Source organism: Burkholderia sp. Bp8984, assembly GCF_003853755.1.
Taxonomy (GTDB): Bacteria; Pseudomonadota; Gammaproteobacteria; order Burkholderiales; family Burkholderiaceae; genus Burkholderia.
In genome coordinates, this window is sequence record NZ_QTQN01000024.1 from 57672 (window position 1) to 113080 (window position 55409).

At 66.4% G+C, this 55409-nt stretch carries 56 protein-coding genes and 1 tRNA gene (1 of these 57 only partly in view); 40 read left to right on the forward strand and 17 right to left on the reverse strand.

Going from position 1 to position 55409, the window contains the following annotated elements; all coding sequences use genetic code 11:
* A protein-coding gene (gspF, locus tag DID98_RS23385; RefSeq protein WP_124571503.1) for a type II secretion system inner membrane protein GspF crosses the window boundary here: on the forward strand, positions 1-1157 show its 3' portion. 61 nt of this gene lie to the left of the window's left edge; only the last 1157 of its 1218 coding nucleotides appear in the window; its start codon lies beyond the left edge, outside the window; the stop codon is at positions 1155-1157.
* Positions 1158-1187: 30 nt separating this feature from the next.
* Here gspF and DID98_RS23390 read toward each other — a convergent pair whose 3' ends face one another.
* Positions 1188-1598, reverse strand: coding sequence for a hypothetical protein (locus DID98_RS23390; protein WP_044845208.1), 411 nt, complete (start codon positions 1596-1598; stop codon positions 1188-1190).
* 177 nt (positions 1599-1775) lie between these two features.
* On the opposite strand from DID98_RS23390, the gene gspG reads away from it, so the two are divergent.
* The 8 genes from gspG to DID98_RS23430 are packed head-to-tail and all read left to right on the forward strand — an operon-like array spanning position 1776 to position 7804.
* Entirely contained in the window at positions 1776-2228 is a 453-nt protein-coding gene (gene gspG, locus DID98_RS23395) for a type II secretion system major pseudopilin GspG (protein ID WP_027783126.1), read from the forward strand.
* Positions 2229-2270: 42 nt separating this feature from the next.
* The gene (locus DID98_RS23400; RefSeq protein ID WP_124520436.1) at positions 2271-2804 is read left to right on the forward strand and encodes a GspH/FimT family pseudopilin; all 534 of its coding nucleotides are present in this window, start codon (positions 2271-2273) and stop codon (positions 2802-2804) included.
* A 2-nt stretch (positions 2805-2806) separates the two neighbouring features.
* Positions 2807-3286 (forward strand): type II secretion system minor pseudopilin GspI, encoded by a 480-nt coding sequence (gene gspI, locus DID98_RS23405; RefSeq protein WP_409333448.1) that lies wholly within the window; start codon positions 2807-2809, stop codon positions 3284-3286.
* On the forward strand, positions 3264-3968 hold the full coding sequence (locus DID98_RS23410) for a type II secretion system protein J (RefSeq protein WP_124486801.1): 705 nt from the start codon (positions 3264-3266) through the stop codon (positions 3966-3968). The genes gspI and DID98_RS23410 overlap by 23 nt, the downstream gene beginning before the upstream one ends.
* Before the next feature lie 2 nt (positions 3969-3970).
* A complete protein-coding gene (gspK, locus tag DID98_RS23415; protein ID WP_124571504.1) occupies positions 3971-5083 on the forward strand; it encodes a type II secretion system minor pseudopilin GspK in 1113 nt (370 codons plus the stop codon).
* 24 nt (positions 5084-5107) lie between these two features.
* On the forward strand, positions 5108-6481 hold the full coding sequence (gene gspL / locus DID98_RS23420) for a type II secretion system protein GspL (protein WP_124486799.1): 1374 nt from the start codon (positions 5108-5110) through the stop codon (positions 6479-6481).
* Positions 6478-6984 carry a type II secretion system protein GspM gene (gspM, locus tag DID98_RS23425; RefSeq protein ID WP_124486798.1) on the forward strand — a complete coding sequence of 169 codons (507 nt, stop codon included), beginning with the start codon at positions 6478-6480 and terminating at the stop codon, positions 6982-6984. The genes gspL and gspM overlap by 4 nt, the downstream gene beginning before the upstream one ends.
* Before the next feature lie 31 nt (positions 6985-7015).
* A complete protein-coding gene (locus tag DID98_RS23430; RefSeq protein ID WP_044845203.1) occupies positions 7016-7804 on the forward strand; it encodes a type II secretion system protein N in 789 nt (262 codons plus the stop codon).
* Between the two features lie 27 nt (positions 7805-7831).
* On the opposite strand, the gene DID98_RS23435 is transcribed toward DID98_RS23430, so the two are convergent.
* A complete protein-coding gene (locus DID98_RS23435) occupies positions 7832-9379 on the reverse strand; it encodes an efflux transporter outer membrane subunit (protein WP_124571505.1) in 1548 nt (515 codons plus the stop codon).
* 273 nt (positions 9380-9652) lie between these two features.
* Positions 9653-9937 (reverse strand): multidrug ABC transporter ATPase, encoded by a 285-nt coding sequence (locus DID98_RS23440; RefSeq protein WP_082088525.1) that lies wholly within the window; start codon positions 9935-9937, stop codon positions 9653-9655.
* Between the two features lie 175 nt (positions 9938-10112).
* Here DID98_RS23440 and DID98_RS23445 point away from each other — a divergent pair, with 175 nt between their 5' ends.
* Both DID98_RS23445 and DID98_RS23450 read left to right on the forward strand, forming a co-directional pair.
* Positions 10113-10601: a MarR family winged helix-turn-helix transcriptional regulator gene (locus DID98_RS23445; RefSeq protein WP_124486795.1), complete on the forward strand. Its 489-nt coding sequence runs from the start codon at positions 10113-10115 to the stop codon at positions 10599-10601.
* Between the two features lie 175 nt (positions 10602-10776).
* The gene (locus DID98_RS23450; protein ID WP_124571506.1) at positions 10777-12339 is read left to right on the forward strand and encodes a DHA2 family efflux MFS transporter permease subunit; all 1563 of its coding nucleotides are present in this window, start codon (positions 10777-10779) and stop codon (positions 12337-12339) included.
* A gap of 66 nt (positions 12340-12405) precedes the next feature.
* On the opposite strand, the gene DID98_RS23455 is transcribed toward DID98_RS23450, so the two are convergent.
* A complete protein-coding gene (locus tag DID98_RS23455) occupies positions 12406-13332 on the reverse strand; it encodes a LysR family transcriptional regulator (RefSeq protein WP_044845196.1) in 927 nt (308 codons plus the stop codon).
* Between the two features lie 139 nt (positions 13333-13471).
* Here DID98_RS23455 and DID98_RS23460 point away from each other — a divergent pair, with 139 nt between their 5' ends.
* From DID98_RS23460 to fliR, 9 genes are all read left to right on the forward strand, one after another.
* Complete coding sequence (locus DID98_RS23460; protein WP_044845195.1) at positions 13472-13948, forward strand: CidA/LrgA family protein; 477 nt, start codon at positions 13472-13474, stop codon at positions 13946-13948.
* 13 nt (positions 13949-13961) lie between these two features.
* Positions 13962-14684: an LrgB family protein gene (locus tag DID98_RS23465; RefSeq protein WP_044845194.1), complete on the forward strand. Its 723-nt coding sequence runs from the start codon at positions 13962-13964 to the stop codon at positions 14682-14684.
* A 200-nt stretch (positions 14685-14884) separates the two neighbouring features.
* Entirely contained in the window at positions 14885-15421 is a 537-nt protein-coding gene (gene fliL / locus DID98_RS23470) for a flagellar basal body-associated protein FliL (RefSeq protein ID WP_124486793.1), read from the forward strand.
* Positions 15422-15443: 22 nt separating this feature from the next.
* The gene (fliM, locus tag DID98_RS23475) at positions 15444-16442 is read left to right on the forward strand and encodes a flagellar motor switch protein FliM (RefSeq protein ID WP_124486792.1); all 999 of its coding nucleotides are present in this window, start codon (positions 15444-15446) and stop codon (positions 16440-16442) included.
* Positions 16435-16926 carry a flagellar motor switch protein FliN gene (gene fliN / locus DID98_RS23480; protein ID WP_124486791.1) on the forward strand — a complete coding sequence of 164 codons (492 nt, stop codon included), beginning with the start codon at positions 16435-16437 and terminating at the stop codon, positions 16924-16926. Before fliM ends, fliN begins: the two co-directional genes overlap by 8 nt.
* Complete coding sequence (fliO, locus tag DID98_RS23485; protein WP_124486790.1) at positions 16923-17483, forward strand: flagellar biosynthetic protein FliO; 561 nt, start codon at positions 16923-16925, stop codon at positions 17481-17483. The genes fliN and fliO overlap by 4 nt, the downstream gene beginning before the upstream one ends.
* A 36-nt stretch (positions 17484-17519) precedes the next feature.
* On the forward strand, positions 17520-18281 hold the full coding sequence (gene fliP / locus DID98_RS23490) for a flagellar type III secretion system pore protein FliP (RefSeq protein WP_124520430.1): 762 nt from the start codon (positions 17520-17522) through the stop codon (positions 18279-18281).
* Between the two features lie 16 nt (positions 18282-18297).
* Positions 18298-18570: a flagellar biosynthesis protein FliQ gene (gene fliQ / locus DID98_RS23495; protein ID WP_006750427.1), complete on the forward strand. Its 273-nt coding sequence runs from the start codon at positions 18298-18300 to the stop codon at positions 18568-18570.
* 29 nt (positions 18571-18599) lie between these two features.
* A complete protein-coding gene (gene fliR / locus DID98_RS23500) occupies positions 18600-19382 on the forward strand; it encodes a flagellar biosynthetic protein FliR (protein ID WP_124571507.1) in 783 nt (260 codons plus the stop codon).
* A gap of 513 nt (positions 19383-19895) precedes the next feature.
* Here fliR and DID98_RS23505 read toward each other — a convergent pair.
* The 3 genes from DID98_RS23505 to mchS3 are packed head-to-tail and all read right to left on the reverse strand — an operon-like array spanning position 19896 to position 21557.
* Positions 19896-20834, reverse strand: coding sequence for a cupin domain-containing protein (locus DID98_RS23505; RefSeq protein WP_221622537.1), 939 nt, complete (start codon positions 20832-20834; stop codon positions 19896-19898).
* 45 nt (positions 20835-20879) lie between these two features.
* A complete protein-coding gene (locus tag DID98_RS23510; RefSeq protein WP_124571508.1) occupies positions 20880-21077 on the reverse strand; it encodes a hypothetical protein in 198 nt (65 codons plus the stop codon).
* Positions 21078-21089: 12 nt separating this feature from the next.
* Positions 21090-21557 carry an MchS3 family protein gene (gene mchS3, locus DID98_RS23515; protein ID WP_124571509.1) on the reverse strand — a complete coding sequence of 156 codons (468 nt, stop codon included), beginning with the start codon at positions 21555-21557 and terminating at the stop codon, positions 21090-21092.
* A gap of 766 nt (positions 21558-22323) precedes the next feature.
* On the opposite strand from mchS3, the gene DID98_RS23520 reads away from it, so the two are divergent.
* The 4 genes from DID98_RS23520 to DID98_RS23535 all read left to right on the forward strand — a co-directional run bounded on the left by DID98_RS23520 (position 22324) and on the right by DID98_RS23535 (position 27547).
* A complete protein-coding gene (locus DID98_RS23520; RefSeq protein WP_124571510.1) occupies positions 22324-23706 on the forward strand; it encodes a TolC family outer membrane protein in 1383 nt (460 codons plus the stop codon).
* Positions 23703-24962: an HlyD family secretion protein gene (locus DID98_RS23525; RefSeq protein ID WP_124571511.1), complete on the forward strand. Its 1260-nt coding sequence runs from the start codon at positions 23703-23705 to the stop codon at positions 24960-24962. Before DID98_RS23520 ends, DID98_RS23525 begins: the two co-directional genes overlap by 4 nt.
* A gap of 40 nt (positions 24963-25002) precedes the next feature.
* On the forward strand, positions 25003-27153 hold the full coding sequence (locus DID98_RS23530; RefSeq protein ID WP_124571512.1) for a peptidase domain-containing ABC transporter: 2151 nt from the start codon (positions 25003-25005) through the stop codon (positions 27151-27153).
* A 73-nt stretch (positions 27154-27226) separates the two neighbouring features.
* Positions 27227-27547 (forward strand): hypothetical protein, encoded by a 321-nt coding sequence (locus DID98_RS23535; protein ID WP_124571513.1) that lies wholly within the window; start codon positions 27227-27229, stop codon positions 27545-27547.
* Between the two features lie 33 nt (positions 27548-27580).
* Here the strand turns inward: DID98_RS23535 and DID98_RS23540 are convergent, their stop codons facing one another.
* Complete coding sequence (locus DID98_RS23540) at positions 27581-28306, reverse strand: response regulator transcription factor (protein ID WP_260428107.1); 726 nt, start codon at positions 28304-28306, stop codon at positions 27581-27583.
* 316 nt (positions 28307-28622) lie between these two features.
* On the opposite strand from DID98_RS23540, the gene DID98_RS23545 reads away from it, so the two are divergent.
* The 8 genes from DID98_RS23545 to DID98_RS23580 all read left to right on the forward strand — a co-directional run bounded on the left by DID98_RS23545 (position 28623) and on the right by DID98_RS23580 (position 40459).
* Positions 28623-29627, forward strand: coding sequence for an ABC transporter substrate-binding protein (locus DID98_RS23545; RefSeq protein ID WP_124571514.1), 1005 nt, complete (start codon positions 28623-28625; stop codon positions 29625-29627).
* A 113-nt stretch (positions 29628-29740) separates the two neighbouring features.
* Complete coding sequence (locus DID98_RS23550) at positions 29741-30538, forward strand: ABC transporter ATP-binding protein (RefSeq protein ID WP_027788757.1); 798 nt, start codon at positions 29741-29743, stop codon at positions 30536-30538.
* A 19-nt stretch (positions 30539-30557) separates the two neighbouring features.
* Complete coding sequence (locus DID98_RS23555) at positions 30558-31415, forward strand: ABC transporter permease (protein WP_124571515.1); 858 nt, start codon at positions 30558-30560, stop codon at positions 31413-31415.
* Positions 31416-31491: 76 nt separating this feature from the next.
* The gene (locus tag DID98_RS23560) at positions 31492-32859 is read left to right on the forward strand and encodes a sensor histidine kinase (RefSeq protein ID WP_044845186.1); all 1368 of its coding nucleotides are present in this window, start codon (positions 31492-31494) and stop codon (positions 32857-32859) included.
* Between the two features lie 122 nt (positions 32860-32981).
* Complete coding sequence (locus DID98_RS23565) at positions 32982-33659, forward strand: response regulator (RefSeq protein ID WP_044845185.1); 678 nt, start codon at positions 32982-32984, stop codon at positions 33657-33659.
* A gap of 256 nt (positions 33660-33915) precedes the next feature.
* Complete coding sequence (locus DID98_RS23570) at positions 33916-35046, forward strand: porin (RefSeq protein ID WP_124486784.1); 1131 nt, start codon at positions 33916-33918, stop codon at positions 35044-35046.
* A 359-nt stretch (positions 35047-35405) separates the two neighbouring features.
* Complete coding sequence (locus DID98_RS23575; RefSeq protein WP_124571516.1) at positions 35406-37424, forward strand: site-specific DNA-methyltransferase; 2019 nt, start codon at positions 35406-35408, stop codon at positions 37422-37424.
* The gene (locus tag DID98_RS23580; protein ID WP_124486780.1) at positions 37424-40459 is read left to right on the forward strand and encodes a type III restriction-modification system endonuclease; all 3036 of its coding nucleotides are present in this window, start codon (positions 37424-37426) and stop codon (positions 40457-40459) included. The genes DID98_RS23575 and DID98_RS23580 overlap by 1 nt, the downstream gene beginning before the upstream one ends.
* 259 nt (positions 40460-40718) lie before the next feature.
* Here DID98_RS23580 and DID98_RS23585 read toward each other — a convergent pair whose 3' ends face one another.
* The 6 genes from DID98_RS23585 to DID98_RS35920 form a co-directional block, all read right to left on the reverse strand.
* Positions 40719-41111: a hypothetical protein gene (locus DID98_RS23585; protein ID WP_124571517.1), complete on the reverse strand. Its 393-nt coding sequence runs from the start codon at positions 41109-41111 to the stop codon at positions 40719-40721.
* A 222-nt stretch (positions 41112-41333) separates the two neighbouring features.
* A complete protein-coding gene (locus DID98_RS23590) occupies positions 41334-41588 on the reverse strand; it encodes a glycine zipper 2TM domain protein (protein ID WP_044845180.1) in 255 nt (84 codons plus the stop codon).
* Positions 41589-41644: 56 nt separating this feature from the next.
* Positions 41645-41947, reverse strand: coding sequence for a hypothetical protein (locus DID98_RS23595; RefSeq protein ID WP_044845179.1), 303 nt, complete (start codon positions 41945-41947; stop codon positions 41645-41647).
* 282 nt (positions 41948-42229) lie between these two features.
* On the reverse strand, positions 42230-43243 hold the full coding sequence (egtD, locus tag DID98_RS23600; RefSeq protein ID WP_124571518.1) for an L-histidine N(alpha)-methyltransferase: 1014 nt from the start codon (positions 43241-43243) through the stop codon (positions 42230-42232).
* Positions 43227-44465 (reverse strand): ergothioneine biosynthesis protein EgtB, encoded by a 1239-nt coding sequence (gene egtB, locus DID98_RS23605; RefSeq protein ID WP_124571519.1) that lies wholly within the window; start codon positions 44463-44465, stop codon positions 43227-43229. Before egtB ends, egtD begins: the two co-directional genes overlap by 17 nt.
* Before the next feature lie 11 nt (positions 44466-44476).
* The gene (locus DID98_RS35920) at positions 44477-44752 is read right to left on the reverse strand and encodes a hypothetical protein (RefSeq protein ID WP_185640886.1); all 276 of its coding nucleotides are present in this window, start codon (positions 44750-44752) and stop codon (positions 44477-44479) included.
* Between the two features lie 299 nt (positions 44753-45051).
* On the opposite strand from DID98_RS35920, the gene DID98_RS23615 reads away from it, so the two are divergent.
* Positions 45052-45528, forward strand: coding sequence for a carboxymuconolactone decarboxylase family protein (locus DID98_RS23615; RefSeq protein ID WP_124571520.1), 477 nt, complete (start codon positions 45052-45054; stop codon positions 45526-45528).
* On the forward strand, positions 45528-46409 hold the full coding sequence (locus tag DID98_RS23620) for a sigma-70 family RNA polymerase sigma factor (protein ID WP_124571521.1): 882 nt from the start codon (positions 45528-45530) through the stop codon (positions 46407-46409). Before DID98_RS23615 ends, DID98_RS23620 begins: the two co-directional genes overlap by 1 nt.
* Before the next feature lie 243 nt (positions 46410-46652).
* Here DID98_RS23620 and DID98_RS23625 read toward each other — a convergent pair.
* Positions 46653-46729: transfer RNA gene (locus DID98_RS23625), tRNA-Val, on the reverse strand.
* 356 nt (positions 46730-47085) lie between these two features.
* On the opposite strand from DID98_RS23625, the gene DID98_RS23630 reads away from it, so the two are divergent.
* The 4 genes from DID98_RS23630 to DID98_RS23645 all read left to right on the forward strand — a co-directional run bounded on the left by DID98_RS23630 (position 47086) and on the right by DID98_RS23645 (position 50863).
* Positions 47086-48021 carry a glycosyltransferase family 2 protein gene (locus DID98_RS23630; RefSeq protein ID WP_044845175.1) on the forward strand — a complete coding sequence of 312 codons (936 nt, stop codon included), beginning with the start codon at positions 47086-47088 and terminating at the stop codon, positions 48019-48021.
* A gap of 138 nt (positions 48022-48159) precedes the next feature.
* Positions 48160-49668 (forward strand): hypothetical protein, encoded by a 1509-nt coding sequence (locus DID98_RS23635; protein WP_260428108.1) that lies wholly within the window; start codon positions 48160-48162, stop codon positions 49666-49668.
* A 71-nt stretch (positions 49669-49739) separates the two neighbouring features.
* Positions 49740-50528: a bifunctional 2-polyprenyl-6-hydroxyphenol methylase/3-demethylubiquinol 3-O-methyltransferase UbiG gene (locus DID98_RS23640; protein WP_124571523.1), complete on the forward strand. Its 789-nt coding sequence runs from the start codon at positions 49740-49742 to the stop codon at positions 50526-50528.
* Positions 50525-50863: an EamA family transporter gene (locus DID98_RS23645; RefSeq protein WP_124486771.1), complete on the forward strand. Its 339-nt coding sequence runs from the start codon at positions 50525-50527 to the stop codon at positions 50861-50863. The genes DID98_RS23640 and DID98_RS23645 overlap by 4 nt, the downstream gene beginning before the upstream one ends.
* A 1091-nt stretch (positions 50864-51954) precedes the next feature.
* Here DID98_RS23645 and DID98_RS23650 read toward each other — a convergent pair.
* Together DID98_RS23650 and DID98_RS23655 are read right to left on the reverse strand one after the other, a co-directional pair.
* On the reverse strand, positions 51955-52716 hold the full coding sequence (locus DID98_RS23650; protein WP_124571524.1) for an anti-sigma factor: 762 nt from the start codon (positions 52714-52716) through the stop codon (positions 51955-51957).
* Complete coding sequence (locus DID98_RS23655) at positions 52713-53231, reverse strand: sigma-70 family RNA polymerase sigma factor (protein WP_124520413.1); 519 nt, start codon at positions 53229-53231, stop codon at positions 52713-52715. Before DID98_RS23655 ends, DID98_RS23650 begins: the two co-directional genes overlap by 4 nt.
* Positions 53232-53389: 158 nt before the next feature.
* On the opposite strand from DID98_RS23655, the gene DID98_RS23660 reads away from it, so the two are divergent.
* Positions 53390-54478, forward strand: a complete 1089-nt coding sequence (locus DID98_RS23660; RefSeq protein ID WP_124571525.1) for a catalase family peroxidase — start codon at positions 53390-53392, stop codon at positions 54476-54478.
* A complete protein-coding gene (locus tag DID98_RS23665; protein ID WP_124571526.1) occupies positions 54475-55008 on the forward strand; it encodes a cytochrome b in 534 nt (177 codons plus the stop codon). The genes DID98_RS23660 and DID98_RS23665 overlap by 4 nt, the downstream gene beginning before the upstream one ends.
* The last annotated feature ends 401 nt before the right edge of the window (positions 55009-55409 follow it).

Below are 55409 nucleotides of genomic sequence, written 5' to 3' on the forward strand. Positions count from 1 at the left end.
ATGCCGACAGCGCGCGCGCCGCGCGCGGCCAGCTGCGCACGCAGGGGCTCACGCCGCTGGTGGTCGAGCCGGCCGCCAGCGCGAGCCGCGGCGCGCGCTCGCAGCGCCTCGCGTTCGGCCGCAAGCTGTCGCAGCGCGAACAGGCGATCCTCACGCGCCAGCTCGCGAGCCTGCTGATCGCGGGGCTGCCGCTCGACGAGGCGCTCGGCGTGCTCACCGAGCAGGCCGAGCGCGACTACATCCGCGAACTGATGGCCTCGATCCGCGCGGAGGTGCTCGGCGGCCACTCGCTCGCGAATGCGCTGGGCCAGCATCCGCGCGACTTCCCGGAAATCTATCGCGCGCTCGTCGCGGCGGGCGAGCACACCGGCAAGCTCGGCATCGTGCTGTCGCGCCTGGCCGACTACATCGAACAGAGCAACGCGCTGAAGCAGAAGATCCTGCTCGCGTTCACGTATCCGGGGATCGTCACGCTGATCGCTTTCGGCATCGTCACGTTCCTGCTGAGCTACGTCGTGCCGCAGGTCGTCAACGTGTTCGCGAGCACGAAGCAGCAGTTGCCGATCCTCACGGTCGTCATGATGGCGCTGTCGGATTTCGTGCGGCACTGGTGGTGGGCGATCCTGATCGCGGCCTCGCTCGTCGTGTGGGTCGTGAAGGCGACGCTGTCGCGCGACGGGCCCAGGCTCGCGTTCGACCGCTGGGTGCTGACCGCGCCGCTCGCGGGCAAGCTCGTGCGCGGCTACAACACGGTGCGCTTCGCGAGCACGCTCGGCATCCTGACCGCGGCCGGCGTGCCGATCCTGCGCGCGCTGCAGGCGGCCGGCGAGACGCTGTCGAACCGCGCGATGCGCGCGAACATCGACGACGCGATCGTGCGCGTGCGCGAAGGCTCCGCGCTGTCGCGCGCGCTGAACAACGTGAAGACGTTTCCGCCGGTGCTCGTGCACCTGATCCGCTCCGGCGAGGCGACGGGCGACGTGACGACGATGCTGGATCGCGCGGCGGAAGGTGAGGCACGCGAGCTCGAACGCCGCACGATGTTCCTGACGAGCCTGCTCGAGCCGCTCTTGATCCTGGCGATGGGCGGGATCGTGCTCGTGATCGTGCTGGCCGTGATGCTGCCGATCATCGAGCTGAACAACATGGTGCAGTGACGGCCTGACCGCCGGTCAGGCCACCGCCGTTCAACGCATGTAGATCGCGGGCGACGGCGTGTTCGCGGGGAGCTGGACTTCGGCGCGCGCGCCGTTGCGGTCGACGATGATCGAGCGGTTGCGCACTTCGGCGAGCTTCGCGCCGGGCGCGAGCTCCGCGCCGAGCGACACGGCGCGCGGCGGCTCGCCGCCGATGCCGACGATCGCGGCGCCGCCATGATCGAGCGCGAGAATGCCGAACAGGTGGATGTCCTGCACGGGATTCTTGTCGAGCTGGCCGCCGAAGAGCGCGGCGGCGTCCTCGGTGCGGATCGGCAACCGCGCGGCGGCGGCGGGCAGCGGCGCTTCGCGGGCCGACAGCGTGACGACCCAGTAGGTGGCCGTCGCGCACAAACCCGCGAAGAGGGCTAGGGAGAGGATCCGGATCGAGAGCGCGTTCATGCGCGCTATTGTACGGATGTATATGAAATTTGCGTTGGGTGAAAGCCCTCGGCAGTGCGCGCCTTACAATGCGTGCTCCGCGCCCGGGGGAAACGGAAGCTGGCCGTCAGGCAAACGTCCGGAATGCGCCGGGTGCGTCACTTAATCGACGACATTTTTTGGAAGAGGTAGTCAGTCATGCAAACGTGGATCACTCGCCGTAATGCGGCCGTGCGCCGTCAGCGCGGTTTCACGCTGATCGAGATCATGGTGGTGGTCGCGATCCTCGGGATCCTGGCGGCACTGATCGTGCCGAAGATCATGAGCCGTCCCGACGAGGCGCGCCGTATCGCCGCGAAGCAGGACATCGGCACGATCATGCAGGCGCTCAAGCTGTACCGGCTCGACAACGGCCGCTATCCGACCCAGGAACAGGGCCTGAACGCGCTGATCCAGAAGCCGACCACCGATCCGATCCCGAACAACTGGAAGGACGGCGGCTATCTCGAGCGCCTGCCGAACGATCCGTGGGGCAACGGGTACAAGTACCTGAACCCGGGCGTGCACGGCGAGATCGACGTGTTCAGCTACGGCGCCGACGGCAAGGAAGGCGGCGAGAGCAACGATTCCGACATCGGTTCGTGGCAGTAAGCCTGCGCTGACCGTCCCGACGTTCTCCCCGTTCTTCACTCCATGCCCGCCCCTCGCACGCCCTTGCGCTCCGCTCGCGCTCGCCGCGACGGCCGCGTGCGGCGCGGCGCGGCCGTGACCGTGGCACGCGCACGCGGCTTCACGCTGCTCGAGATGCTGGTCGTGCTCGTGATCGCGGGCCTGCTGGTGTCGCTCGCGTCGCTGTCGCTGACGCGCAATCCGCGCACCGACCTGCGCGAGGAAGCGCAGCGCATCGCGCTGCTGTTCGAGACGGCCGGCGACGAAGCACAGGTGCGCGCGCGCCCGGTCGCGTGGCAGCCGACCGCGCACGGTTTCCGCTTCGACGTGAGCTCGCCCGACGGCTGGCACACGCTGCGCGACGACGTGCTGCGCCCGCGCGACTGGGACGGCGGCGTCACGGGCGCCGATATCGACTATCCCGGTTCGGACACGCGCGCGAGCCGCGTCGTGTTCGGCACGGAAAGCATCGACACGCCGGTGCGCGTGACGCTGCATTCGGCGGTCGGCAGCGCGACGATCGTCGGCACCGGCAACGGCCGCTACGAGGTGCAATGACGATGCGTCGTCGCCTGCCCTTTCCGGCCGCTTCCCGCCCCCCAAGGGGACTCCCTTCGGGGCACCCCAGGCGTACTTCCTCCGGAGACCGGCCTGCGGCCGGCCTCGTCGGGGCGCGCGGCTTCACGATGATCGAGGTGCTGGTCGCGCTCGCGATCATCGCGGTCGCGCTCGCCGCGTCGATCCGCGCGGTCGGCACGATGGCGACCAATGCATCCGATCTCCACCGCCGGCTGCTCGCCGGCTGGAGTGCCGACAACGCGCTCGCGCAACTGCGCCTCACGCATGCGTGGCCGGAGGTCGGCGAACAGAGCTTCGACTGTTCGCAGGGCAACCTGCAGCTGGTCTGCACGCAGCGCGTGAGCACGACGCCGAACCCGGTGTTCCGGCGCGTGCAGATGTCGGTGAGCATGCCGGGGCGCGCCGGCGTGCTCGCGCAAATGGTGACGGTGGTCGCGAATGAAACCAGCCGTCCGCTCTGACGCGCCGATGCCGCGCCGGCCGCTGCGCGCCGCCGGCTCGCGCCGCGTGCGCGGCTTCACGCTGATCGAACTGATGATCGCGATCGCGATCCTCGCGGTGGTCGCGATCCTGTCGTGGCGCGGGCTCGACCAGATCATGCGCGGCCGCGACAAGGTCGCGGCCGCGATGGAAGACGAGCGCGTGTTCGCGCAGATGTTCGACCAGATGCGCATCGACGCGCGGCTCGCCGCGACCGACGACGAAGCCGGCCAGCCGGCGATCGGCGTCGCCGGCAACACGCTGCAGATCGTCCGCGAGCTCGACGTGCCGGGCGCCGCGCCGCGGCTGCAGGTGGTCCGCTACCGGATCGCCGGCGGGCGCGTCGTGCGCTATGCATCGCCGCCGCTCGACGACGCGAACCGCCTGCGCGACGTGCTGAAGGACAGCAGCGTCGACGGCTGGAGCTGGGTCGCGCTGATGGGCGGCGTCGGTGCGATCGACGCGAAGCTGTACGTGCCGCGCGTCGGCTGGACCACCAACCTGCAGACGGCCAACGACGCGCTCGCGCAGAACAACGACGCGCTGAAGGTGCCGCAGATCGGCAACGCGCCGCCGGCGCGCGCGGTGACGGGGCTGCAGGTCAGCATCGGCGCGACCTCGCTGCGCGTGCCCGTCACGCGCATCTTCCTCGTCGGGGAATGACGATGCGCGCGCGCCCTCACCGTTCCCGGTTCGCCGCTCGTGGCGCCGCACGCGCCCGCCGCGAGCGCGGCGCGGCGATCATCACCGCGCTGCTCGTCGTCGCGCTGTCGGCGATCCTCGTGTCGGGGATGCTGTGGCGCCAGCAGGTGCAGATTCGCCGCATCGAGAACCAGCGCGTGATCGCGCAGGCGCAGTGGGTCGCGCGCGGCGCGCTCGACTGGACGCGCATGATCCTGCGCTCCGAGGGCGACACGGCGCCCGGCATCACCTATCTCGGCGGGATCTGGGCCGTGCCGATCGCGAAGACGAAGCTGTCGGATTTCCTCGGCCGGATCGGCGCGCCGAACGACAACGGCGGCGAAGACACCTACATCTCCGGATCGATCGAGGACGCGCAGGCGAAGTACAACCTGCGCAACCTCGTGTCGTCGCCGGCGCCCGGCGTGCTGCAGCTCAACGCGATGCAGCTCAAGGCGTTCCAGCGGCTGTTGACGACCCTCGGCTACGACGGCGCGCTCGCGAAGCGCATCGCACTGCAGATGCGCGCGGGCCTGATGCACTCGGCGACGCGTTTCCAGACGCCGACGCTGCCCGGCGCCGGAACGGCCGCGACCGCGCCGGTGCCCGGCGGCGACACGGCCGGCAACTTCACCGACGAGCCGGGGATGTCCGACGGCGACCGCGGGCCCGCGCCGCTCGTGATGACCGGCGTCGACAGCCTGCTCGACGTCGACGGCGTCACGCCCGAAATGGTCGCGCGGCTGCGCCCGTTCGTCACCGTGCTGCCGACCACGACGCCGGTGAACATGAACACCGCGCCGGCCGAGGTGATCGCGGCGCTGATGCCGGGGATGAGCGTGTCGTCCGCGCAGGCGCTCGTAGCGCGGCGCGAGACCGTGTTTTTCCGCAACGTCGGCGACGTGCAGCTCGCGCTGCGCGGTGCCGGCGCGCCGAACGTGACGATCGACTCGAGCCTCGTCGACGTCAATTCGAGTTACTTCATCGTGCATGGCCGGATTCAGCACGATCGCGCGGAGGTCGATCGCACCTCGCTCGTGTATCGTGATCCGACCACGCACTCGACGCGGGTCGTGCGCATCCGCGACCAGCTATAACGACGCCATCCGGGAGAGGAGCTCTTGAGCACGCTGATTGTTTCTTTGCCGCCGCGCGAGCCGGCCGTGCCGTTGCAGGAATGGCAGTGGCCCGAGCTGCCGTTCACGCTCGTGGACAAGGCCGGCCAGGTGCAGCGCGCGGGCCGCGCCGCGCTCGCGCTGCTGCCGCGCGCGAACGCGACGGTGCTGATCGTCGCCGCGCGCGACGTGCTGCTGCTGGCCGCGACCGTGCCGCCGCTCAAGGGGCCGAAGCTGCGCCAGGCGCTGCCGAACATCGTCGAGGATCAGCTGATCCAGGATCCGCTCGGCTGCCATGTCGCGCTCGATCCGGTCGCGCTGCCCGACGGCCGCCGCGTGCTGGCCGTCGTCGACCGCGCGTGGTTCCGCGCGATCTGTGATGCCTTCACCGCGGCCGGCCACCGGCACCTGAGCGCGGTGCCCGCGACGCGCTGCCTGCCCGCACCGCGCGCGCCGGCGGCGGAAGCTGCACCGGATGCGCATGCCGACGGTGAGGCCACCCAAGCCGACGCGCTCACGGATGCGGTCGAGCCGCCTGCGCGCCCGACCGCGGTCGCCGCGGTGCTCGGCCTCACGACGGCGATCGAGCCGGTGCTCGTGGAAGCCGGCGCGCAGCCGGCCGCGGCCGGTGCGCCGCGTCTCGAGTTCGCGGTCGCGCGCGGCGCGCTCGGCGAAGGGTTCGCGGCGCCTGCGTCGCGCGCGGCCGGCACGCTCGCCGCGCTCGCGGGCGGCGGCGACGTCGAACTGTACGAACTCGGCGAACCGGGCGCGGAGCCGCGCCTCGCGTCGGTCGGACGCGCCGACGGCCCGCTGCTGCCGGGCGCGCAACCGCTGCCGTTCGATGCGTTCGCGCGGCGTGCGCTGACCGAGCGCTTCGATCTGTGCCAGTTCGAATTCGAATCGCAGCCGTGGCGCTTCGACCGCGCGACGCTGAAGCGCCTGCGCGTGCCGATCGCACTCGCCGCGGCCACGCTCGGCGTCGCGGTGATCGGGATGAACCTGCACTGGTGGAAGCTGTCGCGCGAGCGCGACGCGCTGTCCGCGCAGATCACCGAGACGCTGCTGTCTGCCTTCCCCAAAACGACGACGGTGCTCGATCCGCCCGCGCAGATGCAGCGTCAGCTCGACCAGCTGCGCCTCGCGGCGGGCGAGCTGTCGCCGAACGATTTCCTCGCGCTGTCGAGCGGGCTGTCGCGTTCGATGGGCGCGCTGCCGCTGAACGGTATCGCGTCGCTCGATTATCACGACCGGCGGCTCGACGTCGGCTTCAAGCCGGAGGTCAAGGTCGACCCCGATTTCCCGCAGCGTCTCGCGCGCAACGGGCTGGCCGGCGAAGTCGACAGCAGCACCGGCAAATGGACGATCCGGAGCCGCTCATGAAGACGGAACAACTGACCCAGACGCTGGCCCAGTTCTGGGGCGAGCGCACGCCGCGCGAGCGGACGCTGCTCGGCTGGGGCGGCGCCGTGCTGGCCGTCGCGATCGCGTATTCGGTGCTGTGGTCGCCCGCGGAGGAAGGCCGCGCGCGGATCCGGCGCGAGCTGCCGACGATGCGCCAGGAACTCGCGCAGATGACCGCGCAGGCCAACGAGGCGAAGTCGTTGACGGCCGCCGCGCAAGGCGTCGCGCCGACCGGTCTTGCGCTGAAGGACGCGCTCACCGCGTCGCTGTCCGATCACGGGCTGCAGGGTGCGCAGGTGCAGGTCGTCGGCAACGGTGTGCAGATCCAGATGAAGAACGCCTCGTTTCCGGTGTGGACGCAGTGGCTCGACGACGCGCGCCGGCAGTTCAAGGTGCAGGTCGGCGAAGCGCACGTGACCGGACTGAAGGAAGACGGCCAGGTCGACCTGACGGCCGTGATGCAACCCTCGACGCAGAAATGACGCAGTGGATGAAACCAGCGACGGTCGGCCGATGAGGCCAGGGATCAGGCGGCTCGTCGCCGCATTGCCGTGGGTGGTGGCGGGCGGGTTCGCGACGGCGCTGACGCTCGTCGCGCTCGCGCCGGCCGCGTGGATCGCGCCGCAGTTCGCGCGCGCGAGCGGCGGCCACGTGAACCTCGTCGATCCGGACGGATCGCTGTGGCACGGGTCGGGCACGCTGATGCTCGCACCGGGCGCGGACCAGAGCGCGGCAACGCTGCTGCCGGGGCGGGTCGAATGGACCACGGGCTTCTGGCCGCTCCTGACCGGGCGCGTGCGGATGCGCATGCGGCAGACCGAGGCGATGCCCGACGCCGTCACGCTCGACGCGACGTGGCGCGGCGCCGTGCTGTCGGCGGGCACGATGGCCGTGCCCGCGTCGCTGCTTGCCGGGCTCGGCACGCCGTTCAACACGCTCGACCTGCAGGGCGACGTGCGGCTCGGCTGGACCGACTGGCGGATGATCGGCAACAGCGCGTTCGGCCAGCTGACGGTGACGATCGATTCGATGAGTTCGCGCGTGTCGCGCGTGAAGCCGCTCGGGTCGTATCGCGCAGTGCTGCAGGCGAAGGGCTCGGGCGCCGATCTCGACCTGTCGACGACGCAGGGCCCGCTGTTCCTCGACGGACACGGCAGCTTCGGCCCCGGCCAGGGTTCGTTTCGCGGCACCGCGCATGCGGCGCCCGAGCAGCAGGCGAACCTCGCGGGGCTGCTGAACCTGCTTGGCCATCCGATCGGCAACAACGAAGTGTCGCTGATCTTCGGCGACGCGACGCGCTGACGCGCGCGCCACCCTCTCCTTTCCGTCTTACTTCTGCGCGAGCGGCACGGCGGCCGACGGTGCGGTCGCGGCCGGCGCCGCCGCACCGGATGCCGGCGCCGGCGCCGCCATGTCGCCCGTTTCGCGTGCGATGTCCGACGCATCCCAGCCGCCGCCGAGCGCCTTCACGAGCCCGACCGACGACACCATCCGCTGGCCTGCGATCGTCGCGAGCTTCTGCTGCGCGGTGAACGCGGTGGTCTGCGCGGTCAGCACGTTCAGGTAGGCGACCGTGCCGGCCTTGTACTGGTTCGTGACAATCGCGAGCGCATGCTGGGCGCTGTCGACGGCCTGCCGCTGCACGTCGACTTCCTGAGCGAGGATGCGCTGCGACGCGAGGTTGTCCTCGACGTCCTGGAACGCGGTGAGCACCGCGAGGCGGTACGCGGCGACGTCCTGGTCGTAGGTCGCGCGCGCGGCATCCGTTTGCGCGGCGCGCAGGCCGGCGTCGAACAGCGTCGCCGCGAGCTGCGGGCCGACCGTCCAGAACCGCGCGGGCAGCGTGAACAGTTGCGACCACACCGAGCTCTGGAAGCCGCCGGTGGCCGACAGGGTGAGCGTCGGGAAGAACGCGGCGATCGCGACGCCGATCTGCTCGTTCGCGGCCGCCGCGCGGCGCTCGGCCGCCGCGATGTCGGGCCGGCGCTCGAGCAGCGCGGACGGCACGTCGACCGGCGTGATCGGCGGCTCCGCCGCGAGCGGGTTCGGCGCCAGCGAGAACGTCGATGCCGGTTCGCCGATCAGTGTCGCGATCGCATGCTCGTACTGCGCGCGCGCGACGCCGTTGTCGATCGACGCGGCCTGCGCGCTCTGCAACTGCGTCTGCGCCTGGATCACGTCCGCGCGCGCGGCGACGCCCTGCGCGTACTGGTTCTGCGTGAGCTTCAGCGATTCGCCGTACGACTTCACGGTGTCGTCGAGCAGCTTCTGCAGCGCGTCGGACGTGCGCAGCTGGAAGTAGGTCTGCGCGAGCAGCGCCTGCTGCGAGAGCCGCGCGTTCGCGAGATCGGCCGCGGCGGCCGCTTCGCCGGCGCGCTGCGCGCTGACGGTGCGGCTCACCTTGCCCCACAGGTCGGGTTCCCAGCTCGCGTCGAGGCCGACGCTGTAGCTGTTGCTGATCGACGAACTGCTGCCGAAGCTCGACGAAGACGACGTACGCCCCGTCCGGGAGCGCGAGCCCGAGGCGGTCAGCCCGACGGTCGGGAAGTACGCGGCACGCGCTTCGGCGACGAGCGCGCGGGCCTGCCGGTACGCGGCGGCCGATTGCGCGATGGTCTGGTTCGATGCGTTGAGCTTGCCGACCAGCGCGTCGAGCTGCGGGTCGTTGTAGACGCTCCACCACGGACCGCGGTCGGCGCGGTCGGCGGGCTGCGCGACTTTCCAGCCGGCCGGCGCTTCCCTGAAGGCGGCGGGGATCGACGTGTCGGGCCGGTGATAGTCGGGCCCGACGGCGCAGCCGGCGAGCAGCACGGCCGTCGCGACGGCGACGGCGGCGCTCAGCGGGCGAAGGGCGCGCGGGAGGGGAGCGTACGGCATGGTGGTTTTCCTGTCGGGATGCTGCGGCCGGCGAGCGGCGTCGCGCGATGCGGTCGTCGTGCCGCTGGCGGACAAATGGTAACTGACGGCGGGAAAGCCGCGCAGCCCTAAGGGTACGGTGCGCGGCGGCACGAATGTGTTACCGGCGCGGCCGGCCGGTTTACCGGTCATTACGGATCGCTTGCGCTCGAGGCAGGCGACGAATGCGGCGCAGACGAAGCCGGGCCGCGGGGTGCGGCCGGCATTCGGTCGGGATGACGGGAGCCGGCGGTGTCAGTGGCAGCGCGCGGGCACCGGGACGGGATCGGCGGCGGACCGCCATGTCGACGGCTCCGTGGCCGCCGGCCGGCTCGTGCGGCGGGCGGCGCCCTTCGCGTTGCGCTGCCGGCGGTGATCGAACCAGGCAAACCCGAGCGCCGCGAGCGACCCGCCCGGCACCACCAGCATCGTCACGTACAGCGCGATCTTCCAGCCGCGGTGCGGCCCGGAGAACACATGATGAGCGGTATCGGTCAGGTTGCGGCGCAGCGCGCCGGCGGCATTTTTCAGGAACAGCATTGCGAACATCCTCGGGTGCCCGGCAGCGCGGGCTGAGCGGTCAGAACATCGTCTCCGGCAGTGCGGCATGCACGTCGTAACTGGTTGCCTGAAATAATATTGACTAAGCAATCATTTTTCAAGATACTGGGCGCGTTTTGACCTGAAACGCACTGTTGCTGCGCGCGCAATTCGCATGAACGGCGGCCTCTACGATCCCGACACCATCGCACTGGAAACGAGCCTCGGTTATTACCTGACCAAGGCCCGGCAGGCGCTCGTCGAGCGAATGGACCGCGCACTCGAGCCGTACGACCTCACCGCGCAGCAGATCGGCGTGATCCTGCTGCTGTCGCGCGGTTATGCGCGCACGCCGTTCGAGCTGTCGCGCAAGATGTCGTACGACAGCGGTTCGATGACCCGGATGCTCGACCGCCTCGAGCGCAAGGGCCTGGTCGCGCGCTCGCGCAGCGAACAGGACCGCCGCGTGATCGAGCTGACGCTGACCGAGCGCGGCGCCGACGCGGCCCGTGCGCTGCCGTCGCTGATCGCGACCGCGTTGAACGCGCAGCTCGCCGGTTTCTCGGCCGACGAACTCGCGCTGCTCACCGGCCTGCTGCAGCGGTTCATCGCCAACGGGCCCGGCGACGCCGGCTGCCCGAAGCCCGACGAACCGGATTGCTGAGCGCGGGAGGCCCGATGTCTAAATTAAGTATTCGCTTATTTCTCTGTCTGGGCAGAAGATGACGAGGCACGTGCTCCATCTCTCCCCTCACCCGTTCCACCCGTCCGGGCCGCGCGATAGGGTGCGCCCGTGTGTTGTGCCGGCGCGCTGCGCGCGTCGCGTCTAGGAGATTCCGATGTCCGCCACCACGGCATCCGCCGCGCCACCTGCCGCCCAGCCCGCGCCGCTCACCGGCGGCGCGCTCGCGCTCCTCACCGTCGGGCTCGCGCTCGGCACCTTCATGGAAGTGCTCGACACGTCGATCGCGAACGTCGCGGTGCCGACCATCTCGGGCAGCCTCGGCGTCGCGACGAGCGAAGGCACGTGGGTGATCTCGTCGTATTCGGTCGCGTCCGCGATCGCGGTGCCGCTGACCGGCTGGCTCGCACGGCGGGTCGGCGAGGTGCGCCTGTTCACGCTGTCGGTGCTCGCGTTCACGATCGCGTCGGCGCTGTGCGGCCTCGCGGAGAACTTCGAGACGCTGATCGCGTTCCGGCTGCTGCAGGGCCTCGTGTCCGGGCCGATGGTGCCGCTGTCGCAGACGATCCTGATGCGCAGCTATCCGCCCGCGAAGCGCGGGCTCGCGCTCGGGCTATGGGCGATGACGGTGATCGTCGCGCCGATCTTCGGCCCGTTGCTGGGCGGCTGGATCAGCGACAACTACACGTGGCCGTGGATCTTCTACATCAACCTGCCGATCGGCATCTTCTCCGCAGCCTGCTCATACTTCCTGCTGCGCGGCCGCGAGACGAAGACGACGAAGCAGCGGATCGACGCGATCGGCCTCGCGCTGCTCGTGATCGGCGTATCGTGCCTGCAGATGATGCTGGACCTCGGCAAGGACCGCGACTGGTTCAACTCGAGCTTCATCGTCGCGCTCGCGCTGATCGCGGTCGTGTCGCTCGCGTTCATGCTCGTGTGGGAGGCGACCGAGAAGGAACCGGTGGTCGACCTGTCGCTGTTCAAGGACCGCAACTTCGCGCTCGGCGCGCTGATCATCTCGTTCGGCTTCATGGCGTTCTTCGGCTCGGTCGTGATCTTCCCGCTGTGGCTGCAGACGGTGATGGGCTACACGGCCGGCAAGGCCGGCCTCGCGACCGCGCCGGTCGGGCTGCTCGCGCTGGTGCTGTCGCCGCTGATCGGGCGCAACATGCACCGGCTCGACCTGCGGATGGTCGCGAGCTTCGCGTTCATCGTGTTCGCGGGTGTATCGGTCTGGAATTCGACGTTCACGCTCGACGTGCCGTTCAACCACGTGATCCTGCCGCGGCTCGTGCAGGGGATCGGCGTCGCCTGCTTCTTCGTGCCGATGACGACGATCACGCTGTCGAGCATCTCCGACGAGCGGCTCGCGAGCGCGTCCGGGCTGTCGAACTTCCTGCGCACGCTGTCGGGCGCGATCGGCACCGCGGCCAGCTCGACGTTCTGGGAGAACGATGCGATCTATCACCACGCGCGGCTGTCGGAATCGGTGAGCATCTACGCGCAGAGCACGACCGACTACCAGGGCGCGCTCGCGCAGCTCGGGATCGTCGGGCAGACGGCCAACGCGCAGCTCAACCAGCTCGTCACGCAGCAGGGCTTCATGATGGCGACCAACGACTTCTTCCATCTGTCGGCGGGCGTGTTCATCGCACTCGCGGCGCTTGTGTGGATCACGAAGCCGAGGAAAGGCGCGGGGCCGGCGATGGGGCATTGAACGCGCGGCGGGCCGCGCCGGCCTCCGCCCGTTCGTCGTATCGCTGCGCCGCCCGCGCCGCGCGCCTCACTCCCTCGCCCGCAACCCGCCGAAGGCCAGATCGTCGCCCGACGCGATCGGCAGCGTCGCCCGCGCGACGTCGAGCCACGCCCGCGCCGCGTGCGACAGGTAACCCTTCTTCAGCCAGCCGAGCGCGATCGCCCAGGTGATCTCCGGCTCGACGATCGGTCGGCACGTGAACTGCCGCGCATCGAGCCGCCGGCAGTACGGCTCCGGCAACAGCGCGATGCCGACCCCCGCGTGCACCAGCGCGGCCATGAAATCCCAATGACCGCTGCGGCTCACGATCGACGGCGTGAAGCCGGCCTGCCGGCACGCGTCGAGCACCGCGTCGTGCAGCGCGAGGCTTTCCGCGTAGAACACGAACGACTCGCGCGCCAGATCGGCGAGCGGCACGGCCGTGTGATCCTCCCAGCGCGACTCGCGCGGCGCGACCAGCCACAGCGGCGCGCGCACCATCGGCAGTCGCTCGAACGTGGCCGGATCGACCGGCTCCAGCAGCCCGCCGAGCTCGAGCTCGCCCGACATCAGCGCGGCCTCGATCATCCGCGCGCCCTGCTCGAACAGCTTCAGCTCGATGTTCGGATAACGCTGCTTGTACGCGGCGATGATCGGCGTGAACAGCGACCCGCCGAGCGGCGGAATGCCGATCGTCAGCTCGCCGCGCCCGAGCGTGCCCAGATCCTTCAGCTCCGACTGCAGCTGCGCCTGCGCGGCGAGCACGTCCTGGCCGCGCTGGAACACGATCCGCCCCGCGTCGGTCAGCACCATCTGCCGGCCGTCGCGCAGCAACAGCGGCGAGCCGATCTCGTCCTCGAGCGCCTTCACCATCTTGCTGATGGTCGGCTGCGTGACGAACAACCGGTCGGCGGCCGCCGTGAAGCTCTGCTGACGGACCACCTCGACGAAGTACCGCAGCGCGCGCAATTCCATCGATGACTCCCCAAGTTGGTGCAACGAACCAAGCTGAATTCCGAATTGGAATGACAAGGATAGAGACAAGTCATTTTATTTATGGTTAGGGGAAACCCTATACTCACACCATCAACGCAACATCTGTATGGAGCCCGCCATGACCAAGCCGACCGCCACTGCCGCCGCCCGCCCCGCCGCTGCGGGCAACGTTGCGCGTACGGGCCGGATCGTGCTGCAGGCCACCGCGCTCGGCGTGCTGTGGATGGCGGTCGACTGGGCCGTGCGCGCGGTCGGGCTGCCGGTGCCGTCCGGCGTCGTCGGCCTCGCGGTGCTGCTCGCGCTGCTGTTCTCGGGGCGGGTCGCGCCCGCGTGGGTGAAGGACGGCGCGAACTGGCTCCTGTCCGACATGCTGCTGTTCTTCGTGCCGGCCGCTGTCGCGGCCGTCCAGTATGGCGGGCTGTTCCGCGAGGACGGCTGGCGCATCGCGCTGGTCATGCTCGCCGGCACCGCGTTCGTGATGGTCGCGGTGGCGGTGGCGGTCGACCTCGCCGCGAAGCTCGAGCGCCGGCTCGCCGCGCAGCGCGTGTTCGCCGAGCGCCGCCGTGCGCGCCTCGCGACCGCGTCGGCCCACTGAGCCGGAGCCTGCGATGCTTGCGCTGCTGTCGAACCTGTCCGCCGACCGCGTGAATACCGCGATCTCCGTCGGCTGCTTCGTGCTGACGGTCGTCCTGTATTTCGTGTCGAAGCGGCTCTACGCATACAGGAAGACGCTGCTGTTCTCGCCGCTCGTGTTCGTGCCGGGCGTGCTGGCGCTGCTCGTCGTGCTGACCGGCATCCCGTATTCGGTCTACTTCCGCGACACGCGCTGGCTGATGTGGCTGCTCGGCCCGGCGACGATCGCGTTCGCGGTGCCGATCTACGAGTATCGCGACCTGATCCGCCGCCACTGGCTGTCGCTGTCGGTCGGCGTCGCGGTCGGGATCGGTGCCGGCGTGTGCGGATCGCTGCTGCTCGCGAAGCTGCTGCACCTGTCGCCCGAGCTGCAGCGCTCGCTGATGACGCGCTCGGTGTCGACCCCGTTCGCGCTCGCCGTTTCCGACAAGATCCATGCGCCGAAGGATCTCACCGCGCTGTTCGTGATCGCGACCGGCATCTGCGGGATGCTGCTCGGCGAGATCGTGCTCGCGCTGGTGCCGATGCGCACGCGGCTCGCGCGCGGCGCGCTGTTCGGCGCGGCCGCCCACGGCGTGGGCACGGCGAAGGCGCGCGAGATCGGCAGCGAGGAAGGCGTCGTGTCGAGCCTCACGATGATGATCGCGGGCGTGGCGATGGTGCTGATCGCGCCGCTGCTGTCGCTGCTGCCGATCTGACGATGCGCGGGCGGGTGCCGCCGCCCGCCCTTCCCGCCTGAAGGCCCGGATGCCCGCCGGTCGCCCGCCTCACCGCTCGCAGACGCCGTTTTCCCGCCGCTCGTACCCTGCATCGAGCCGACACCCGGCCGACAATCGGCTGAGATAGCCGCAATTCCCCCCTCTTTTCCGCCCATCGGGCTCGGCCCGGATGCCGAACAATGCATGCTACGAGACATCACGCACGCATTCACATGGCCTCCACGACCGCAAACCCGACTGCCGACAAGCCGGCCTCGTCCGGCAAGTTCAAGCGCATCGCGCTCATCGCCGTCATCGCGCTGGGCGCAGCGGCCGCCGCCGCGGGCGGCATGTACGTGTTCCTGAGCAAGACCGGCGTCGGCCATGCGAGCGCGCCCGCCGAACCGGCGCCGCTGGCCGCTCCGGTGTTCTTCCCGCTCGACCCGCTGACCGTCAACCTGCAGTCGGACGACGGCGTGCAGCACTACCTGCGCGTCGGCCTGTCGCTGAAGCTCACCGACCCGAAGGCGCAGGAGCAGCTGACCGCGCGCATGCCGGAGACCCGCAGCCGGATCCTGCTCGCGCTGTCGAACAAGCATCCCGAGGATCTCGCGACGCCGGACGGCAAGCGTTCGCTCGCGAAGGAGCTGCGCGAGCTGATCGAACAGCCGACGCAGCCGGGCAACCAGCGCGCGAAGGTCGACGACGTGCTGTTCACCGAATTCGTCGTCCAGTAACGCGGCCGGAAAAGGAGCGCGCATGGGCCACCAGGAGTTCATGTCCCAGGAGGAGGTCGATGCCCTCCTCAAGGGCGTCACGGGCGAAACCGACGCAATCGACGAGCAGCGCGATACGTCGGGCGTCCGCCCCTACAACATCGCGACGCAGGAGCGGATCGTCCGCGGCCGGATGCCCGGCCTCGAGATCATCAACGACCGCTTCGCGCGCCTCTTGCGGATCGGCATCTTCAACTTCATGCGGCGCACGGCGGAAATCTCCGTGAGCCAGGTGAAGGTACAGAAGTACAGCGAGTTCACCCGCAACCTGCCGATCCCGACGAACCTGAACCTGGTGCACGTGAAGCCGCTGCGCGGCACGTCGCTGTTCGTGTTCGACCCGAACCTCGTGTTCTTCGTCGTCGACAACCTGTTCGGCGGCGACGGGCGCTTCCACACGCGCGTCGAGGGCCGCGACTTCACGGCCACCGAGCAGCGGATCATCGGCAAGCTGCTGAATCTCGTGTTCGAGCACTACACGACCGCGTGGAAGAGCGTGCGGCCGCTGCAGTTCGAATTCGTGCGCTCGGAGATGCACACGCAGTTCGCGAACGTCGCGACGCCGAACGAGATCGTGATCGTCACGCAGTTCTCGATCGAGTTCGGGCCGACCGGCGGCACGCTGCACATCTGCATGCCGTATTCGATGGTCGAGCCGATCCGCGACGTGCTCGCGTCGCCGATCCAGGGCGAGGCGCTCGAAGTCGACCGCCGCTGGGTGCGCGTGCTGTCGCAGCAGGTGCAGTCGGCCGAGGTCGAGCTGAGCGCTGATCTCGCCGAGATCCCGTCGACGTTCGAGAAGATCCTGAACCTGCGCGCGGGCGACGTGCTGCCGCTGGAGATCGCGGACACGATCACCGCGAAGGTCGACGGCGTGCCGGTGATGGAGTGCGGCTACGGCATTTTCAATGGTCAATATGCGTTGCGCGTACAGAAGATGATCAGCGCGGGCGACACGATGAAGGAAGGTGGATATGAGTGAGCTGAACCCGACGACCGAACTCGACCCGCAGGCACTCGCCGACGCGGCCCTCGCGGAATCGGCCGCGGCCGTGCAGGCAGCACCCGCCGCCGCGGAAGAGGATTCGGGCATTGACGACTGGGCTGCCGCGCTCGCCGAGCAGAACCAGCAGCCGGTGCAGGCGGGCGCGACCGGCGCCGGCGTGTTCCAGCCGCTGTCGAAGGCCGCGGCCAGCTCGACGCACAACGACATCGAGATGATTCTCGACATCCCGGTCAAGATGACCGTGGAGCTCGGCCGCACCAAGATCGCGATCCGCAACCTGCTGCAGCTCGCGCAGGGGTCGGTCGTCGAGCTCGACGGCCTCGCCGGCGAGCCGATGGACGTGCTCGTGAACGGCTGCCTGATCGCGCAGGGCGAGGTCGTGGTGGTCAACGACAAGTTCGGCATCCGGCTGACCGACATCATCACGCCGGCCGAACGGATCCGGAAACTGAATCGATGAAAGTCGTGACGTCCGGCCGGCGCGCGCGCCTGTTCGCGATCGCGGCGGCGGCTGCCGTTGCCGCGTCGCTTGCGTGCGCACCGGCCGGCGCCGCCGACATGAACGCGGTGAACAACGCCGGCGCCATCGCATCGAGCGTGACGGTCGGCTCGGCCGTGCCGTCGCTCGGCGTCGGCGCGGTGCTGCAGACGCTCGTCGGGCTCGCGGTCGTGATCGGCCTCGTGTTCGGCTGCGCGTGGCTCGCGCGCCGCTTCGGGTTCCAGCCCGCGCGGCGCGGCGGCCCGCTGAAGGTCGTGTCGAGCGTCGCGCTCGGCGCGAAGGAAAGCGCGACGATCGTCGAGATCGGCGACACCTGGCTCGTGCTCGGCGTCGCGCCGGGCAACGTGCGGCTGCTGCATACGCTGCCGGCCGGCTCGGCGGCGGCCACCGCGACGGTCGAGGCACCTGCCGGCGGCACCGCATCCGGCGGCGGCCAGCCCGGCACGTTCGGCGCGCGGTTTCGCGACGCGCTCGCGGGCGAAGCCGCGAAGCGCTTCGGACGCGGCAAGGACCGCTGACATGGCGTCGCGCCCTCTTTCCGTACTCGCATTCCGATGAAACACGAATTCCTGCGTCGCGCGGCGCGCTTCGCGCCCGTGCTGATCCTCTGCGCCGCCCCGGCGCTCGCGTGCGCGCAGGCGGCCGGCCTGCCCGCGTTCAACACGAGCCCGGGCCCGAACGGCGGCACCACCTATTCGCTGAGCGTGCAGACGATGCTGCTGCTCACGATGCTGTCGTTCCTGCCGGCGATGCTGCTGATGATGACGAGCTTCACGCGCATCATCATCGTGCTGTCGCTGCTGCGCCAGGCGCTCGGCACCGCGACGACGCCGCCGAACCAGGTGCTGGTCGGCCTCGCGATGTTCCTCACCTTCTTCGTGATGTCGCCGGTGCTCGACCGCGCGTACGCCGACGGCTACAAGCCGTTTTCCGACGGCTCGATGCCGATGGAGCAGGCCGTGCAGCGCGGCGTCGCGCCGTTCAAGACCTTCATGCTGAAGCAGACCCGCGAGACCGATCTCGCGCTGTTCGCGAAGATCTCGAAGGCCGCGCCGATGCAGGGCCCGGAAGACGTGCCGCTGTCGCTGCTGGTGCCCGCGTTCGTCACGAGCGAGCTGAAGACCGGCTTCCAGATCGGCTTCACGATCTTCATCCCGTTCCTGATCATCGACATGGTCGTCGCGAGCGTGCTGATGTCGATGGGGATGATGATGGTGTCGCCGTCCACCGTGTCGCTGCCGTTCAAGCTGATGCTGTTCGTGCTGGTCGACGGCTGGCAGCTCCTGATCGGCTCGCTCGCGCAGAGCTTCACGTAAGCGGAGGACACGCACGATGACACCCGAACAGGTGATGACGCTGGCGCACCAGGCGATGATGGTCGGCCTGCTGCTGGCCGCCCCGCTGCTGCTGGTCGCGCTCGCGGTCGGCCTCGTCGTGAGCCTGTTCCAGGCCGCGACGCAGATCAACGAATCGACGCTGTCGTTCATCCCGAAGCTGCTCGCGGTGGCCGCGACGCTCGTGATCGCCGGCCCGTGGATGCTGACGACGATGCTCGACTACCTGCGGCAGACGCTGCTGCACGTCGCGACGCTCGGCGCCGGCTGAGCGGCGCGTCCGGCTTTCGTTCCCCGCCGATGTTCTCGGTTACCTACGCGCAGCTCAACGGCTGGCTGACGGCCTTCCTGTGGCCGTTCGTGCGGATGCTCGCGCTCGTCGCGACGGCACCCGTGGTCGGCCATGCGGCCGTGCCGGTGCGCGTGAAGATCGGCATCGCCGCGTTCCTGGCGCTGGTCGTCGCGCCGACGCTCGGCGCGATGCCGGGCGTCACGGTGTTCTCCGCGCAGGGCATCTGGATCGTCGTCACGCAGTTCCTGATCGGCGCCGCGATGGGCTTCACGATGCAGATCGTGTTCGCGGCCGTCGAGGCGGCCGGCGACTTCATCGGCCTGTCGATGGGGCTCGGTTTCGCGACCTTCTTCGACCCGCATTCGAACGGCGCGACGCCGGCGATGGGCCGCTTCCTGAATGCGATCGCGATGCTCGCGTTTCTCGCGGTGGACGGCCACCTGCAGGTGTTCGCGGCGCTGGCCGCGTCGTTCCAGACGCTGCCGGTGTCGGCCGACCTGCTGCACGCGCCCGGCTGGCGCACGCTCGCCGCGTTCGGCGCGACCGTGTTCGAGATGGGGCTGCTGCTCGCGCTGCCGGTCGTCGCGGCGCTGCTGATCGCGAACCTCGCGCTCGGGATCCTGAACCGCGCGGCGCCGCAGATCGGCATCTTCCAGATCGGCTTTCCGGTCACGATGCTGGTCGGGCTGTTGCTCGTGCAACTGATGATCCCGAACCTCGTGCCGTTCGTGTCGCACCTGTTCGACATGGGGCTGGATGCGATGGGGCGGGTTTTGGGAGGATGGCGGTGATGTGCGGATCATTCATTCAGGTCGGGTCGCCGCCTTGGCCAATTCGTCAGGATTTAGGCTGGATTCAAGGTTTCTTCATCCATGTATGCGAAGACCCAAGTCAGAAACGCCGAAGCGAGTACAGAACTATGTGAATCATGCCGTTATCGGAACAATCTGTCATTGCAATTCGCCACCTCACATTTGACGCTTTCGCGATGCATCATGGCCACGGTTCGCGCGACCGACCGTCAGACAGTGGCGCTTACAGGCAGATGATCTCGGCGCGATTTTTCCGGCCAGTAATGCTTGTGGTGCGTCGACGGAATAGACGTCAGCTGCTTCCGCTGCCTGTCCTGAAGGTCACCTTGTGTTGAGAGGCCGGTAGACTAAGCAGCGTTGCGAGAATCGTGTCTGCAGCCTTTACTTGAGTGGCATCATCTACATCGATGGTTCCTTTCGCGGATAAAACACTGCAACCGTAGATCTTGCAGTTCAGGTTTTGATGATTTTCGGGCCGAAATCGACATTAGATTATTTTTTATTGGAGAATTTCTTTACATATTCTGTTATTCCTATGTCGCTTGCCGAGACAGTCTCCGAATTCACGTCTTCGATATATTCAAGGAAATTTTGGGGGCTCCTGATTTCCTGATTTATATCCTCAATCATCTGTTCAATGTTGAGATCTTTTATGTCATGGAAGGGTAGCGAGGTTCGCAAAAAATCCCTGTTCTTTAGTTTTCTTTTGGTTATCCAGTCGATGTAATCCAAGTATTTATTCGTATGGATGCCGGCAGCAATATGGAACGTTGGTTCATCAAGGGCGGTTGCTGAGTGCCACCATCCACGAGGAATGTATACGATATCCCCTTCTTCCAGGATGAAGTCCAGTTCTGGGCGAATCGGGCGAAGGTGTTTTTGATCCTTGCTCGTTTGTCCTTCAATTGGTAGCTTGAATGTCGGGTTGTAGATTTTCCATTTTTTTCTTCCTATTAATTGCACAGCAAAAACATCGTGAGTATCCCAATGGTCGCCAAAAGATCCCCTTCTCCCGAATGAGAGATAGCCATTTGCCACGACTGTCATCGCCAAAAAATCAGAAATATGTTGGCATAGTTTTCTGATTTTAAGTGATAGCGATTCAATTCTATTGAAAACCAGTGTGGATCCATTGTCTAGCTGGCGATGAATCTCGGTAGAGTTAAGCTGACTTTTTAGAACGCCAACTTCAAGGCACTTCCATTCGTAATTCTCGGGTTCGAGAAAACTGCTTCCGGAGTGCATCTTGATTTTTAGTGGGCTAGATTGACTAGCATATATTGACTCATCGACATCAAGCCAATCAAATTTTTTCCCTGAAGCTGCGCCTCGAAACAGTGCCGGCTTTTTTTCAAAGAAATTCTGGAAAAACTCTTCTTTGCTGATAGGGAAATGGATCATGACGCAAGGAATTTTAGATTGATGAGACACCGGACCCGTTATCTTGATCCGGTGTATTGATGTGTTGGGGATTGATTAGCCGTCGCCATCTTCACCAAAATTGGGGTACATGGTTGACGATGAGGAGCCCGGGGCCCAGCAGGTTCCATTCGCGTCAACCCACCCGTTCTTCTGCGTGCCTCTCAAGTCAATCACGTTGCTCGACTCTTCTTCTCCGGACAAATCAAGTCCCCCAGAAATTTCTGCGGCCTCGGATTTGGAAATGATTTTCATAAGTCATATTCCTCAGTTGCATCCAAATTTATTAATTCGATAAAGAACATCAGAAATACTTTCTCTCGATAAGATATCTCCTTTCATGATTGATACTTTGAGTGAGGATGAGAATGTATTTTTGTATTTTATAAATGATCGATGGTCGATTTCTCTCAAGCCGCACATGGCATACATTTTTGATTCAAGGGTTGCATCTTTGGACTCCAATATCTTGACGAAATATGATTTTGCCCCCGCGGTTTGTTTTATTTTTCTGTACATCTTTTCTTGCGGGCTGATGTGCCCGACAAACCCCACCAATCCCAGAGAAAAGACGTTAATACATTTAAATTCCTCCTTTGGGATTTCCATTGAATTTACCGAAACTGGGATTGACATTTGGATGACCATCAAAATTCCGATGATTTTATTTTTTATCTTGCCCGTGGGGCGGAATTGCCAGCCGCTTCGATGCAAATTATTTGCAATAAATTTCACGAGATTCGGCGATATGAAAATTATTTCAAATAATGATCCGAATAATATTGATGCGTAATCTTTGAATGGGAAAGATCGGAAAGTTGTGACCCTATGCACGGTTTTTCTCCCTTTTTTGATTGCACATGCAGGTGAATGTGCTGAGTTGCGACTGACATGTCAACTTCAAAATCCATCCGATTCCGGAATGTGTTGCATTGCTTGCCCGTTGTCAATCGATCTGAATTACTCAATGCGACGCAATATCAAAATGCTAGGTGATCTGCTGCGCGGGGAAAATCGCGAATTGTCTCGAGCACGCAGCATGATCATTGGCTGTGCCGGCTGCATGAATGGTGATGCGATTGTCGATATGGGGAATATGATGCGTCACTAATTAATATGCGATGTTTGTCGACGGATGGAAAAGCGCGCATGAATCGTTGCAGACTGTCACGCATTGGATCCTACTGATTGCGTATCCGCTTTCGATTGCCGGCATGAGCGTATCGAGCATCGCGTGGTCGCTGCCGTGTACTTACCTTGTCGGCCCCGAAAATCACATGTGCACGGTCATTCGGCACACACCGAAATCCGCATCGGCGAGCAAGTCACGGCGTTCGGAGTCGCAATATCAACGTCGATTGCGAGTCGACGGTATCTGCAACGACCTGAAATTGGACAAACGACGATATCTTGTCGTCTTATCTGACTGAACAATCTTCTGCTTTACGGTGCTACTTCGCCGTGGCTCTTGCGACCGTTAGGCAGCGGCACATACAGACAGATGATTTCGACACGACTCTTCCTTCTGGTGGCCTTCCTCGGATGGCTCGATGTGACATGGCCGGCGCGCGCGGCCAACCTGCTTGACGCGGTGAACGCGGCGCAGCACTTCGATGCGAGTATCGGCGCGGCGCGCAACGCTCGGCTCTCCGGCCGCGAGAAACGCTGGCAAGGTCTCGCCGGCCTGCTGCCGCGCGTGGAGCTCAACGGTCACTACACGAAGCAAGATCAACCCACCGTGGCGTACGCGGCAGCGGTCCGCCGTCACAGTGCCTCAGCAATCGTTACCCAGCCGCTCTTCGATGTGTCTCGCTTCGCCGATTTCCAGCGTGGCGGCACACAGGCCGACCAGGCCGACATCGAGTACGAAAAGGCCTGGCAAACACTAATCAACGAGGTTGCCAACGCCTATTTCGACGTTCTGTACGGGCGCGAGGTGTTGCAAGCCGCCGAAGCCGCGCAGCAGGCGTTCCACGCGCAGTTCGACCAGTCGCTGGCTGCGCTGCGGATCGGCGACGGCACACGGACTGACGTCGACGAGGCGCGTGCGAATCTCGACGAAGCTCGCGCGCGTACGGTTGGCGCGCAAACGGACCTGGCGGTCGCGAACGGTACACTGCAGCGGCTGACCGGCCTGAGTGACGCCGAGCTTGAGCCAATCGCGTGGTCATGCGCACAGCAGGCTGCATCGTCCGATCTCGTGGCCGCGATGGACGACGCAGCCCGCGACAACGTCGACGTGCTGATCGCCGGCAAGCAGCTGGACCAGTCGCAGGCCGACATCGTCGCCGCGACGGGCGCACACCTGCCGGTCGTGAATCTGCAGGCGAGCTTCGGCACGAACTGGAGCCGCGGCGCCAACGAGAACGGGCTCGACACGGTGTTCGGCACGACGTCGAAAACGCGTTCGTCGATGATCGGCGTGACGGTCACGATCCCGCTGTTCGCCGGCGGCGGCCCGCTATCGGCGAGCCGCGAAGCCTATCGGCGGCGCGACCAGGCGCGCGACGCGCTCGAGGATGCGCGCCGCAAGGCGCGCGAGCGCGCCCGTGCCGCCTATCTCGGCATCACCAACGGCCTCGCACTGATTCGCGCACGGGAACGTGCTCTCGCGTCGGCCGGCAGCAAAGTGAAGTCGACGCGTCTCGGGCGCGAAGTCGGGCTGCGCACGCAGATCGACGAGCTGAATGCGCAGCAACGCTATTTCGAAGCGATCCGCGATCTCGCCGACGCACGCTACCGTTACCTGCGCGCACGGCTGCAACTGTCCGCCGCGCTCGGCACGCTCGGCGACGATGACGTGGCCGGCATTGTCTGCCGCGGTGGCGACCGCGCGGCGGCCTCACGCACCCGCCCGGCGAATGCCGTGGAGCGCCGCTTATGACCGATTCCCTGTTCCGCCCGGAAGCGCTCGACGCGACCAAGCACAAGCTGATGGGCACCGTCAGCCTTTATTCTCCGCCGTACCGCTGGCTGACGATCGGAGTCTCGACCGCGCTGGCGCTCGCGGTCGTCGCGCTCTTCGTATTCGGCACTTATACGAAGCGCGAGCGTGTCGCCGGCCAGCTCTTACCGGAGAAAGGGCTGCTGACGGTGGCGCCGCCGCTGACGGGCACCGTGATCGGCATGCGCGTGCGTGAAGGGCAGCCGGTTGTGGCGGGCGCGGAACTGCTCGCGATCTCCGCCGAAGTGGCCACCGAGCTCGGCGGCACACGCGAGACGGTCGCGCGGCAACTCAAGTTTCAGCGTTCGCACCTGGAAACCGATCTCGCGAGCCAGTCGCAATTGAATGGCGAGGCCCGGCGCGGCCTGCGGGCACGCGAGGCGGCCTTGCAGGACCAGCTTGCACAGATCGTGTTGCAGTCCACACAGCGGACGCGGCAGGCCGAGCTTGCGCAACGGCAGCTCGACAAGCTGCAGTCGATGCGCGAACAGGGCTATGTATCGAACAGCCAGGTCGAGCAGCAGGAAGGCGTGCTGCTCGACGCGCAAGCGCGGTTGCGGGATCTTGCCCGCCAGCGGCTCGATGTCGGGCAGCAGCTCGAGCAAGCCCGCCAGCAACTGCGCGAACTGCCGCTCAACGACCGGAACCGTCGAAACGAGATCGAACGCAAGCTCGCGGACATCGACCAGTCGCTCGCCGAAAACGAGGCGCGTCGCGCAGTGATCCTGCGTGCGCCGCAGGCGGGCGTCGTGGCGGCGCTGCTCGCGAAGCCCGGGCAGCTCGTCAGCGCGGGCCAGTCGGCAGTCTCGCTGTTGCCGCAAGGCGAGCGGCTCGAAGCACAGCTGATGGTGCCGAGCCGCGCGATCGGCTTCGTGCGGCCCGGCGCGCGCGTCGTGCTGCGCTACGAGGCTTATCCGTTCCAGAAATTCGGCCAGCAGTTCGGGCGCGTGACCGAGGTGTCGCGTACCGCGCTGTCGCCACAGGAAGTCGCGAACCTGACCGGGCGCACCAACGTGCCGGAGCAGCTCTACCGGGTCGTCGTCGCACTCGATCGCCAGGACATCGTCGCGTATGGCAGGCACGAGGCGCTGCGCCCCGGCACGGCGCTCGAGGCCGACGTACTGATCGACCGGCGCAGGCTGATCGAATGGGTGCTCGAACCGCTGTACGCGCTCGGTCGCCGCGCGTCGACATGATGCGCGCGACGAACGCATTCGTTACGGAGCCATGTGAATCATGAAATGGATCGATGCGTTGCAATTCGGCTGGCGCCGCCGCCTGCCGGTGATCCTGCAGACGCAGGCGGCCGAGTGCGGGCTCGCGTGCGTCGGCATGATCGCCAGCTATCACGGCCACGATCTCGACCTCGTCAGCCTGCGCCGGCGCTTCAGCCCGTCGTTGAAGGGGGCGACGCTGAACGACGTGATGCTGATCGCGTACCGGCTCGGCCTCGCATCGCGTGCGCTGCGACTCGACCTCGACGAACTCGGAAAATTGCGTCGTCCGTGCATCCTGCATTGGGACATGAATCATTTCGTCGTACTGAAATCAGTGTCGCGCGGCAAGATCACGATTCACGATCCGGCGCGCGGGTGTCGCGACGTGCCGCTTGCCGAAGTGTCCCGGCATTTCACGGGCGTCGCGCTTGAGCTGATGCCGTCGCCGTCGTTCGAGCGCGCGCAGGCGCGCGAGGCGATCTCGATGGCGAAGCTGGTCGGCGGCGTGACGGGCGTCCGGGCGGCGTTCGCGCAGGTACTGCTGCTGTCGGCGGCGCTCGAAGTGTTCGGCATCGTCACGCCGCTCTACATGCAATGGGTGATGGACCAGGTGCTGGTGTCGGCCGATGCCGACCTGCTGACGTTGCTCGGCATCGGCTTCCTGCTCGTCGTGCTGTTCCAGAACGCAGTGTCGGCACTGCGTTCGTGGGTGGTGACCTGGTTTTCGAGCCTGCTGGGCGTGCAGTGGACGGCGAACGTATGCGCCCGCCTGCTCAGGCTGCCGATGGCGTACTTCGAGCAGCGGCACATCGGCGACGTGGTGTCGCGATTCGGCGCGATCAATACGATCCAGAGCACGCTGACCACGCAGTTCGTCGGCGCGCTGCTCGACGGCGCGATGGCGATCGCGACGCTCGCGATGCTGTTCGTCTACAGCCCCCCGCTTACGTGGCTTGTGCTCGGTCTGTTCGCCGCGTATGGCGCGATTCGCTGGGTCGCGTACCGGCCGTTCCGGCAGGCGAACGAGGAACAGATCGTGTATGCGGCGCGCGCGCAGTCGAACCTGCTCGAATCGATTCGCGGCGTGCAGGCGATCAAGCTGGCGAACCAGCAGGAAGCGCGCGTCGCGACCTATGCGAACGCCGTCGTCGAGACGACCAACAAGCACGTCGCGATCCAGCGGCTGTCGATCGTCTTTTCGACATTGCAGGGCGCGATCTCCGGTGCCGGCAGGGTCGTGCTCGTCTGGCTCGCGGCGAAACAGGTGCTCGACGGGCAGTTTTCAGCCGGGATGCTGGTCGCATTCGTCAGCTTCGCCGATCAGTTCATGGCGCGCGGTGCCGGCCTGATCGGCACGGCGATCGATTTCCGCATGCTGCGCCTGCATGGCGAGCGTCTTGCCGACATCGTATTGACCGACGTCGAATCCGATGTGGACGCGAAGGTCGCGCGCGCACCGATGTCCGCCGACAGTACGGCCGCGCCTGCGATCGACGTGCGCGGCGTGAGCTTCCGCTACGCGGAGACCGAGCCCTGGATATTCGAAGACTGTTCGTTCTCGATCGCGCCCGGCGAATCGATCGCGCTGGTCGGCCCGTCGGGCCAGGGCAAGACGACGATGGCGAAAGTGCTGCTCGGGCTGCTGTCGCCGGAGCATGGCGGCGTGTATGTCGACGGCGTCGATATCCGCAAGCTCGGGCTGCATCAATATCGAGGGCTGATCGGCTGCGTGATGCAGGACGACATCCTGTTCGCCGGATCGATCGCCGACAACATCTGCTTTTTCGATCCGCAACCCGACCAGGCGCGTGTCGACGCCGCCGCGCGGCGCGCGCAGATCCACGACGACATCGTTGCGATGCCGATGGGCTACCAGAGCCTCGTCGGCGACATGGGCTCGTCGTTGTCGGGCGGGCAGCGCCAGCGGGTTCTGCTCGCGCGGGCGTTCTACCGCCAACCGTCGATTCTTGTGCTCGACGAGGCGACGAGCCATCTCGACGTGCAGCGCGAGCATCTGATCAACGATGCCGTGCGCGCGATGAACGTCACGCGAATCATCATCGCTCACCGCCCGGAGACGATCCGCAGCGCGGACAGGGTCATCGCACTCGCACAGGGGCGCGTGCGGGAATTCGACGGCGGTGCGATTTCTACGCCTGCGGCGGCCTGACGGCGCAGCGGGAAGGCCGATGCCGATCCGGCCTGTCACGATCGGCGATACGCAACCTCAAGGAGAAGTGAAAATGCGTGAATTGACCATGATGGAACTCGACGAAGTCAGCGGTGGCAGTTTCGTCAGCCGGTGCGGCGCGTCGGTGCTGGGCGCCGTCGGCGGCTCGATCTCGGGTGCCTGGAAAGGCGCGGCGACGGGCGGCAGCTCGGGCGGCATCCTCGGCGCCGGCATCGCCGCCGCCGGTGTGGGCGTGCTGGTCGGCGGTGCCCTGGGGATCATCGGCGGTGCGCTTTATGGTCTCGTGAACGACATGGCGCAAACGACCAGGGTCTTCAACGACATCATGGACAAGCTGTTCGACTTCAATGAGCCGGCGCCGAAGGCCTGGTAAAGGCGGCGACCACCCGGCAACGTATCTCACGTGTCAGACCAGCCCACTTTCGTACGCGTAGCGGATCAGGTCGATATTCGTATCGGCCTGCAGCTTTTGCATTGCCGTCTGCTTTTGCGTCGACACGGTACTGACCGAGCGGCCGAGCCGTATTGCAATGCTTGCAAGCGGATGACCCAATGCGAACAGGCGCACGACGTCAAGCTCCCTCTGGGTCAGCGGCGGGGGGGCGTCGCGGCCACTCGCGCCGGCACGTTCGACGATCGCGCGGATCGTGGGCGAAAAGTACCGCGTGCGGCCGGCGCGCACGTGTCGGCATGCGCGGACGATCTCGTCGATCTGGTCGTCCTTGCTGACGATGGCCTTCACGCCCAGTCGCAGCGCGGCGGCGGCGACGCTCGGATTCTTTTGCGCGGTCAGCATGATGCATTGAGTGCTCGGTGCGACGTCGCGCAGCTTGCGCAGCAGCCTCAGGCCGTCGATCGGTTTGTCACCCCGATTCATCGAATAGTCGACGACGACGAGATCGACCGGGGAGCGCGTCAATGCGTCGATCAGCCCCGCCCCGCTATTGCAGCAATGCGAGATGAGGAAATCCGGTTCCCATTGCGGCAGGCGCTTCAGCATTTCGATCACGACTGGATGGTCGTCGGCAATGGCGATGGTGGTTAGACTCATTGAATCGTCGAAATGAAATATCAAGTCAGAAGGTGCCCCGAATAGATTGAATTGCGAAAAATCGGAGTCGGCACGTTGCACAACGCGATGCGTCCCCGGCGACCAACGATTTTGTCGTGATGTCATGCTTCCGTAGAGGAGCTCGGCGCAATGGATGATTCTCTTTGTGCTTGCCAAAGCGTAATGGAGAGAAATCAGCGTTGATAGGCCTGTTGCCATTCCAACCCGCGGCACGATCCGGCTGGGGGGCGCTCTTCGAGCATGCGCGCCGGATTCGTGGAAAACCCCTAACGATTCCGCCCCCCCGCGAAAGGTGGCAGAAGGTTTCGCCTCCCTATACTCGTCGCAACGATGCAGCAAGCATCGCGCCATGCGAATAACGACCGGAGACGACCCGATGCGACCCACCCTGCGTACCCTCGCCGTTGCAGCCAGCCTGACCTGCGCGTTCGCCGCTCACCCCGCCTTCGCCGACGACGGCGGCAAGATCACGATCATGGTCGGCGGGATCGCGAAGCTGATCTACCTGCCCGCGCGGCTCACGCAGGAACTCGGCTACTTCAAGGCCGAAGGGCTCGACGTCGAGCTGCTGTCGCAGCCGGCCGGCGTCGACGCCGAGAACGAGCTGCTCGCGGGCGCCGTGCAGGGCGTCGTCGGCTTCTACGACCACACGGTCGACCTGCAGAGCAAGGGCAAGGACGTGAAGGCGATCGCCGTGTTGTGCCAGGTGCCGGGCGAAGTCGAGATGGTGTCGACCAAGGCCGCGCCGACGTTCAAGTCGATGGCCGACGCGAAAGGCAAGACGCTCGGCGTGACGGGCCTCGGATCGTCGACGAGCTTCCTCACGCAATTCCTCGCGCTGCAGCATGGCGTGCAGTCGACGCAGTACACGATGCTGCCGGTCGGTGCAGACGCGAGCTTCATCGCCGCGATCAAGCAGGGCCGGATCGAGGCCGGGATGACGACCGAGCCGACGGTGTCCGCGCTCGAGAAGATGGGCGACGCGAAGGTGCTGGTCGACCTGCGCACGCTGGAAGGTACGCGCGCGGCGCTCGGCGGCACCTACCCGGCCGCGAGCCTGTACGTGCAGTCGGCCTGGGCCGATTCGCACAAGGCGGAAGCGACCAAGCTCGCGCACGCGTTCGCGAAGACGATGCAGTTCATCCACACGCACAGCGCCGACGAGATCGCCGCGAAGATGCCGGCCGACTACCAGAAGGACAAGGCGCTGTACGTGTCCGCGCTGAAGGCGTCGCTGCCGATGTACACGGCCGACGCGAAGATGCCGGCCGACGGCCCGGCGACCGTGCTGAAGGTGCTGTCGGCGTTCAACCCGTCGGTGAAGGGCAAGCACATCGACCTCGCGCGCACCTTCACGAACGATTTCGTGAACGCGAAGTAAGCAGCGGCGCCGGCGGCGGCGATCCCGCCGCCGTGCGCTCCCCCGTCCCGGTCCGGCTGGCCGGCCCGGCGTCGCCACGATGCGACGCGCTCTTCACCCGCAGGATCCATGCGATGAACCAGGCAGTCTCCCCGAGCACACCGGCGATCGAGTTTCGCAATGTGTCGTGCCGCTTCATTTCGCCGGAAGGCAAGGCCACCGTCGCGCTGCGCGACTTCAGCATGAGCGTCGCGCGCGGCGAGTTCATCGCGATCGTCGGGCCGACCGGCTGCGGCAAGTCGACCACGCTGAACCTGATCACCGGGCTGTTGAAGCCGGCTTCCGGCGAGGTGCGCGTGATGGGCCGCCCGGTCGACGGGATCGATCCGCGCATCGGCTTCGTGTTCCAGGCCGACGCGGTGTTCCCGTGGCGCAACGTGATCGACAACGTCGCGGCAGGCCCGCTGTTTCGCGGCCGCTCGAAGGACGTCGCCTACGCGCAGGCCGAGGAATGGATCCGCAAGGTCGGCCTCGACAAGTTCACGAAACACTACCCACACCAGCTCTCCGGCGGGATGCGCAAGCGCGTCGCGCTCGCGCAGACCTTCATCAACCAGCCGGAAATCCTGCTGATGGACGAGCCGTTCTCCGCGCTCGACATGCAGACGCGCACGCTGATGCAGGACGAGCTGCTGCAGCTGTGGTCCGCGAACAAGGGCTCGGTCGTGTTCGTCACGCACGATCTCGAGGAGGCGATCGCGCTCGCCGACCGCGTGTTCGTGCTGACCGCGCGCCCCGCGACGCTCAAGCGCGTGTACGAGATCGACCTGCCGCGCCCGCGCGTCACGTCGGAGATTCGCTACGACACGCGCTTCATCGAAATTTCCAAGGACATCTGGCACGACCTGCGCGAAGAAGTGCAGATCGGCTGACAGCAGCAAGGACAGGAGCATGACCGACATGACGCTTCCCCCCACCGCCATTCCGGCACCGTCGCTCGAGGACGAGTCGCGTGCCGCTCAAACCCGGCTGCGCCGCCGCCGGCAACTGATCATCGGCCTGCGGATCGTCGTGCTCGTCGTCGTGCTGGGCGGCTGGGAACTCGCCGCGCGCCTGAAGTGGATCGATCCGTTCTTCTTCTCGCAGCCGACGCTGATCTTCGCGCAGCTCCAGGACTGGTTCGCGAACGGCACGTCGCAAGGGCCGCTGCTTACGCAGGTCTGGGTGACGCTCGAGGAAACCACGATCGGCTTCCTGATCGGCTCGGTCGCCGGCGTGCTCTGCGGGATCGTGCTCGGCCGCAACAAGCTGATGTCCGACGTGTTCGGCCTCTATATCCAGATCGCGAACTCGATCCCGCGCGTCGTGCTCGGCTCGATTTTCGTGATCGCGCTCGGCCTCGGCATGGCGTCGAAGATCGCGCTGGCCGTCGTGATGGTGTTCTTCGTCGTGTTCGGCAACGCGTTCCAGGGCGTGCGCGAAGCCGACCGCTACCTGATCGCGAACGCGCAGATCCTCGGCGCGTCGCGCCGGCAGATCACCACGTCGGTCGTGATCCCGTCCGCGCTCAGCTGGATTCTCGCGAGCCTGCACGTGAGCTTCGGCTTCGCGCTGGTCGGTGCGGTCGTCGGCGAATTCCTGGGTTCCAAGCAGGGCATCGGCCTGCTAATCTCCACCGCCCAGGGCGCGTTCAACGCGAGCGGCGTGTTCGCGGCGATGATCGTGCTGGCCGTGGTCGCGCTGGCCGCCGACTATCTGCTGACCTGGCTCGAGAAGCGCTTGCTCAAGTGGCGCCCCGCCGCGTTCTGAGCAACGCAGGCATCATCGAATGACACGCCCGAACCGCGCCGGTTACCCCGGCGCGGTTCGGCATTGAGGAGACGGAATGGCGCACAGCCTGCGCGGGCGGCTCTTGTGGTGGCTGCTGCTGCCGCTCGCGGCTTTCGTGCTGATCGCGGGCGCGATGTCGTACGACACCGCACGGCGCACGGCCGGGCTCGTGCAGGACAGCGCGCTCGTCGCGTCCGCGCGCACGATCGGCGAGGACGTCGAATGGCGCAACGGGCGGCCGGCGGCCGACGTGCCGCCGGCCGCGCTGGAGATCTTCGAATCGCCGTCGGGCGATTCGGTGTTCTACAAGGTGATCGACGGCCACGACCGGCTGCTCGCGGGCAACCCGGCGCTCGCGGTTCCCGGGCGGCACGGGGTCGAGCCGACGCTGTACGACACGTCGCTCGACGGCGTGCGGCTGCGCGCGGCCGCCTACGACCGCCAGCTGTACGACGAGGGGCAGATCGAGACGGTCACGGTGATCGTCGCGAAGACGACGCGCTCGTATGACGCGATGGTAGCGACGATCTGGCGGCCGCAGCTCGTGCGCCTGTCGCTGATGCTGGTGCTCGCGATCGTGCTCGTCTATCTCGGCCTCACGCTCGAGCTGCGCCCGCTGATGAAGCTGAAGGACGACGTCGCCGACCGCGGGCCGATGGAACTGGAGCCGATCCGCCCGGAGCGGCTGCAGCACGAGCTGCGGCCGATCGTCGACGCGATCAACCAGTGCATCGCGCGGCTCAATACGCACACGGCCACGCAGCGCCGCTTCATTGCCGACGCCGCGCACCAGCTGCGCACGCCGATCGCGGTGCTCGACACGCAGATCCAGTACGCGCAGCAGCGCGACCATGACGATCGCGAGCTGGCGTCGGTGCTCGACAGCATGCAGCGCAGCAGCCGCAAGATGGCCGACGTGACCGACAAGCTGCTGCTGCTCGCGCACGCGGAAGCGACGCCGTCGACGCTGCTCACGCATCGGGTCGATCTCGCCGCCGTCGTATCGAGCGTGCTCGAGGAAACGATCGTGCTCGCGCAGCAGCGCGACATCGACCTCGGCGCCGATCTCGGCGAACGGCTCGACGTCGCGGGCAGCGACAGCCTGCTGACCGCGCTGGTGATGAACCTCGTCGACAACGCCGTGCGCTATACGCAGCCGGGCGGCTGCGTGACGGTCGCGGCACGGCGCGACGGCGCCGCGGTCGTGCTGGAGGTGGTCGACAACGGCCCCGGCATTCCGGCCGAAGCGCGGCCGCACGTGTTCAAGCGGTTCTACCGCGTGTCGGCCGACACCGAAGGCTCGGGCCTGGGCCTCGCGATCGTCCGCGAGATCGCGCAGGCGCACGGCGGCAGCGCGTCGCTCGCGCCGGGCCCCGGCAATCGCGGTATCGTCGTGACCGTGCGGCTGCCCGCGTACGATTGAAGAGTGCGCCCAAACCTGTCGCTGCGCGCCAGGCCCCCCAAGGGGACCATCACCCAAGGGGACTTCCGGCGGGGCGGGAAACTTGGGGCGGCCCGACGTTTCCTTGAAGAGATGAAGTCGCCATGAAACTCCTGCTGGTCGAAGACAACGCCGAACTCGCGCACTGGATCGTGAACCTGCTGCGCGGCGAGGATTTCGCGGTCGACTGCGTCGGCGACGGCGAGCGCGCCGATACCGTGCTGAAGACCGAGCGCTACGACGCGGTGCTGCTCGACATGCGGCTGCCTGGCATCAGCGGCAAGGAAGTGCTCGCGCGATTGCGGCGCCGCAACGACAACGTGCCGGTGCTGATGCTGACCGCGCACGGCTCGGTCGACGACAAGGTCGACTGCTTCGGCGCGGGCGCCGACGACTACGTGGTCAAGCCGTTCGAATCGCGCGAGCTGGTCGCGCGGATCCGCGCGCTGATCCGCCGGCAGGCCGGCGTCGGCACGACGCAGCTCGTGTGCGGCGATCTCGTCTATGCGTTCGGCACGCGCGAATTCCGCTGCGGCGACACGGTGCTCGCGCTGCGCCGCCGCGAGCATGCGATTCTCGAAACGCTGATGCTGCAGCAGAACAAGACGGTATCGAAGGCGCGGCTGATGGACAGCGTGTTCGCGCTCGACGACGAGCCGAGCGCGGATGCGATCGACATCTACATCCACCGGCTGCGCAAGCATCTCGCGCTCAGCACGGCCGAGATCATCACGCTGCGCGGGCTCGGCTATATCCTGCGCGCGAAGACCGCGCAGGACTGACGGCGCGGCCCGCGGCATCGATTCGCAGCACGTAATGTTGTTTTGGCAGCCCGCGGGCTGCCCGCCTGCCCGATTCCCGATTATTGCGATTTCGGTGTTTTCACCGATCCGATTCTTTCCTCCGGGAAAGCGGCGTGAAGGATTGCCCCCTCTACGATGCTATGCGTCGACCCTCTCGCTGTGGTCGGCAACAATCGGCATACATTACGTACTGCCAACAAACAGATTTCAATGCGGCAGCTCGGAGGAGACGATCTTGAAACGAAAAACCCTTGCCCTTTCCATCGCGGCGGCAGGCCTGTGCGCCGGCACCCAGGCGCAGGCGCAGTCGAGCGTGCAGCTTTACGGCCTGATGGACCTGAGCTTTCCGACCTACCGGACCCACGCCGACGCCAACGGCAACCATGTGATCGGCATGGGCAACGAAGGCGAGCCGTGGTTCAGCGGCAGCCGCTGGGGCCTGAAAGGCGCCGAGGACATCGGTGGCGGCACGAAGATCATCTTCCGCCTCGAAAGCGAATTCGTGGTCGCGAACGGCCAGATGGAAGACGAGGGCCAGATCTTCGACCGTGACGCATGGGTAGGCGTCGAGGACGAGCGCTTCGGCAAGCTGACGGCCGGCTTCCAGAACACGATCGCGCGCGACGCGTCGGCGATCTATGGCGACGCGTACGGCTCCGCGAAGCTGACGACCGAGGAAGGCGGCTGGACCAACTCGAACAACTTCAAGCAGATGATCTTCTACGCGGCCGGCCCGACCGGCACGCGCTACAACAACGGCGTCGCGTGGAAGAAGCTGTTCAGCAACGGCATCTTCGCGAGCGCCGGCTACCAATTCAGCAACTCGACCTCGTTCGCGACCGGCTCCGCATACCAGGTCGCGCTCGGCTACAACGGCGGGCCGTTCGCCGTGTCGGGCTTCTACAACCACGTGAACCACAACGGCTTCAGGAACCAGACGTTCTCGGTCGGCGGCGACTACGCGTTCAGCATCGTGCGCCTGAACGCCGGCTACTTCCGCTACAACGGCGACCAGGGCGCGCTCGGCCAGCGCCACGACGATTCGTGGACCGTGTCGATGAAGATCGCGCCGAAGGGCGCGCTCGACTACGAACTCGGTTATCAGCAGATGCGCATCAAGAACGCCGCGTACAACGCCGACGGCTTCACGCCGAACGCGAACCTCGGCGCGTTCAGCCTGACCAACGGCGTCGGCAACGGCTTCAAGGAGACGATCTACGGGTCGGTGTTCTACCACCTGAGCAAGCGCACCGAGGTGTATCTGGCCGGCGACTACATGAAGCTGCATGGCGGCTACAAGGTGTCGTCGACGTTCGGCGCGAAGAACCAGCTCGAACTGACGTCGGGCATTCGCACGCGCTTCTGACCCGAGGGCCGGTCATCCGGGCGGGGCCCGCCGGGCTCCGCCACACCCTCCATCCGGGATTCTCCATGCTGGCACGGCGGCGCATCGCGCTGACCGTGCCCTTTTTTTCGCCTTTTTTTCGTCGCTTTTGGCCCGCGCAGCGCCCCCGGGGAACGCCGGTCGGCCGCCGCCGCGACCACCGGCCCGAAGCCGCTTGCGGCCCGTCGGGCGGGCGATCGCGGCCGATGCGCGCACGATCGCCTCACATCGGTGCTTGACCTGCGCCGACCGACTCGCTAGCGTTTCGGGTTTGCCCGGGTGGCCATTGCCGCCGGTGCCGTGAGTGCGCCCGACGTCCTGGCGCACGCGGCCGGGCTCCGATGGAAAAAACGATGCAGAAACTCGATGCGGCGAGCCCGCAGGCGATGTCGACGGATTTCACCGCCGACAACGTCGCGCGCCTGAAGGCGCTGTTCCCCGAACTCGTGACCGAAGGCCCGGACGGCGCGTCGGTCGACGTCGACGTGCTCAAGGCGCTGGTCGGCGAGCGCACCGTCGGCGACGCCGACGAGCGCTACGGCTTCCACTGGCACGGCAAGCGCAGCGCGCGCCAGGCCGCGCTCACGCCGTCGACGGGCACGCTGCGTCCGTGCCCTGCCGACAGCGTCGCATGGGACGACACGCGCCACCTCGTGATCGAGGGCGACAACCTCGACGTGATGAAGCTGCTGCACAAGAGCTACGCGGGCAAGGTGAAGCTCGTCTACATCGACCCGCCGTACAACACCGGCAGCGATTTCGTCTATCCGGACGACTTCAGCGACAGCATCCGCCACTACCTGGCGATGACGGGCCAGACCGAAGGCGGCGTGAAGCGCAGCACCAACACCGAGGCGAACGGCCGGTTCCACACCGACTGGCTGAACATGATGTATCCGCGCCTGAAGCTCGCGCACGCGCTGCTGTCCGACGAAGGGCTGATCGCCGTGCACATCGACGAGCACGAGGTGCATGCGCTCGTGCTGATGCTGCGCGAGATCTTCGGCGAGGAGAACGAGCTCGGCGTGGCCGTGTGGGACAAGCGCAACCCGAAGGGCGATGCGCGCGGCGTCGCGTACCAGCACGAATCGCTGGTGCTGTTCGCGCGCAACGCCGAGACGCTGCTCGAGCAGGCGCCGCTGAAGCGCCCGAAGCGCAACGCGCAGCGCATGCTGGATGCCGCGCACGACGCGGTGTACCGCAGCGGCAACGCGAAGGACGCGCAGAAGGCCTACCGCGCGTGGATGAAGGCGCAGACCAACCTGTCGGGCGGCGAGGTGATGTACGACCGGCTGTCGGCCGACGGGCGCGTGTACCGCCTCGTGTCGATGGCGTGGCCGAACAAGAAGAAGGCACCGGACGAGTATTTCACGCCGCTGATCCACCCGGTCACCGGCAAGCCGTGCGCGATGCCGGCGCGCGGCTGGCGCAACCCGCCCGCGACGATGCAGGCGCTGATCGAGCGCGGCCAGATCGAATTCGGTCCGGATGAAACCACGCAGCCGCAGCGGATCTACTACCTCGACGAGAACATGTACGAGAACGTGCCGTCGGTGCTGCCGTTCGCCGGCTCCGACGACGCGCTGCTGAAGACGCTCGGCATCCCGTTCGACCAGCCGAAGCCGGTCGATTTCGCGGCGGCCGTGATCGGCTGGTGCACGCGCGGCGACGACATCGTGCTCGACTGCTTCGCCGGCTCCGGCTCGACCGGCCACGCGGTGATGCAGGTGAACGCGACCGACGGCGGCGCGCGCCGCTACATCCTCGTGCAGCTGCCCGAGGCGCTCGACCGCCGCGACAAGACACAGCTCGCGGCCGCCGATTTCTGCGCGAAGCTGAAGAAGCCGCTGACGCTCGCGGAAATCACGAAGGAACGCCTGCGCCGCGCAGCGCAGCAGGTCGCGCGCGACTTCCCGGAAAGCTATGGCGACCTCGGTTTCCGCGTGTACCGGCTCGATACGACCAACGTGATCGAATGGGATCCGCGCCGCGACGACTTCGACCACGCGCTGTTCGCCTCCGTCGAGCACGTGAAGACCGGCCGCAGCGAGGACGACCTGCTCGCCGAACTCACGTTGAAGCTCGGCCTCGATCTGTGCACGCCGGTCGAGCATAACCCGGTCGCGGGCAAGACCGTGCACCTGATCGGCCGCTCGATCGTCGCGTGCTTCGACGCGCGCATCGCGCGCGACGACGCGGGCCCGCTCGCCGACGGCATCGTCGAGCTGCTCGACGCGACGGGTGCCACGCGCGATGTCACGTGCCTGTTCCGCGACAGCGGCTTCGTCGACGACGTCGCGAAGCTCAATCTCGCCGCGCTGCTCGAACAGCACGGCGTGAAGCGCGTGCGGAGCCTGTGATGCGGCTGCATTTCGAAGCGGATCTCGACTACCAGCGCGAGGCGATCGACGCCGTCTGCGACCTGTTTCGCGGCCAGGAATCGTATCGCGGCGACTTCAGCGTGCTCGCGAACGCCGCGCCCGGCACGACGGCCGCGGCGCAAGGCTCGCTCGGTTTCGCGGTGTCGGAGCAAGGCGTCGGCAACCGACTGTCGCTGACCGACGACGCGCTCGCGCGCAACCTCGCCGACGTCCAGCTGCGCGGCGGGCTGCCGCCGTCCGGCCAGCCCGGCTCGCGCGACTTCACCGTCGAGATGGAGACCGGCACCGGCAAGACCTACGTGTACCTGCGCACGATCTTCGAGCTGAACCGCCGCTACGGCTTCACGAAGTTCGTGATCGTCGTGCCGTCGATCGCGATCAAGGAAGGCGTGCACAAGACGCTCTCGATCACCGAGGATCATTTCCGCGCGCTGTACGCGGGCGTGCCGTACGACTACTTCCTGTACGACTCCGCGAAGCTCGGCCAGGTGCGCCACTTCGCGGCGAGCGCGGCGATCCAGATCATGGTGATGACGGTCGCCGCGATCAACAAGAAAGAGATCAACAACCTCTACAAGGACAGCGAGAAGACCGGCGGCGAGAAGCCGATCGACCTGATCCGCGCGACGCGGCCGATCGTGATCGTCGACGAGCCGCAAAGCGTCGACGGCGGGCTCGAGGGGCGCGGGCGCGAAGCGCTCGCCGCGATGGCGCCGCTCTGCACGCTGCGCTATTCGGCCACGCACGTCGACCGCCACCACATGGTGTACCGGCTCGATGCGGTCGACGCGTACGAACGCAAGCTCGTCAAGCAGATCGAGATCGCGTCGGCGATCGTCGAGGATGCGCACAACAAGCCTTACGTGCGGCTCGTCGGCGTGTCGAACCGGCGCGGTGCGATCAGCGCGCGCATCGAGCTCGACGTCGCGACCGCGGCCGGCGTGAAGCGCCAGATCGTGACGGCTACCGACGGCGACGATCTCGAGCGCCTGACCAGGCGCGCGTTGTACGCGGGGCTGCGGATCGGTGAAGTGCATGCGGTGAAGGGCGCCGAGTACGTCGAGCTGCGCCATCCGGAAGGCGAGGCGTTCCTGTCGCTCGGCGAGGCATTCGGCGACATCGACACGCTCGCCGTGCAGCGCGAGATGATCCGCCGCACGATCCGCGAGCATCTCGACAAGGAATTGCGCCTGGCCGAGCGCGGCGTGAAGGTGCTGTCGCTGTTCTTCGTCGATTCGGTCGAACGCTATCGCCGCTACGACGAGAACGGGATGCCGGTGAAGGGCGACTACGCGCTGATCTTCGAAGAGGAATATGCGCGCGCGGCGCGTGTGCCGGCCTATCGTGCGCTGTTCGACGGCGTCGACGTCGCGCTCGAAGTCGAGCGCGCGCACAACGGTTACTTCTCGATCGACCGCAAGGGCGGCTGGACCGACACGAGCGAAAGCAGCGCCGCGGCCCGCGAGAACGCGGAGCGCGCGTACGGCCTCATCATGCGCGAGAAGGAAGCGCTGCTGTCGTTCGACACGCCGCTGAAGTTCATCTTCTCGCACTCGGCGCTGAAGGAAGGCTGGGACAACCCGAACGTGTTCCAGATCTGCACGCTGCGCGACATCCAGACCGAGCGCGAGCGTCGCCAGACGCTCGGCCGCGGGCTGCGCCTCGCCGTCGACCAGGACGGCGAACGCGTGCGCGATCCGGGCGTGAACACGCTCACCGTGATCGCGACCGAGCGCTACGAGTCGTTCGCGGAGAACCTGCAGAAGGAAATCGAGGCCGATACGGGCATCCGTTTCGGGATCGTCGAGGAACACCAGTTCGCGGCGCTGCCGGTGCAGGAAGGCGACGGGCCCGCGCATGCGCTCGGCATCGAGCTGTCGCGCGTGCTGTGGACCCATCTGCACGAGCAGGGCTACGTCGACGCGCAGGGCAAGGTGCTCGACCGGCTGAAGGATGCGCTGCGCCAGAGCGCGCTCGTGCTGCCCGCGGCGTTCGAGACGCTGCGCGCGCCGATCGTCGCGACGCTGCGCAAGCTGTCGGGCCGCTTCGCGGTGCGCAATGCGGACGAGCGGCGCGCGATCGCGTTGCGGCGCGACGCGTCGGGCAAGGCCGTCGTGTTCGGCGACGACTTCCGCGCGTTGTGGGACCGCATCCGCCATCGCACCGTGTACAGCGTCGAGTTCGACAACGCGAAGCTCGTGCGCGACTGCACGGCCGCGCTGCGCGACGCGCCGGACATCGCGCGCGCGCGGCTGCAGTGGCGCAAGGCCGAGATCGACATCGGCAAGGCCGGCATCGAGGCGATCGAGGTGGCCGGCGCCGGCACGGTGCTGATCGACGAAGGCGAGCTGCCGCTGCCCGACCTGCTCACCGAACTGCAGGACCGCACGCAGCTCACGCGCCGCTCGCTCGCGACGATCCTGGCCGACAGCGGCCGGCTCGACGATTTCCGCGTGAATCCGCAGCAGTTCATCGCGCTGGCCGCCGATGCGATCAACCGCTGCAAGCGGCTCGCGCTGGTTGCCGGCATCGCGTACCGGAAGCTCGGCGAGCGCCACGTGCATGCGCTCGAGTCGTTCGAGAGCGAGGCGCTGACCGGTTATCTGCGCAACCTGCGGCCGGATGCGCGGAAGTCGATCCACGAGGCCGTCGTGTGCGAGACCGACGCCGAGCGCGCGTTCGCCGATGCGCTCGAAGCACACGACGGCGTGAAGCTGTACGCGAAGCTGCCCGCATGGTTCCGCGTGCCGACGCCGCTCGGCAGCTATCACCCCGACTGGGCGGTGCTCGCGGAGCAGGATGGCGGCGAGCGGCTGTACTTCGTCGTCGATACGCCGAATGCAGACGGCGACGTGACGAGCGAGCACGAGCGCGCGAAGCTCGCGTGCGGCGAAGCGCATTTCCGGGCGCTGGTGGACGGCGGGGCGGCCGCGCGGTTCGTGCGCGTCAGGCAGGCCGACGCGTTGTTCGAGCCTGTTGCAGCCGTCGCGCCGCTGGCGGGCGCGGGGCGCTGAAACGAAGGGCGGCGACGAGCCGCCCTTTTTTCATGGCGCGGGCCGCGGCGCTGCTGCGATGCCCGCGTATGGGGAGCGAATCCGCCTGTCATTCGCGTGAAAGCGGTTCGTATTCTGGCGCGTTCGTGCGTGCGGTTACGGCTGGTTGCAAATCGGGGTCGATGCGCGACGAGCAACGCGACACACCGCGGCGCCCCTTGGTCCGCTGGCAATGAAAAAGGGCGCCGAAGCGCCCTCCTGCCGCATGCGTGCGCCGCGCTTACAGCGTGTGACCGAATGCGTTCCGATGCGCGTGGCGTGTGGACTTCGATGCATGGGCGGTGTGCCCGTGCGAGCGCCCGTGACCGCTGCCCGGCTGCGCGCCGGCACGATCGGCGATCGAATCGGAGCGGTCGGCTGCGCGCGACAGGCCCTTGTCGCGGTCGCCCGCGTGCATGCCGTTCGAGTTGCTCAGCGCTTCACCGCTCATGTGGCCGGCGGACATGCCGCCCGCATTGGCACCCATGCCGCCCATCCCGCCGGCACCATGGCCGCCGCCGTTGCCACCACCACCGCCACCACCACCATTGCCGCCGCCCGCCGCCTGCGCGGAAACGGCGCCGAGTGCGAGCAGCGCAGCTGCGAGCACGGACAGATATCGTTGCGTTTTCATTGTTTGCTCCCTGGAGCGCGTTCGAGTGACTGCATTCTAGGTACGCGCGCGCTTCGTGCGGCGCGGCGTTGTAAATGATCGTAACGGCGCGCGCGGCGCGGTTTCGTCGGATCAATCCGCCGGCGTTCCGCATGCTTGATGAACCGGCCGGTCGGCCGCCACCCGACAAGGCAAATGAAAGGCGGAGACGGCGCGATCGCGCCGTTCCGCCGGTGGCTACGCTTACTGCGCCGGCTGCACGCCCTGCGCTGCGGCCTTGCGCTGCGCGGCCAGTTCCTGCTCGTGTTTCTTCGCCATGTGGCGGCCCACGATACAGCCGCCGACCGCGCCGACCACGGCGTGATGTCCCGCGTAGTGGCCGGCGACGCCGCCCACCACCGCGCCCTTCATGCAGCCCGCCGCGTGCGCGCTGCCGATCGTTGCGAGCGCGACGACGGCGGCCGCCGCGCTATACCTGATGTGTCGAATGGGCATCATGCGATCACGCTCCTCTCGTCGTCGCGCTCGGTGTCCTCATGAACCGGTTGCCCGGTTCAGTTCCAGCGGCCGCGCCAGCCGTCGCCGTCACGCCAGCCGCGCTCGCGCCACTCGTGCTCGCGCCATTCACGACGGCGCCATTCGTGTTCGCGCCATTGACGCTCACGCCAGTCGTCATCGCGATAGTAGCCAACCGGCGCGTACGTCACCGGCGGCGGCGCGACGTAGACCGGCGCCGGCGCCGCATAGACGCCCGGCACACCGATGCCGACCGACAGGTCGACGTGGGCCGATGCGACGCCCGAAGCTGCCAGCGCCGCTACGCCGAGAACTGCACCGAGAATAAGTTTCTTGCTCATTTCGCGACTCCCTGCACGTGTCGTGCGTCATGTGACTACGGTTCGGAGTCTAGGCACCAGGGGCGGACACAGGTGAAACCGGTATGCGAGACCGGTAACGGACGTTTACGGAGGGGCGCGAAGCCTTGCGGGACGAGGGTCACGAACGATTCGACACGCCGTTGCAACGACGCATCGAATCGGGAGAGCCGGGAAATTTTGCCGGCGCGCGGGCCGGCGACGCAGACCGCACGCGTCCCGCGCGCACGCCGTGCGAGCGGATCGCGACGACTCGCGACGACGTTACGCGCGGATATCGTCGACGCTGCGCAGCCAGTGCACGCTGAACAGGTGGTCCGCGTCGGTCCACACGGTGTCGGGCTCGAAGCCCGCACGCCGCGCGATCGCCTGGAAGCCGTCGATCGTGAACTTGTGCGAGTTCTCCGTGTGGATGCGTTCGCCGGCCTCGAAGCGGAACGCGTGGCCGCGCACGTGCACCGTCTGCGCGATATCGCTGACGAGATGCATCTCGATGCGCTGCAGCTCACGGTCGTAGAACGCGCAATGCGAGAACGCGTCGAGATCGAAATCCGCGCCGAGCTCCGCGTTCGCGCGGGCGAGCAGGTTCAGGTTGAACTGGGCGGTCACGCCCTGCGCGTCGTTGTACGCGTGATGCAGCGTGCGTTCGTCCTTCACGAGATCCGCACCGACCAGCAGGCCGCCGCCGCGCAACAGCCGCGCGGCGTCGCGCAGGAACGTATCGGCTTCCTCCGGCGAGAAGTTGCCGATCGTCGAGCCGGGAAAGAAGCCGATGCGCCGGCGTGGCGTGCCGGTCAGCTCGGCCAGCTGCTCGGCCTTCGTGTAGTCGGCCGCGAGCGGCGCGACGTCGAGCCACGGATACGCGGCACGCAGCCGCGCGGCCGCGCCGTGCAGGTAGTCGGCCGAGATGTCGATCGGCACGTAGCGCGCCGGCGCGTTCGCGTAGTTGTCCGCGCACGCGTCGAGCAGCACGCGGATCTTCTCGAGCGAGCCCGCGCCGAATTCGACGATGTCCGCATGCGGGCCGACGCGCCGCACAATCTCGGCCGCGCGATCGCGCAGGATCCCGAGTTCGGTCCGCGTCGGGTAATACTCCGGCAGTTCGCAGATGCGATCGAACAGCGCGGAGCCGGCCGCATCGTAGAAGTATTTCGGCGGAATGCTGCGCGACGTGCGCGACAGCCCGTCGATCAGGTCGCGCTCGAACGCGCTCGGCCGCGCATCGCGGGCGGGTTGCAGGCCACCGCTCGTGGCCGTCAGATCAGACGTCTCGCGCAAGTCGCACTCCCGTGAATTGCCAGCGCGCGGCCGGCGGAAAGAAATTGCGGTACGTCGGCCGTTCGTGCCCCGGCGGGGTCGCGATGCTGCTGCCGCGCAGGACTTGCTGGCCGACCATGAACTTGCCGTTGTATTCCGCAGCGACACCCGCGAGCGGCCGAAAGCCCGGATACGGCTCGTAGGACGAACGCGTCCACTGCCATACGTGCCCGAGCATCTGCGCGATGCCATCCGCGCCGAACGCGGCCTCCCATTCGAATTCCGTCGGCAGGCGTGCGCCGGCCCATTCCGCATACGCCGCCGCCTCGTAGAAGCTCACGTGACACACGGGCGCATCGGGCGCGAGTGGCTCCACGCCGTGCAGGCCGAACGCACGCCAGGCGTGTGCGGCTGCCGGATCACCGTCGTCGCCGGGAATCCAGTACGCGGGCCCTTGCCACCCTTCCCGCTGCACCGTCGCCCAGCCGTCGGACAGCCAGTATTCGGGGCGTGCATAGCCGCCATCCGCGATGAAGGCCGCGAATTCCGCATTCGTCACGAGACGGTTCGCGATCTCGCACGGACGCACGAGCGCCGTATGGCGCGGCCGTTCGTTGTCGAACGAGAACGCGGCGCCATCGTGGCCGATCTCGACGAGCCCGCCCGGCTGATGCAGCCAGCGCAACGGGCCGGCATCGCCCGCGGCCAGGGCGGCGTGCCCGGCGTGCGCATTGGCGCCGCTGCGCGGCCGGAACGCGGGCTTGAGCGGGTTGCACGAGAACGCATGCAGCATGTCCGTGACGATCAGTTCCTGATGCTGCTGTTCGTGATGCAGGCCGAGCTCGATCTCGGGCGCGATCGTGGCGAGCAACGCCGGATCGGCACCGTCGAGCGCGCGCAGCATCGCATCGTCGACGTACTGCCGGTACGCGTGCACCTCATCGAGCGACGGACGCGTGAGCAGCCCGCGCTGCGGCCGCGGATGGCGCGGGCCGAGCGCTTCGTAATAGGAATTGAAGAGGAACTGGAACGCGTCGTCGAACGGCGCGTAGCCGCGCACGCCGCGCATCAGTACGACGGTTTCGAAGAACCAGCTCGTATGTGCGAGATGCCATTTCACCGGACTCGCGTCGGGCATCGACTGCACGGCCTGGTCTTCGGCGGACAGCGTCGCGGTCAACGCGATGCTATGGGCGCGCACGTCCTGGTAACGGCGCTGAAGCTGGGATGCAAGGAGGCTCATCGGTTTACCGTTCACGTCGCGATTCGCTGCGTTGCGTTGCCGGAAAAAGGAAAGCCTTGCGCTCGGATGCGCGCGGCTGACGTGCGACCTTCATTGCTGCGTCGTCGGACAGCCGGCGCGCGCGCCGGGCCGCTGGTGCGGCGTGACTTCATCTGCCCGTGCAGAACAGTATGGGCTAGAAATGTGAACGTCGCGAATCGGATTTCGGGTGAAACGAGCGCGAAAGAAAAATGAAAGCATCGACCATGCGCGGGGCGGCGGCGTGACGAACCGTCGATGCCCGTCATGATGGGGGCTCGGAGGGTGAACGCAATGTGCATGCCCGCGGGTTCGCCATGCCGACGCCTCATGACATCCACGCCGGCGCCATGAAAGACCGGATGACACGGGTTCGCCACGGGAGCGGCGCCATGGAATCGAAATCGGCACGGGTCCGCGCGTTGGTGTCGCGGACCTCGACACCGCCGTTCAACCGCTCTGCCCTCCGCGCGCTTCCCCGTTTTTGAAAATTTTTTTGCGTCGATGTCACAGGGGCGCAGGGCTCGCTCGTCATATCGCCGGAACCCACACGAAAGGAGAAGGAACCATGACTGCGAAACTCAATCCGTTTGCCGCCGCGCCCGCATTGATGAAGAACTGGATGGCCGTCTCGGTCGCCGCTGCCGGGAGCCTCGAGCCGACACTGATCGAGTTGGTCAAGATCCGCGCGTCGCAAATCAACGCGTGCGCGAACTGCCTTAACATGCACACCGTCGAGGCGCGCGAGCAAGGCGAGACCGAGCAGCGCATCAACCTGCTGGCCGCATGGCGTGAAGCGCCCTGCTACACCGACCGCGAACGCGCGGCGCTCGACTGGACCGACGCGCTCACGCGGCTTTCAGAAGGCCATGGCGCGCACGAGGCCGCGTATGCGGTGCTGAACGACCACTTCAGCCAGGAGGAACAGGTGAAACTCACGGTGATGATCAACGTGATCAACGGCTGGAACCGGCTGGCCGTCGGCTTCGGGCTGTGGATCGATCCCGCCGAGGCGAAGGCCGCTGCCGCGAAGATGGTGGCGTGATGACCCACCTCGATCCGGCCGCCGGCAGCGCCGCAGACCGGGCCGACGCAGCGGCGAGCTTCGACCCGCTGCGTCGGACGCTGATGCGCGTCGCGTACCGGATGCTCGGTTCCGTCGCGGACGCCGAGGACATGGTGCAGGAGGCGTTCATCCGCTGGATGGACGTCGATCGCACCGAGGTGCGCGTGCCCGAGGCGTTCCTGCGCCGCATGGTGATGCGCATGTGCCTCGACCAGCTGAAGTCCGCGCGGCACCAGCGCGAGACCTACATCGGCCCGTGGCTGCCCGAGCCGGTCGTCGAGGAAGATGAACAGGAGGACGTCACGCTGCCGCTGATGCTCGCGCTCGAACGGTTGTCGCCGCTCGAACGTGCGGCGTTCCTGCTGCACGACGTGTTCGGCCTCGCGTTCGACGAGATCGCGACGACGATCCAGCGCGACCCGGCCGCCTGCCGGCAGCTCGCCGCGCGGGCGCGCACGCATGTGCGCGAGGCGCGGCCGAGGTTTCATGTCGAGAAGCAGCGCGGGATCGAGCTGGCCGAGGCGTTTTTCGCGGCGTCGCGCAGCGGCGACATGCGCGCGCTCGGCGCGATGCTCGCCGAGGACGTGAGCCTGCATTCGGACGGCGGCGGCAAGCGCACGGCCGCGGTCAAGCCGGTGTTCGGCTTCGAGCGCGTGATGAAGGTGCACGCGTACCTCGCCGAGCTGTTCGCCACGCATGCGTCGAAGCTCGTGCGCGCGGGGTTCGTCAACGGGCTGCCGGGGTTCGTCACACTGGAAGCGGATGGCGAGCTGCAGACGACGGCTCTCGAGATCGAGGGCGGGAAGGTCGTCGCGATCTATGTCGTGCGGAATCCTGACAAGTTGAGGCATCTGCATTGAGGGGTGGCGGATGGGCGCTTTGCGCCCGCTTCCCCTGCTCTGCGTTCTGCTTTGCCGGCTGCCGGCTGCCGGCTGCCGGCTGCTTGTTGCGCGTGGATCGCACACGCTGCATCGGCACGCGCATGCGAAGTTTCGGCCGCAAAAAGAAAAACGCCACGCGATGTTGCCGCGTGGCGTTTGTATGTTGGCGAGCCGGATTGCCTGTAGGCAATGCGAGCTGCCAGACCCCTTCATTTTGTTCGTTGGTAGGCTCGATTGGATTCGAACCAACGACCCCCACCATGTCAAGGTGGTGCTCTAACCAACTGAGCTACGAGCCTAAGAAGCCGCGAATTATAGAGAGGGTTTTGGAGGTGCGCAAGCCCCTTCGTGAAAATTTTTTGAATCGGGGAGGATGCGTTGGGGGATCGTCCGGCGCTCGAGCGCAGACCGCAATCGCATCCGGGTTCATCCTCACTGCGACGTCTCACCGGGCCCGGGTACGTTCCGTCATAATGGATTCGTCGCGAATCCGGGGCCGGGGGTTGCGAACGACAATCAAGAGCAGGAACCGGCCCGATCCGGTCACGGGGAACAGGCGCGCGCGATGCACGATCCGCGCGCCACCTTGCATGAACCAGTAGCACCTCGTGACGACGGCAGACCGCAACGTACGCGTAACGATATCGGGGTGGGTATGGTCGCGCTCAATCTGGTAATTCCCTGCTTCAACGAAGAAGCCGTGTTGCCGGAAACCGTACGCCGGCTCACGATCCTGCTTGATCAGCTTACCCGCGACGGCATCATTGACGGCGCGAGCGGCGTGACCTTCGTCGACGACGGTTCGCACGACCGGACCTGGTCCCTCATCGAAGGCTTCCATGCCGCTGATCCACGTATCCACGGCCTCAAGCTGTCGCGCAACCACGGGCACCAGAACGCATTGCTTGCCGGGCTCATGAGAGTCAACGGCGACGTGCTGATCAGTCTCGACGCCGATCTCCAGGACGACCTCGACGCGATTCCGCGCATGCTGCGCGAATACCAGTCCGGCGCCGAGATCGTATTCGGCGTGCGGCAGCGTCGTGACAGCGACGGCTTCTTCAAGCGCGTCAGCGCGCGCGGCTACTACCGGCTGCTGCGCCGCTTCGGCGTCGACATCTTGCCGGATCACGCGGACTTCCGCCTGATGAGCCGCCGGGCGATCGAAGAATTGCGCGGCTTCCGCGAGGTCAACCTGTTCCTGCGCGGCATCGTGCCGCTGCTGGGCTTCCGTACCGCGATCGTCCGGTACGACCGGCAGCCGCGCTTCGCCGGCGAAAGCAAGTACCCATTGGCGAGGATGATCCTGCTCGCGTCGGACGGTGTCGCGTCGTTTTCGACGAAGCCGCTGCAATGGAGCGCGTACGTTGGCGCGCTGCTCGCGCTGGCCTCGACCGTGTTCGGCATCTGGGCGCTGTCGATCCGGCTGTTCACCGACCGTTCGGTGCCCGGTTGGGCGTCCACCGTGATCCCGATGTACTTTCTCGGCGGCCTGCAGTTGCTGTTCCTCGGCGTAATCGGCGGCTATGTCGCGAAGATCTATTCGGAGACGAAGCAGCGCCCGCGCTTCATCGTCGAGAAGACGCTATGACGGGCCATCGGTCCTGTCGCGCAACGACCCGGTGCCAGGCCGGCGGCGGTCTCTCACGCGGGGGCTCGTGCAATGGATGACAGCACGGTAAGCGGCCGCTTGCCGCGTGCGTGGCCATATCGCACAGCCGATCGCACGTTGCGCGCATTGTTCGTTGCGACGGTCGCCGCCGCCGGCCTGCTGTTCTGGCTCGCGCCGCACCCGCCGATGGTCGATCTTCCGCAGCATGCGGCGCAGGTCGCCACGCTGCGCGACCTGCTGCGCGGCCAGTCGCCATGGGCGCCATTGCTGCGGATCAATCTGTTTACGCCCTACCTGCTCGGCTATGGCGCGGCAGCGCTGCTTTCGTTCGTGATGCCCGTCGCGGCTGCGTTCAAGGTCATGCTGACCCTGTCGTTCTATGGTTTCGTCGCCGCGTACCTCGCGCTGCGCCGGCGTCTCGGTACGGACCCGCGCCTCGACTGGCTGTGCGTGCCCGGATTCTTCGGCTTCGCGTACGAGTTCGGTTTCTACTCGTACCTCGTCGCCGTACCGGTCGCGATGATTTTCCTGGCGCTCGCGCTCGACTATGCCGGGCGGCCGACAGCCCGTCGCGGCGCAATGCTGGTGCTCGTGAATCTCGCGCTGTTTTTCTCGCACGGACTACTCTTCGTGTTCGCGAACGCGATCGGCGTGCTGTTCCTGCTCGTGCGCCTGCGCACGACCAGCATGTTGCCGCGCGTGCTGCTCGCCTCGTGGCCGTATGCGATCCTCGCCTCCGTCACCGTGCTGTACGCGGCGTTGCATCGTGACGTCGATCTGACGCCGATGTATCCGTTTACCGTGATGTGGGGGATCAGCCCGGTCGTGCGCGTGTTCGCGGCCGTGCTCTATCCGTGGGGTGTCGCCGGCGACAGCCGTTCGCTGCTGGCATTCCTGCTGATCGCTGCCGCACCGTTCGTGATGGCATCGAAACCGAACCGGCAGGTCGCCGCCTATGTACCGGCAATCATCGTGACCATCGTCTGGTTTACCGTGCCGCTGTTCGCGATCAACACGTTTTTCCTGTATCCGCGCTTTGCGCTGTTCCTGTTTCCATTTTATGCGCTGATGTTCCGCGCGCCCGCACCAATGGAACCCGGCCGGCGAATGCCGCAGCTCGCGCTGATGACGCAGCTGCTCCTTGCCGTGGTCTGCGCCGGTTTCATCGTTCAGCAAGGTGTCCGCGCGCTGCGCTTCGCCGACGAGAGCGCTGATTTCGACGTGGTTGCCAACGCGATCGAACCCGCACAGCGCGGCCTTGCGATCATCGTCGACAGGACGAGCCCGGGTGCCGGCAACCCGTATGCCTACGAGAACTTCGCGCTCTGGTATCAGGCCGAGCACCGCGGATTCGTCGATTTCAATGCCGCGCGGTTCCCGCCGCAGATCGTCCGCTTTCGGCTCGACCGGCTGCCCGGTGTCGGGCCGTCCGACGTCTCGCCGCTGCCGCTGTACCGGCACTTCGACTGGCAGCGGCACCAAGGGCGCCTGTACCGGTATTTCTTCGTTCGCGCCGAGACACCGCTTCCGGACACGTTTTTCGCCAATCCGGACTGTTGCGTCGTGCGCGTGAAGACGGCGGGCGAATGGTCGGTGTACGAGAAACAGGCTTGTCGAGGCGATTGATTGCACTGCGTCGCATGCGGTGCGATGCGTCGCGCCACGTCGTGCACCGATCGCGCCATCGGGAGATTGCGATGTCACCTGGATTCATCGCGGACGATACGCCGCGCTCGTATGACGAGATCTTCTACCGATACCAGCGCGAGGGATCGGCGCGGTCGGCGCATGGCGTGCTGCCCGGCGTCAACGCGCTGCTGAAGCCTGCGAGTATCCTCGACGTCGGTTGCGGTGCCGGAGCATGGCTCAGCGTGCATCGCCAGCTCGGCGTGCAGGACATCACCGGCATCGACGGCGACTATGTCGATCGTTCGATGCTGATGGTCGACCCCGCCGATTTCGTACCGGCCGATATTTCGAAGCGCTTCGATCTCGGGCGATCGTTCGATCTCGTCCAGTGCCTCGAAGTCGGCGAGCACGTGCCAAAGGCATCCAGCGAGGCACTCGTCGACAATCTCGTCCGGCACGGCAAGCGCGTGCTGTTTTCCGCCGCCGTGCCTGGCCAGGGCGGCGAGAACCACATCAACGAACAGCGCTACGAATTCTGGCGCGACCTGTTCGCGCGCCACGGCTACCAGCTGTTCGATTTCGTCCGGCCGATGATCGCCACGGACATGCGCATCGAGCCGTGGTACCGCTACAACCTGCTCTTTTTCGCTGCCGCCGACGAAGCGGAGCGGCTGCCGGACGCGATCGGACAACACCGCGTCGACAGCCGTTCGGGCATACCGGACGTGTCGCCGCCCGGCTACAAGGTGCGCAAGTTGCTGCTGCGCTGGTTGCCGGTGCGCGTGAAAACCGGCATCGCCATGCTGAAGAGCCGGATGGTCGCCAACCAATTGAAGCGCCACGAGGAACACCGGTGAAACTGTCCGTCTACGTGCTCATTCTGGCCGGCGTGTTCCTCGCGGCAACCGGCCAGGTCGCGTTCAAGATCGGTGCCGACGGCCGCCATGCATTGACTGAATTCATCAATGCGTGGGTCGCGCTCGGGTTGCTCTGCTACGGCGCAGGCACGGTGCTCTGGATCTTCGCTTTGAGCAAGACCGGGCTCACCGTCGTGTATCCGTTTACCGCGCTTACGTTCGTGCTCGTCTTTCTGGCCGGAATCGTGTTCTTCGGCGAGCGTGTGTCGTACGCGCAATGGGGAGGCGTCGCGATGATCCTCGGCGGGCTGTATCTGATCGCCATGGTTCGATAGCGGGCGGACTGATGCCGCAACTTATCCACAGCGCGCTATGGATAACCGTCCGGCAAGCCTCTGGATTCACAGTGGAACGTTTGAGGATATGTCGACGCGACTGTGAATCGACGGAAAGTTGTTCTGTGATGCACAGCGATTTTCCTGTGCATCGCCTGTGGTTATGCATTCCACTTCATGCTGAAAATTCAGGGCGTTACGGAAGTTATCCACTGTGAGGCCGCGGGCTTGTTAACTATCACTACGTATATATACGAACTCTGTTAACACCTTTGGATAAGCACAGTCCGCCGACTGTGATCCGGGCGGGATATGCACTGCGTGCGGTGGATGGATCAAGCGAAGCCGAAGCCGGTGACCGCTCGAACGCTCGTATCGGTAGAATCGCCAGGGTTCGGGATCGTTGTCGGTTCAAGGGCGAGCGATTCAACGTGAAGTTCGATCCCGACGATCGATGAACGCTCCCGTCAATGAGATGCTGGTGATGGATATTGCTGGCTGCGTCGTGGGTGCTCATGACCGATGCGGCTGCACAAGGATCCGTTATGACAACCACGCCACCGTCGTACGACATGACGGACGACACGACGCTGGAGTCCGTGCGGCCGTGGCGCCCGATTGTCGCGTGTGGACAACCGGCACGCAAAACAATCAGGAACGCTGTGTGCCCCCTCGGGAACACATTGATTCGAAGCGCTCACGCGCATGCGAACAACCCGTGAGCGGCCGAATCGAAATCCTGTGTACCAGCTCGACGAGGGCGATGTGGATATCGCGACCCAAAGACACTCGAAATGCTGTGCGGGCCGAAGGTGAGTGATTCAACCAGAGACGGCATGCCGAGCCGCTGGGGCCGATGCGGATATCCTGCGTCCAGAAGACGCCAAACCCTGTGACGTCGGAACCGAAGAGGGTCTACCCATCCGGGAACGCACCGCGACGAGGTTCGCGGTGTGGACAACCACCACGAAAGCGAATTTAAACGCTGTGGCCCCGAACGGTGAACGTGCGTGCTTTCAGGCTTGTCGAACCGCATCGGACGGACCGCAGTCAGCGCACAACGGCCACCAACGGAGAGCGTATCGTCCAGCTCAAATCTGCTGATCGAGCGCTTTCACGACCGCGTGCTCACCAAGACTATCCACAGGCCCGACCACCGCATAGTTGAGCCCATTCACCGACCCATACCGCGCCAGTAACGACCCATCCACGCGTTGCCCGGCCGGCAGCAGCCGATGTTGCGATTCCGCGGGCCGGAGATAGAAGCTCAGCGTCCGCCCGGCGTCGTCCTCATAGAGCACCATCGCGGCCGTGGCCCCACTGTCCGTCGTAAACAACCGCCCGCCGACCGGCCTGAACCCCGCCGCACTCAAATCCGGCAGCCTGGCCGATGCCCCCACGCGCCGGGTGAGCCACGTCTGCAAATCCTTCGCACCCGTCGGCCGGAAATCCACCTTCGCGGCCTGATCGACCACCATCATCCGGTAAGCCTCGACCGCATCGCTCATCGGCGCAATCGGCGGCGCCGCGTTCCACCCACGCGCCTGCCACCCGCCAAACGTCCCGAGCCCGATACAGAACACGAACGACGCCGCCATCGCGAACCGCACCCGCGAGCGCTCCGCACGCTTCGCACGAATCGCCGCCGGATCCAGCGCAGGATTCTCGCCGGGCATCCGCACGCCTTCGAGCGCGGCCCGCAACCGCTGCGCATCCTGCTGCCAGTGCTTCACCTGTTCCGCGCTCTCCGGATGCAGCGCGAGATATCGCTCGACCGCGGCGCGCGCATCGTCGTCGAGCTGGCCGTCGACATAGGCCTGGAGATCGTGTTCGTCGGGACGGAGCGTATTCATTTCATCAAACGGAGAGAAGGAGCGGGAAGCTCGCCGTCGCTGAGCTGGCGCAGCGCCTGGCGGGCGCGGGAGAGTCGCGACATCACGGTGCCGATCGGCACATCGAGCAGGTCGGCGACTTCCCGATACGTGAAGCCCTCGACCGCGACGAGCAGCAGCAGGCTGCGCTGCTCGTCGGACAAACGGCCGAACGCTTCGAGCGTCGCGCGCGCGGCCACCTCGCGTTCGGCGGACGGCCAGTGCGCTTCGTCGTCGTCGCGAATGCGGCCGAGCAGCCACGCATAGCGCTTCGCGCTGCGTTTGCCGTCGAGAAACTGCCGGTAAAGGATCGTGAAGAGCCAGCTGCGCAGCGACGCGTCGTCGCGGCGGCTCGCCCAGCGCGACAGCGCACGCTCGAGCGTCGACTGGACGAGATCGTCGGCCGCGTGGACATCACGTGCCAGCCAGAGCGCGAAGCGTCGCAGCCTGGGGATGAGTTCGCGTAATGCGTCGTCGTCGGGGGCGTTTGAGGGCATGGCCGGGGGCGCGAGCCGATAAGCGTGGAGATGCCGCGTAGGACGCCGGTCGGCGCCGCTTATTCCGTCAGCATACGAAAAATTTCTTCATGGAATAAAGCGGCGCGGGTGGCGTCCTACACGCGTTCGACAATGATCTGACGATCGGGAGTGCATCCATGAAGCAATCATCCTCTTCTTCACCGCCGCGCGAGCCTGGGCGCGGATGGTGGCGCTGGGCCGTGATCGGCGGCGCGGTGGCCGGCGTGGCCGTGGCGTTCGGGTATGTCGGCGGCTGGCTCGCGCCGGCGCGTCTGACCCCGCACCGGCTCGTCGACGCGCTGCAGACGGCCGGCGGCGAGCATCCGGGTTTCCGGCGCAATCACGCGAAGGGCGTGTGCGTGACCGGTTACTTCGAAAGTAACGGCGCCGCGAGCGCATATTCGGTCGCGCCGTTCTTCAAGGCGGTGCGCACGCCGGTGGTCGGCCGCTTTGCGCTGCCGGGCGGGAATCCGTATGCGCCCGACAGCAGCGTGCCGATCCGCAGTCTCGCGCTGAAGCTCACCGCACCGGACGGCCAGCAATGGCGGACCGGGATGAACGCGATGCCGGTGTTTCCGGTGGCGACGCCGAAGGCGTTCTACGCGCAACTGCTCGCGACGCAACCGGATCCGGCGACGGGCAAGCCCGATCCGGCAAAGGTGAAGGCGTTTTTCGGCGCACATCCGGAGACGGCCGCGTTCCGCGCCTGGGTGAAGGGTGCGAAGCCGAGCGCGAGCTACGTCACCGAAAGCTATTACGGGCTGAACGCGTTCTACTTCGTCGACGCGGCCGGCAAGCGCCAGGCGGTGCGATGGCGCGTCGTGCCGGAGCAGACGGCGGGCGCCGGGGACGTCGCGACGGCCGCGGATCCGAACGTGTTGCAGCAGGACCTGACGCGGCGCATCGCGGACGGCGCGCAGAAGTGGAAGCTGCTCGTCACGCTGGCGGAACCCGGCGACCCGGTGGACGACGCGACGAAGACCTGGCCTGCGCAGCGGATGACGATCGACGCGGGCACGCTCGTGCTCGATCGCGTGGAGCCGCAGGACAGCGGGCCGTGCCGGGACGTGAATTACGACCCGACGGTGCTGCCGCAGGGGATTCAGGTGTCGGGGGATCCGTTGCTGGCGGCGCGGTCGGCGGCGTATGCGGATTCGTATCTGCGCAGGACGAGTGAAGAGGCCGGCGTGGCCGGCGCGGCGCGATTGAGTGCGGAGGGACGATGATGAAGGCTGCTACGACGTTTGGCTTGCCGGCGAGGCTGCTGCATTGGGTGATGGCCGCGATGATCCTCGCGATGCTGTTCATCGGGGTAGGGATGGTGGCGTCGGTTTCCGGGCGGCACGATTTCCTGGTGGCGTTGCACAAGCCGCTGGGGATTGCCGTGCTGGTGCTGGTGTGTGTGCGGATCGTGGTGCGGCTGTCGTCGAAGCCGCCGGCGTTGCCTGAGGATTTGCCTTGGTGGCAGAAGGTTGCCGCGCATGGGTCGCATCTGGTGCTGTATGCGCTGATGCTGGCGATGCCGCTGATCGGGTGGGCGATGCTGTCGGCTGGCGGGTATCCGGTGACCTTGGGCGGCGGCGTGCAGCTGCCGGCGATCGTTTCGGCTGATCCGGTTGCGTTCGCCTGGCTCAGGGTCGCGCATCGGGTGCTGGCCTATCTGTTCTTCCTGACGTTCCTCGCGCACTTCGCGGCGGCGCTGTATCACGGACTGATTCGACGGGACGGCGTGGTGAGAGCGATGGTTGGGCGGTAATCGACAGAAGATTGAGTTCGCTGCGGCGGGGCGGTTTACGGGCGACCGAGGCTGCTCCTGACGTGTTGCTTATATATGACCGCGGCGGCGGCTCAGCCGCTCCCGGCCTAGCACGTCAAAAATATTTCACAAAAGGGGTTGCGGAGACCGGGGCAGGTGCTTAGAATCACGCCTCTTTCGCGCTAACGGAAACGCAGCGCGGGGGAAGAAGGGAAGCGGTGCTGTTGAAGTCGGTTTTATCGACTCCAGTGCATACGAAATTAAACCGCAGTCGTCGCAACGAAGTAGTTAAAAAAGTTGTTGACGAGTTTTAAAAAACGGTTGATAATCTCGCTTCTCTGCTGCTGAAAACGCAGCGCTGCTGAGAAAACCTCCGGGTCCTCGCAGAAATGCTCTTTAAA

Excerpts from the sequence above, each read along its gene's own strand:
- DID98_RS23435 (WP_124571505.1), bottom strand. The coding sequence starts at position 9,379 with ATGCCGTACGCTCCCCTCCCGCGCGCCCTTCGCCCGCTGAGCGCCGCC.
- DID98_RS23400 (WP_124520436.1), top strand. The coding sequence starts at position 2,271 with ATGCCCGCCCCTCGCACGCCCTTGCGCTCCGCTCGCGCTCGCCGCGAC.
- fliL (WP_124486793.1), top strand. The coding sequence starts at position 14,885 with ATGCATGCTACGAGACATCACGCACGCATTCACATGGCCTCCACGACC.
- DID98_RS23445 (WP_124486795.1), top strand. The coding sequence starts at position 10,113 with ATGAACGGCGGCCTCTACGATCCCGACACCATCGCACTGGAAACGAGC.
- DID98_RS23555 (WP_124571515.1), top strand. The coding sequence starts at position 30,558 with ATGACCGACATGACGCTTCCCCCCACCGCCATTCCGGCACCGTCGCTC.
- DID98_RS23550 (WP_027788757.1), top strand. The coding sequence starts at position 29,741 with ATGAACCAGGCAGTCTCCCCGAGCACACCGGCGATCGAGTTTCGCAAT.
- fliO (WP_124486790.1), top strand. The coding sequence starts at position 16,923 with ATGAAAGTCGTGACGTCCGGCCGGCGCGCGCGCCTGTTCGCGATCGCG.
- DID98_RS23510 (WP_124571508.1), bottom strand. The coding sequence starts at position 21,077 with ATGAAAATCATTTCCAAATCCGAGGCCGCAGAAATTTCTGGGGGACTT.
- DID98_RS23560 (WP_044845186.1), top strand. The coding sequence starts at position 31,492 with ATGGCGCACAGCCTGCGCGGGCGGCTCTTGTGGTGGCTGCTGCTGCCG.
- fliM (WP_124486792.1), top strand. The coding sequence starts at position 15,444 with ATGGGCCACCAGGAGTTCATGTCCCAGGAGGAGGTCGATGCCCTCCTC.
- DID98_RS23630 (WP_044845175.1), top strand. The coding sequence starts at position 47,086 with ATGGTCGCGCTCAATCTGGTAATTCCCTGCTTCAACGAAGAAGCCGTG.
- DID98_RS23650 (WP_124571524.1), bottom strand. The coding sequence starts at position 52,716 with ATGAATACGCTCCGTCCCGACGAACACGATCTCCAGGCCTATGTCGAC.
- fliP (WP_124520430.1), top strand. The coding sequence starts at position 17,520 with ATGAAACACGAATTCCTGCGTCGCGCGGCGCGCTTCGCGCCCGTGCTG.
- DID98_RS23390 (WP_044845208.1), bottom strand. The coding sequence starts at position 1,598 with ATGAACGCGCTCTCGATCCGGATCCTCTCCCTAGCCCTCTTCGCGGGT.
- DID98_RS23580 (WP_124486780.1), top strand. The coding sequence starts at position 37,424 with ATGCGGCTGCATTTCGAAGCGGATCTCGACTACCAGCGCGAGGCGATC.
- DID98_RS23595 (WP_044845179.1), bottom strand. The coding sequence starts at position 41,947 with ATGAGCAAGAAACTTATTCTCGGTGCAGTTCTCGGCGTAGCGGCGCTG.
- fliR (WP_124571507.1), top strand. The coding sequence starts at position 18,600 with ATGTTCTCGGTTACCTACGCGCAGCTCAACGGCTGGCTGACGGCCTTC.
- DID98_RS23660 (WP_124571525.1), top strand. The coding sequence starts at position 53,390 with ATGAAGCAATCATCCTCTTCTTCACCGCCGCGCGAGCCTGGGCGCGGA.
- DID98_RS23440 (WP_082088525.1), bottom strand. The coding sequence starts at position 9,937 with ATGCTGTTCCTGAAAAATGCCGCCGGCGCGCTGCGCCGCAACCTGACC.
- DID98_RS23450 (WP_124571506.1), top strand. The coding sequence starts at position 10,777 with ATGTCCGCCACCACGGCATCCGCCGCGCCACCTGCCGCCCAGCCCGCG.
- DID98_RS23410 (WP_124486801.1), top strand. The coding sequence starts at position 3,264 with ATGAAACCAGCCGTCCGCTCTGACGCGCCGATGCCGCGCCGGCCGCTG.
- gspI (WP_409333448.1), top strand. The coding sequence starts at position 2,807 with ATGCGTCGTCGCCTGCCCTTTCCGGCCGCTTCCCGCCCCCCAAGGGGA.
- DID98_RS23575 (WP_124571516.1), top strand. The coding sequence starts at position 35,406 with ATGGAAAAAACGATGCAGAAACTCGATGCGGCGAGCCCGCAGGCGATG.
- DID98_RS23520 (WP_124571510.1), top strand. The coding sequence starts at position 22,324 with ATGATTTCGACACGACTCTTCCTTCTGGTGGCCTTCCTCGGATGGCTC.
- fliN (WP_124486791.1), top strand. The coding sequence starts at position 16,435 with ATGAGTGAGCTGAACCCGACGACCGAACTCGACCCGCAGGCACTCGCC.
- gspG (WP_027783126.1), top strand. The coding sequence starts at position 1,776 with ATGCAAACGTGGATCACTCGCCGTAATGCGGCCGTGCGCCGTCAGCGC.
- DID98_RS23465 (WP_044845194.1), top strand. The coding sequence starts at position 13,962 with ATGCTTGCGCTGCTGTCGAACCTGTCCGCCGACCGCGTGAATACCGCG.
- DID98_RS23525 (WP_124571511.1), top strand. The coding sequence starts at position 23,703 with ATGACCGATTCCCTGTTCCGCCCGGAAGCGCTCGACGCGACCAAGCAC.
- DID98_RS23640 (WP_124571523.1), top strand. The coding sequence starts at position 49,740 with ATGTCACCTGGATTCATCGCGGACGATACGCCGCGCTCGTATGACGAG.
- DID98_RS23460 (WP_044845195.1), top strand. The coding sequence starts at position 13,472 with ATGACCAAGCCGACCGCCACTGCCGCCGCCCGCCCCGCCGCTGCGGGC.
- DID98_RS23665 (WP_124571526.1), top strand. The coding sequence starts at position 54,475 with ATGATGAAGGCTGCTACGACGTTTGGCTTGCCGGCGAGGCTGCTGCAT.
- DID98_RS23430 (WP_044845203.1), top strand. The coding sequence starts at position 7,016 with ATGAGGCCAGGGATCAGGCGGCTCGTCGCCGCATTGCCGTGGGTGGTG.
- DID98_RS23585 (WP_124571517.1), bottom strand. The coding sequence starts at position 41,111 with ATGAAAACGCAACGATATCTGTCCGTGCTCGCAGCTGCGCTGCTCGCA.
- fliQ (WP_006750427.1), top strand. The coding sequence starts at position 18,298 with ATGACACCCGAACAGGTGATGACGCTGGCGCACCAGGCGATGATGGTC.
- DID98_RS35920 (WP_185640886.1), bottom strand. The coding sequence starts at position 44,752 with ATGACGGGCATCGACGGTTCGTCACGCCGCCGCCCCGCGCATGGTCGA.
- DID98_RS23535 (WP_124571513.1), top strand. The coding sequence starts at position 27,227 with ATGCGTGAATTGACCATGATGGAACTCGACGAAGTCAGCGGTGGCAGT.
- DID98_RS23565 (WP_044845185.1), top strand. The coding sequence starts at position 32,982 with ATGAAACTCCTGCTGGTCGAAGACAACGCCGAACTCGCGCACTGGATC.
- egtB (WP_124571519.1), bottom strand. The coding sequence starts at position 44,465 with ATGAGCCTCCTTGCATCCCAGCTTCAGCGCCGTTACCAGGACGTGCGC.
- DID98_RS23620 (WP_124571521.1), top strand. The coding sequence starts at position 45,528 with ATGACCCACCTCGATCCGGCCGCCGGCAGCGCCGCAGACCGGGCCGAC.
- gspM (WP_124486798.1), top strand. The coding sequence starts at position 6,478 with ATGAAGACGGAACAACTGACCCAGACGCTGGCCCAGTTCTGGGGCGAG.
- DID98_RS23590 (WP_044845180.1), bottom strand. The coding sequence starts at position 41,588 with ATGATGCCCATTCGACACATCAGGTATAGCGCGGCGGCCGCCGTCGTC.
- DID98_RS23530 (WP_124571512.1), top strand. The coding sequence starts at position 25,003 with ATGAAATGGATCGATGCGTTGCAATTCGGCTGGCGCCGCCGCCTGCCG.
- DID98_RS23655 (WP_124520413.1), bottom strand. The coding sequence starts at position 53,231 with ATGCCCTCAAACGCCCCCGACGACGACGCATTACGCGAACTCATCCCC.
- gspK (WP_124571504.1), top strand. The coding sequence starts at position 3,971 with ATGCGCGCGCGCCCTCACCGTTCCCGGTTCGCCGCTCGTGGCGCCGCA.
- DID98_RS23615 (WP_124571520.1), top strand. The coding sequence starts at position 45,052 with ATGACTGCGAAACTCAATCCGTTTGCCGCCGCGCCCGCATTGATGAAG.
- DID98_RS23455 (WP_044845196.1), bottom strand. The coding sequence starts at position 13,332 with ATGGAATTGCGCGCGCTGCGGTACTTCGTCGAGGTGGTCCGTCAGCAG.
- DID98_RS23545 (WP_124571514.1), top strand. The coding sequence starts at position 28,623 with ATGCGACCCACCCTGCGTACCCTCGCCGTTGCAGCCAGCCTGACCTGC.